49 protein-coding genes and 1 other RNA gene (2 of these 50 running past the window's edge) are annotated in these 56,781 nt (G+C 63.7%); 31 read left to right on the plus strand and 19 right to left on the minus strand.

Translation table 11 applies throughout. The features are described 5' to 3' along the window. The 4 genes from dnaA to gyrB form a co-directional block, all read left to right on the plus strand. A protein-coding gene (gene dnaA, locus R1T44_RS01540; protein ID WP_043331654.1) for a chromosomal replication initiator protein DnaA crosses the window boundary here: on the plus strand, positions 1-1,410 show its 3' portion. The gene continues 78 nt to the left of window position 1, outside the view; the window shows 1,410 of its 1,488 coding nt (coding positions 79-1,488); the start codon falls outside the window, past its left edge; its stop codon occupies positions 1,408-1,410. A gap of 145 nt (positions 1,411-1,555) precedes the next feature. Then, on the plus strand, positions 1,556-2,659 hold the full coding sequence (gene dnaN / locus R1T44_RS01545; protein ID WP_043331653.1) for a DNA polymerase III subunit beta: 1,104 nt from the start codon (positions 1,556-1,558) through the stop codon (positions 2,657-2,659). Between the two features lie 176 nt (positions 2,660-2,835). Next, positions 2,836-3,921: a DNA replication/repair protein RecF gene (gene recF / locus R1T44_RS01550; protein WP_153636738.1), complete on the plus strand. Its 1,086-nt coding sequence runs from the start codon at positions 2,836-2,838 to the stop codon at positions 3,919-3,921. Between the two features lie 19 nt (positions 3,922-3,940). Further along, complete coding sequence (gyrB, locus tag R1T44_RS01555; protein WP_317292445.1) at positions 3,941-6,358, plus strand: DNA topoisomerase (ATP-hydrolyzing) subunit B; 2,418 nt, start codon at positions 3,941-3,943, stop codon at positions 6,356-6,358. A gap of 165 nt (positions 6,359-6,523) precedes the next feature. Here gyrB and R1T44_RS01560 read toward each other — a convergent pair whose 3' ends face one another. From R1T44_RS01560 to glyQ, 5 genes are all read right to left on the minus strand, one after another. Beyond that, positions 6,524-7,471, minus strand: a complete 948-nt coding sequence (locus tag R1T44_RS01560; protein ID WP_317292446.1) for an alpha/beta hydrolase — start codon at positions 7,469-7,471, stop codon at positions 6,524-6,526. A gap of 140 nt (positions 7,472-7,611) precedes the next feature. Next, positions 7,612-8,124, minus strand: coding sequence for an S-ribosylhomocysteine lyase (luxS, locus tag R1T44_RS01565; protein ID WP_043331647.1), 513 nt, complete (start codon positions 8,122-8,124; stop codon positions 7,612-7,614). Positions 8,125-8,261: 137 nt separating this feature from the next. Further along, complete coding sequence (gene gmhB / locus R1T44_RS01570; protein ID WP_317292447.1) at positions 8,262-8,891, minus strand: D-glycero-beta-D-manno-heptose 1,7-bisphosphate 7-phosphatase; 630 nt, start codon at positions 8,889-8,891, stop codon at positions 8,262-8,264. Between the two features lie 376 nt (positions 8,892-9,267). Further along, the gene (gene glyS / locus R1T44_RS01575; protein WP_317292448.1) at positions 9,268-11,337 is read right to left on the minus strand and encodes a glycine--tRNA ligase subunit beta; all 2,070 of its coding nucleotides are present in this window, start codon (positions 11,335-11,337) and stop codon (positions 9,268-9,270) included. Between the two features lie 2 nt (positions 11,338-11,339). Beyond that, a complete protein-coding gene (gene glyQ / locus R1T44_RS01580; RefSeq protein ID WP_107335756.1) occupies positions 11,340-12,296 on the minus strand; it encodes a glycine--tRNA ligase subunit alpha in 957 nt (318 codons plus the stop codon). A 169-nt stretch (positions 12,297-12,465) separates the two neighbouring features. On the opposite strand from glyQ, the gene rfaD reads away from it, so the two are divergent. The 3 genes from rfaD (at position 12,466) to R1T44_RS01595 (ending at position 15,497) form a co-directional block, all read left to right on the plus strand. After that, positions 12,466-13,422: an ADP-glyceromanno-heptose 6-epimerase gene (rfaD, locus tag R1T44_RS01585; RefSeq protein WP_054556380.1), complete on the plus strand. Its 957-nt coding sequence runs from the start codon at positions 12,466-12,468 to the stop codon at positions 13,420-13,422. A 147-nt stretch (positions 13,423-13,569) separates the two neighbouring features. After that, positions 13,570-14,589 carry a lipopolysaccharide heptosyltransferase II gene (gene waaF, locus R1T44_RS01590; protein ID WP_317292449.1) on the plus strand — a complete coding sequence of 340 codons (1,020 nt, stop codon included), beginning with the start codon at positions 13,570-13,572 and terminating at the stop codon, positions 14,587-14,589. Beyond that, a complete protein-coding gene (locus R1T44_RS01595; RefSeq protein WP_317292450.1) occupies positions 14,586-15,497 on the plus strand; it encodes a hypothetical protein in 912 nt (303 codons plus the stop codon). Before waaF ends, R1T44_RS01595 begins: the two co-directional genes overlap by 4 nt. A gap of 163 nt (positions 15,498-15,660) precedes the next feature. Here R1T44_RS01595 and R1T44_RS01600 read toward each other — a convergent pair whose 3' ends face one another. From R1T44_RS01600 to R1T44_RS01615, 4 genes are all read right to left on the minus strand, one after another. Then, entirely contained in the window at positions 15,661-16,794 is a 1,134-nt protein-coding gene (locus R1T44_RS01600) for a glycosyltransferase family 4 protein (RefSeq protein WP_317292451.1), read from the minus strand. Positions 16,795-16,796: 2 nt separating this feature from the next. Next, entirely contained in the window at positions 16,797-17,642 is an 846-nt protein-coding gene (locus R1T44_RS01605) for a glycosyltransferase family 2 protein (protein WP_317292452.1), read from the minus strand. Between the two features lie 72 nt (positions 17,643-17,714). After that, a complete protein-coding gene (locus R1T44_RS01610; RefSeq protein ID WP_317292453.1) occupies positions 17,715-19,721 on the minus strand; it encodes a DUF3413 domain-containing protein in 2,007 nt (668 codons plus the stop codon). A gap of 177 nt (positions 19,722-19,898) precedes the next feature. Next, positions 19,899-20,687, minus strand: a complete 789-nt coding sequence (locus R1T44_RS01615; protein WP_279834021.1) for a 3-deoxy-D-manno-octulosonic acid kinase — start codon at positions 20,685-20,687, stop codon at positions 19,899-19,901. Between R1T44_RS01615 and R1T44_RS01620 the strand changes: the two genes are divergently transcribed. Genes R1T44_RS01620 through waaA form a run of 3 tightly spaced genes read left to right on the plus strand, consistent with a single transcriptional unit; the run spans position 20,686 to position 24,604 of the window. Next, a complete protein-coding gene (locus R1T44_RS01620; protein ID WP_153635005.1) occupies positions 20,686-21,849 on the plus strand; it encodes a glycosyltransferase family 9 protein in 1,164 nt (387 codons plus the stop codon). The two genes, R1T44_RS01615 and R1T44_RS01620, sit on opposite strands and share 2 nt — an antisense overlap. After that, on the plus strand, positions 21,849-23,279 hold the full coding sequence (gene hldE / locus R1T44_RS01625; protein ID WP_043331637.1) for a bifunctional D-glycero-beta-D-manno-heptose-7-phosphate kinase/D-glycero-beta-D-manno-heptose 1-phosphate adenylyltransferase HldE: 1,431 nt from the start codon (positions 21,849-21,851) through the stop codon (positions 23,277-23,279). Before R1T44_RS01620 ends, hldE begins: the two co-directional genes overlap by 1 nt. Before the next feature lie 2 nt (positions 23,280-23,281). Then, entirely contained in the window at positions 23,282-24,604 is a 1,323-nt protein-coding gene (gene waaA / locus R1T44_RS01630) for a lipid IV(A) 3-deoxy-D-manno-octulosonic acid transferase (protein ID WP_317292454.1), read from the plus strand. Positions 24,605-24,754: 150 nt separating this feature from the next. On the opposite strand, the gene R1T44_RS01635 is transcribed toward waaA, so the two are convergent. Further along, entirely contained in the window at positions 24,755-25,531 is a 777-nt protein-coding gene (locus R1T44_RS01635; RefSeq protein ID WP_054556386.1) for a DeoR/GlpR family DNA-binding transcription regulator, read from the minus strand. 319 nt (positions 25,532-25,850) lie between these two features. Here R1T44_RS01635 and R1T44_RS01640 point away from each other — a divergent pair, with 319 nt between their 5' ends. Next, on the plus strand, positions 25,851-27,119 hold the full coding sequence (locus tag R1T44_RS01640) for a NupC/NupG family nucleoside CNT transporter (protein WP_043331634.1): 1,269 nt from the start codon (positions 25,851-25,853) through the stop codon (positions 27,117-27,119). A 349-nt stretch (positions 27,120-27,468) separates the two neighbouring features. Beyond that, positions 27,469-28,323 (plus strand): outer membrane protein OmpK, encoded by an 855-nt coding sequence (locus R1T44_RS01645; protein ID WP_082388693.1) that lies wholly within the window; start codon positions 27,469-27,471, stop codon positions 28,321-28,323. Between the two features lie 126 nt (positions 28,324-28,449). On the opposite strand, the gene R1T44_RS01650 is transcribed toward R1T44_RS01645, so the two are convergent. Beyond that, positions 28,450-29,175, minus strand: coding sequence for a DUF3157 family protein (locus tag R1T44_RS01650; RefSeq protein WP_317292455.1), 726 nt, complete (start codon positions 29,173-29,175; stop codon positions 28,450-28,452). Positions 29,176-29,184: 9 nt separating this feature from the next. Continuing rightward, on the minus strand, positions 29,185-29,856 hold the full coding sequence (gene rpiA / locus R1T44_RS01655; RefSeq protein ID WP_054556388.1) for a ribose-5-phosphate isomerase RpiA: 672 nt from the start codon (positions 29,854-29,856) through the stop codon (positions 29,185-29,187). A gap of 237 nt (positions 29,857-30,093) precedes the next feature. Between rpiA and ilvA the strand changes: the two genes are divergently transcribed. Continuing rightward, positions 30,094-31,617, plus strand: a complete 1,524-nt coding sequence (gene ilvA / locus R1T44_RS01660; RefSeq protein ID WP_263643043.1) for a threonine ammonia-lyase, biosynthetic — start codon at positions 30,094-30,096, stop codon at positions 31,615-31,617. A gap of 777 nt (positions 31,618-32,394) precedes the next feature. Here the strand turns inward: ilvA and R1T44_RS01665 are convergent. The 3 genes from R1T44_RS01665 to R1T44_RS01675 form a co-directional block, all read right to left on the minus strand. Next, positions 32,395-33,111, minus strand: coding sequence for a 5-formyltetrahydrofolate cyclo-ligase (locus tag R1T44_RS01665; RefSeq protein ID WP_317292456.1), 717 nt, complete (start codon positions 33,109-33,111; stop codon positions 32,395-32,397). 22 nt (positions 33,112-33,133) lie between these two features. Continuing rightward, positions 33,134-33,316: non-coding RNA, 6S RNA (gene ssrS / locus R1T44_RS01670), on the minus strand. A 73-nt stretch (positions 33,317-33,389) separates the two neighbouring features. Next, the gene (locus tag R1T44_RS01675; protein WP_064503224.1) at positions 33,390-33,767 is read right to left on the minus strand and encodes a cell division protein ZapA; all 378 of its coding nucleotides are present in this window, start codon (positions 33,765-33,767) and stop codon (positions 33,390-33,392) included. Between the two features lie 260 nt (positions 33,768-34,027). Between R1T44_RS01675 and R1T44_RS01680 the strand changes: the two genes are divergently transcribed. The 4 genes from R1T44_RS01680 to R1T44_RS01695 all read left to right on the plus strand — a co-directional run bounded on the left by R1T44_RS01680 (position 34,028) and on the right by R1T44_RS01695 (position 38,905). Then, positions 34,028-34,669: a UPF0149 family protein gene (locus R1T44_RS01680; RefSeq protein ID WP_064503223.1), complete on the plus strand. Its 642-nt coding sequence runs from the start codon at positions 34,028-34,030 to the stop codon at positions 34,667-34,669. Positions 34,670-34,803: 134 nt separating this feature from the next. Continuing rightward, a complete protein-coding gene (gene pepP, locus R1T44_RS01685) occupies positions 34,804-36,147 on the plus strand; it encodes a Xaa-Pro aminopeptidase (protein WP_317292457.1) in 1,344 nt (447 codons plus the stop codon). A gap of 4 nt (positions 36,148-36,151) precedes the next feature. Beyond that, positions 36,152-37,414 carry a 2-octaprenyl-6-methoxyphenyl hydroxylase gene (gene ubiH, locus R1T44_RS01690; RefSeq protein ID WP_317292458.1) on the plus strand — a complete coding sequence of 421 codons (1,263 nt, stop codon included), beginning with the start codon at positions 36,152-36,154 and terminating at the stop codon, positions 37,412-37,414. A gap of 165 nt (positions 37,415-37,579) precedes the next feature. Then, positions 37,580-38,905 (plus strand): UbiH/UbiF/VisC/COQ6 family ubiquinone biosynthesis hydroxylase, encoded by a 1,326-nt coding sequence (locus tag R1T44_RS01695; protein ID WP_317292459.1) that lies wholly within the window; start codon positions 37,580-37,582, stop codon positions 38,903-38,905. A gap of 208 nt (positions 38,906-39,113) precedes the next feature. Here R1T44_RS01695 and R1T44_RS01700 read toward each other — a convergent pair whose 3' ends face one another. The 3 genes from R1T44_RS01700 to gpmI all read right to left on the minus strand — a co-directional run bounded on the left by R1T44_RS01700 (position 39,114) and on the right by gpmI (position 43,587). Then, positions 39,114-40,499: a S41 family peptidase gene (locus R1T44_RS01700; RefSeq protein WP_394805769.1), complete on the minus strand. Its 1,386-nt coding sequence runs from the start codon at positions 40,497-40,499 to the stop codon at positions 39,114-39,116. A gap of 237 nt (positions 40,500-40,736) precedes the next feature. After that, positions 40,737-41,906 (minus strand): murein hydrolase activator EnvC family protein, encoded by a 1,170-nt coding sequence (locus tag R1T44_RS01705; protein WP_043331626.1) that lies wholly within the window; start codon positions 41,904-41,906, stop codon positions 40,737-40,739. Positions 41,907-42,024: 118 nt separating this feature from the next. Continuing rightward, positions 42,025-43,587 (minus strand): 2,3-bisphosphoglycerate-independent phosphoglycerate mutase, encoded by a 1,563-nt coding sequence (gene gpmI / locus R1T44_RS01710; protein WP_043331623.1) that lies wholly within the window; start codon positions 43,585-43,587, stop codon positions 42,025-42,027. 444 nt (positions 43,588-44,031) lie between these two features. Here gpmI and R1T44_RS01715 point away from each other — a divergent pair, with 444 nt between their 5' ends. The 11 genes from R1T44_RS01715 to R1T44_RS01765 all read left to right on the plus strand — a co-directional run bounded on the left by R1T44_RS01715 (position 44,032) and on the right by R1T44_RS01765 (position 52,685). Next, the gene (locus R1T44_RS01715) at positions 44,032-44,451 is read left to right on the plus strand and encodes a rhodanese-like domain-containing protein (RefSeq protein WP_043331622.1); all 420 of its coding nucleotides are present in this window, start codon (positions 44,032-44,034) and stop codon (positions 44,449-44,451) included. Positions 44,452-44,576: 125 nt separating this feature from the next. Beyond that, entirely contained in the window at positions 44,577-45,080 is a 504-nt protein-coding gene (secB, locus tag R1T44_RS01720; RefSeq protein WP_317292461.1) for a protein-export chaperone SecB, read from the plus strand. Positions 45,081-45,245: 165 nt separating this feature from the next. Then, a complete protein-coding gene (locus R1T44_RS01725) occupies positions 45,246-45,992 on the plus strand; it encodes a 16S rRNA (uracil(1498)-N(3))-methyltransferase (protein WP_317292462.1) in 747 nt (248 codons plus the stop codon). 212 nt (positions 45,993-46,204) lie between these two features. Next, positions 46,205-47,176: a glutathione synthase gene (gshB, locus tag R1T44_RS01730; protein ID WP_317292463.1), complete on the plus strand. Its 972-nt coding sequence runs from the start codon at positions 46,205-46,207 to the stop codon at positions 47,174-47,176. Between the two features lie 108 nt (positions 47,177-47,284). Then, a complete protein-coding gene (locus tag R1T44_RS01735) occupies positions 47,285-48,199 on the plus strand; it encodes an energy transducer TonB (protein WP_317292464.1) in 915 nt (304 codons plus the stop codon). Positions 48,200-48,214: 15 nt separating this feature from the next. Continuing rightward, entirely contained in the window at positions 48,215-48,772 is a 558-nt protein-coding gene (locus R1T44_RS01740) for a YqgE/AlgH family protein (protein WP_043331610.1), read from the plus strand. Then, positions 48,765-49,220: a Holliday junction resolvase RuvX gene (ruvX, locus tag R1T44_RS01745; protein WP_054556397.1), complete on the plus strand. Its 456-nt coding sequence runs from the start codon at positions 48,765-48,767 to the stop codon at positions 49,218-49,220. Before R1T44_RS01740 ends, ruvX begins: the two co-directional genes overlap by 8 nt. A gap of 98 nt (positions 49,221-49,318) precedes the next feature. Then, positions 49,319-49,852 (plus strand): bifunctional pyr operon transcriptional regulator/uracil phosphoribosyltransferase PyrR, encoded by a 534-nt coding sequence (gene pyrR / locus R1T44_RS01750; RefSeq protein WP_317292465.1) that lies wholly within the window; start codon positions 49,319-49,321, stop codon positions 49,850-49,852. After that, complete coding sequence (locus R1T44_RS01755; protein ID WP_052384301.1) at positions 49,849-50,901, plus strand: aspartate carbamoyltransferase catalytic subunit; 1,053 nt, start codon at positions 49,849-49,851, stop codon at positions 50,899-50,901. The genes pyrR and R1T44_RS01755 overlap by 4 nt, the downstream gene beginning before the upstream one ends. After that, complete coding sequence (locus R1T44_RS01760) at positions 50,898-52,163, plus strand: dihydroorotase (RefSeq protein WP_054556399.1); 1,266 nt, start codon at positions 50,898-50,900, stop codon at positions 52,161-52,163. Before R1T44_RS01755 ends, R1T44_RS01760 begins: the two co-directional genes overlap by 4 nt. A gap of 336 nt (positions 52,164-52,499) precedes the next feature. Further along, positions 52,500-52,685 (plus strand): tautomerase family protein, encoded by a 186-nt coding sequence (locus tag R1T44_RS01765; RefSeq protein ID WP_043331603.1) that lies wholly within the window; start codon positions 52,500-52,502, stop codon positions 52,683-52,685. Between the two features lie 288 nt (positions 52,686-52,973). Here the strand turns inward: R1T44_RS01765 and serA are convergent, their stop codons facing one another. Next, on the minus strand, positions 52,974-54,224 hold the full coding sequence (gene serA / locus R1T44_RS01770; RefSeq protein ID WP_043331602.1) for a phosphoglycerate dehydrogenase: 1,251 nt from the start codon (positions 54,222-54,224) through the stop codon (positions 52,974-52,976). Positions 54,225-54,545: 321 nt separating this feature from the next. On the opposite strand from serA, the gene xseB reads away from it, so the two are divergent. The 3 genes in view from xseB to dxs are tightly spaced (at most 12 nt apart) and all read left to right on the plus strand, a layout consistent with a single transcriptional unit that may run on beyond the window. Further along, entirely contained in the window at positions 54,546-54,830 is a 285-nt protein-coding gene (gene xseB, locus R1T44_RS01775) for an exodeoxyribonuclease VII small subunit (protein WP_225347455.1), read from the plus strand. Then, positions 54,830-55,762: a polyprenyl synthetase family protein gene (locus R1T44_RS01780; RefSeq protein WP_054556401.1), complete on the plus strand. Its 933-nt coding sequence runs from the start codon at positions 54,830-54,832 to the stop codon at positions 55,760-55,762. The genes xseB and R1T44_RS01780 overlap by 1 nt, the downstream gene beginning before the upstream one ends. A gap of 12 nt (positions 55,763-55,774) precedes the next feature. Further along, on the plus strand, positions 55,775-56,781 hold the 5' portion of the coding sequence (gene dxs, locus R1T44_RS01785; RefSeq protein WP_192839048.1) for a 1-deoxy-D-xylulose-5-phosphate synthase. 916 nt of this gene lie beyond the right edge of the window; only the first 1,007 of its 1,923 coding nucleotides appear in the window; the start codon lies at positions 55,775-55,777; the stop codon falls past the right edge of the window.

Below are 56,781 nucleotides of genomic sequence, written 5' to 3' on the forward strand. Positions count from 1 at the left end.
CGTCCCCTGCAGGCTGAGGAAGGCGACAGCGGAGAGCTGTGCCTGCTCGCCCCCAACCGCTTCGTGCGTGATTGGGTCAATGACAAGTACCTCAAACGAATTCACGAGCTGCTGCGTGAGCTGGCACCGGGCAAGCCGCCCAAGGTCGAGCTGAGCGTCGGTAGCCGCCGGACCGTCTCGAACCCGCGTCCGGAAGGCGCGGCTGCGTCGCCGGTATCTGCCCAGGCGCAAGCGCCGGGCCAGATGCCGAGCCCGCGTGCCCCTTCCGTGCATACGCCGCCGCGGGGCAATTTCGCGGAAGAGCGTGAGATGGCCGGCGATGGCGCCCGGGAACAGGCGCCGCGTCGCAACACGCGCCAGGTGCAGGTAGAAGGTAGCCTCAAGCATTCCAGTGGCCTGAATCCGAACTTCACCTTCGAAACCTTTGTCGAAGGCAAGTCCAACCAGCTGGCCCGCGCGGCCTCGCGTCAGGTCTCGGAGAACCCCGGCGGCGCCTACAACCCGCTGTTCCTGTATGGCGGCGTGGGTCTGGGCAAGACCCACCTGATGCACGCGGTGGGCAATCATCTGGCCAAGCAGGGCGGCGAGAATGCCAAGGTGGTCTACCTGCATTCCGAGCGCTTCGTGGCGGACATGGTCAAGGCGCTGCAGCTCAATGCCATCAATGACTTCAAGCGTTTCTACCGTTCGGTGGATGCGCTGCTGATCGATGACATCCAGTTCTTCGCTGGCAAGGAGCGCTCCCAGGAGGAGTTCTTCCACACCTTCAATGCGTTGCTCGAGGGTGGTCAGCAGATGATCCTGACCTCGGACCGCTATCCGAAGGAGATCAATGGGGTCGAGGAGCGTCTCAAGTCACGCTTCGGCTGGGGACTGACCGTCGCCATCGAGCCGCCGGAGCTCGAGACGCGCGTCGCGATCCTGATGAAGAAGGCCGATCAGGCCAAGGTCGATCTGCCTCACGATGCCGCCTTCTTCATCGCGCAGAAGATCCGCTCCAACGTGCGCGAGCTGGAAGGTGCCTTGAAGAAGGTCATCGCCGACTCCCACTTCATGGGCCGCGCGATCAATCAGGACTTCATCCGTGAATCCCTGAAGGACCTGCTGGCACTGCAGGACAAGCAGGTGGGTGTGGACAATATCCAGCGCACCGTGGCCGAGTACTACAAGATCAAGATTTCCGATCTTCACTCCAAGCGCCGCTCGCGTTCCGTCGCCCGTCCGCGTCAGGTCGCGATGGCGCTCGCCAAGGAGCTGACCAACCACAGCCTGCCGGAAATCGGCGATGCCTTCGGTGGGCGAGACCACACCACGGTGCTGCATGCCTGTCGCAAGGTGGCTTCGCTGCGTGAAGAGAACGCCGATATCCGCGAGGACTACAAGAATCTGCTGCGTCTGTTGACCAGCTGATCGAATTGCAGCGGCAGGTCGGGTTGGCGACAATCACGCTATCGGCCTGCTGTGCTCCGGGCTTGCCTGTCGCGGCCCCGAATTTCTTTTGCGTGCGCGCTGCCTGTCAGCGAGCATTGCCCCGTTTCCAGAGAGTGGAGTCTCCATGAAATTTGCCATTTCGCGTGAAGCCCTGCTGCGCCCGCTGTCCCTGGTGGCGGGTGTCGTCGAGCGTCGCCAGACACTGCCGGTGCTGTCCAATGTGCTGCTTGAAGTGTCCGATCAGCAGCTGTCGCTGACCGGGACTGACCTTGAGGTCGAGCTGATCGGGCGCGTCGAGCCCAGCCGTGTCGATGAGCCGGGTTCCGCGACGGTGCCGGCGCGCAAGCTGATGGATATCTGCAAGTCACTGCCCGAAGGCAGCGAGATCATTCTCGCGCTGGAAGAAGGGCGTGCCATTCTGCGCAGCGGCCGTTCACGCTTCACCCTGTCGACCTTGCCGGTGGCCGAGTTCCCGAACATCGATGATGGCCAGGGCGATATCACCGTCAGCCTGCCGCGCGGCACCCTCAAGCATCTGATCGACGCGACCTCCTTCGCGATGGCGCAACAGGATGTCCGGTATTACCTCAACGGCATGCTGCTGGAACTGACCAGCAACCTGGTGCGTACCGTGGCGACCGATGGTCACCGCCTGGCCGTCTGTGAGCAGGCCGCTGACATCAGCGTGCCGGAAGCGCAGAAACTGATCATCCCGCGCAAGGGTATCCTTGAGCTGACTCGCCTGCTCGACGGCAGCAACGAGCTGATGACATTGACGGTCAGCGGGACGCACGTGCGTGCCCAGACCGGCGACTTCACCTTCACCTCCAAGCTGGTGGACGGCAAGTTCCCGGATTACGAGCGCGTTGTCCCGCGTGGCGGTGACAAGGTCATCGTGGCCGAGCGTGCCGAGCTGCGTCAGGTACTGTCGCGTACCGCGATTCTCTCCAACGAGAAGTACCGTGGCGTGCGCCTCTATCTGGAGGCAGGCAACCTGCGCGTGCTGGCCAACAACCCCGAGCAGGAAGAGGCCGAAGAGAATATTGCCCTTGATTATCAAGGGGCTGGCCTCGAGATCGGCTTCAACGTCGGTTACCTGATCGATGTGCTGGGAGTGCTGGATGCCGATCGCGTACAGCTGACGCTGTCCGATGCCAACAGCTCGGCGCTGCTGGAAGAGCCGGGTGGTGGTGATGCACGTTACGTAGTGATGCCGATGCGTCTGTAATATCGTAATTGCTATTTAAATCAGCATCTTGAATCGTAATTGTGACGCAATTGTCGCGCGGAATCGCAGAATGAGCCTCGACAACACCCGCCATTTTCACTCCTGAATGGCGGGTGTTGTCGTATTTGAGCCCCGAAGGCGGCCATGGCTCTTTTTCTCTATCGAATGAGGCCGTCATGGCGCTTGAACGACTCCAATTCCAGAATCTGCGCAACCTGGCGACAGTCGATATGGCGCCGGGAAAAGGGGTGAATCTGGTCAGTGGTGCCAATGGCAGTGGCAAGTCGAGCCTGCTGGAAGGTATCCATGTGCTGGGGCTGGCGCGCTCTTTTCGCACGCACAAGCTCAAGCATGCCATTGCGCATGACACGGCGGGAATGACGCTGTTTGGCCGCCTGGCAGGCGATCCGCCGCGCCCCCTGGGGGTAAGGCGTGATCAGGCTGCAGATGGGCTGGAGATGCGGCTGGATGGCGAGAAGGTCGAGCGAGTCGCCCAGCTGGCTCAGGCCTTGCCGTTGCAGCTGATCAACCCTGATGCCTTCCGGTTGCTGGAGGGTTCACCCTCTGCCCGACGTGAGTTTCTAGATTGGGGTGTGTTTCACGTGAAACACGACTTCTTCGACGTCTGGCGCCGCGTGCGTCGGGCGCTCAAACATCGGAACGCACTGCTCAGGCATGGTAAGATGGACGTTCAGGCACTTAACGTCTGGGATCGAGAGTTTGCTCACTGGAGCGAGCGTCTTGATGCCCTGCGCATGGAATATATGCAGGCGCTGGCGCCTCTGTTTCAAGCCACGCTTGCCGAGCTGATTGATTTACCCGAGCTGACTCTGCGCTATCAGCGCGGTTGGGATGCCAAGCGCCCTCTGGGCGACGTGCTGGCAGCAGGGCGCGACAGTGATAGCCATATGGGCTTTACCCAGACTGGCCCACAACGCGCCGACTTGCGTATTCGCCTGGGGCGACGCCCTGCAGTCGAGGTGTTGTCTCGCGGCCAGCAGAAGCTGGTGGTCAGCGCTCTCAAGCTGGCTCAGGGTCGCTTGCTCGAAGAAATGAACGGACGTACCTGTGTCTACCTGATCGACGATCTGCCGGCGGAACTGGATGGCGAGCATCGCCGTCTGTTCTGCCAGCTGTTGGCAGGCCTCGAGTGCCAGGTCTTCGTGACCTGCGTCGAACCCGAAACATTGGATCGGGTATGGTTGCCGAACACTGATGTCAGGATGTTTCACGTGGAACACGGGCGACTGCACACGGAATGATTTCACGACGGAGAAGCCAATGAGCGAACAGGCTTACGACTCATCAAGCATCAAGGTCCTCAAGGGCCTGGATGCCGTACGCAAGCGCCCCGGCATGTATATCGGTGATACCGATGACGGCACGGGGCTGCATCATATGGTGTTCGAGCTGGTGGATAACTCCATCGACGAGGCGCTGGCCGGTCACTGTAGCGAAGTCCGGGTCGTTATCCATGCCGACGAGTCAGTTTCCGTCAGCGACAACGGTCGTGGTGTGCCGACCGAGATCCATGAAGAGGAAGGCGTCAGCGCAGCGGAAGTCATCATGACCGTGCTGCACGCAGGCGGTAAGTTCGATGACAACTCCTACAAGGTTTCCGGCGGTCTGCACGGTGTGGGTGTCTCGGTCGTCAACGCGCTATCCGAAGAGCTCAAGCTGACCATCTGGCGTCAGGGCAATGTCCACGAGCAGATCTATCGCCATGGCGAGCCGCAGTCGCCGCTGGGCATCGTGGGCCAGACCGAGAAGACCGGTACCCTGGTGCGCTTCAAGCCTTCCCCGCTGACCTTTGCCAATATCGAATTCCACTACGAGATTCTGGCCAAGCGTCTGCGCGAGCTGTCCTTCCTGAACTCCGGTGTCGCCATCCGTCTGATTGACGAGCGCAGCGGCAAGGAAGAGCTGTTCCATTACGAAGGTGGCCTCAAGGCGTTTGTTGACCATATCAACACCAACAAGGCGCCCTTGAATCCGGTGTTCCACTTCGAGATGGAGCGCGAGGATGGCATTGCCGTCGAAGTGGCGATGCAGTGGAATGAAGGCTTCGCCGAGAATATCTTCTGCTACACCAACAATATTCCTCAGCGCGATGGCGGGACTCACCTGGCCGGTTTCCGTGCGGCACTGACGCGTACGCTCAATAACTATATTGAGGCGGAAGGTCTGCTCAAGAAATCCAAGGTCGGTACGACCGGGGATGATGCCCGTGAAGGTCTGACCGCGATCATCTCGGTCAAGGTACCGGACCCGAAGTTCTCCTCGCAGACCAAGGACAAGCTGGTCTCTTCCGAGGTCAAGACAGCCGTCGAGCAGGAAATGGGCCGTCTATTCTCCGAGTATCTGATCGAGAAGCCCAACGAAGCCAAGGGCATCGTCAACAAGATGCTGGATGCGGCGCGGGCGCGTGAAGCTGCGCGCAAGGCGCGTGATATGACGCGTCGCAAGGGCGCCCTGGATATCGCAGGCCTGCCGGGCAAGCTGGCTGACTGTCAGGAGAAGGACCCGAGTCTCTCCGAACTGTACCTGGTCGAGGGTGATTCCGCTGGTGGCTCCGCCAAGCAGGGGCGTGATCGTCGTACCCAGGCGATCCTGCCGCTAAAGGGCAAGATCCTCAACGTCGAGAAGGCGCGCTTCGACAAGATGCTGTCGTCTGCCGAGGTTGGCACGCTGATCACCGCGCTGGGTTGCGGTATCGGTCGTGAAGAGTTCAATCCCGACAAGCTGCGCTATCACTCCGTCATCATCATGACGGATGCCGACGTCGATGGTTCGCACATCCGTACGTTGTTGCTGACCTTCTTCTTCCGTCAGATGCCGGAGCTGATCGAGCGCGGTCATATCTTCATTGCCCAGCCGCCGCTCTACAAAATCAAGCGCGGCAAGCATGAGCAGTATCTGAAGGACGAGCAGGCGCTGCAGGACTATCTGACCGCTACGGCGCTGGACGGCGGCAAGTTGCATGTCAACGCTGATGCCCCGGGCATCGCCGGCGCTCAGCTGGAAGCACTGGTCAACCAGTATCGTGGCGTGATGAAGCGCATCGATCGTCTGGCGCGTGTCTATCCGTCTGCCGTGCTGCGCAAGATCGTGCACGCTCCGCATCTGGATGAGGCCGCACTCGCGGACCAGTCTCAGGTGCAAGGCTGGATCGATGGTCTTCAGAAGGAAATGGATGACCTGATTGCCTATGAGGGTGGCCCGCACTACAGCTTCACTCTCAGCCACGACGGCGAGCGCAACCTCTATCTGCCGGCGGTGACGCTGACGGCACATGGTGTCAGCAGCGATTACCTGTGGGATGTCGACTTCTTCAAGTCCGCCGACTACCGCGAGATGAGTGAGCTGGGCAACATGCTGGAAGGCCTGCTGGAAGCTGGCAGCTACGTCTCGCGCGGTGAGCGCAAGAAGGAAGTCGTCACCTTCTACGAAGCCCTCGACTGGCTGATGAAGGAAGCGGCACGTGGCTTCAGCATCCAGCGCTACAAGGGGCTGGGTGAGATGAACCCGGATCAGCTGTGGGAAACCACCATGGATCCGGAGTCCCGTCGCATGCTGCGTGTGACCGTCGAGGATGCGATCGGTGCCGATCAGATGTTCAACACCCTGATGGGTGATGAAGTCGAACCGCGCCGTGACTTCATCGAGCGCTTCGCGCTGGTGGCCAACCTCGACGTCTGATGGCGTTGAGCTAGCGCTTGGCGGATGTCTTGCCAAGCCGGGCTAGAAAAACGGCCCCTGATCTTCGATCAGGGGCCGTTTTTGCATGTGCGTGTTGCTGCAATCAGGGGCAAGGATAACAGCGAGGGGCAGGGCTCGGCTCGGTCACGACCGTGGAGGGGCGTCTCAGCCGGGCGTGTCGTCCTGATCGGTGCGTTGCTCGGCCAGCCACGCGGTGATTCGCTCTGCCGTGGTGGAGGACGTCGCAAGCCCCAGGTGATCGATTGTCTCGAGGACTTCCACCTGCGCCGCGGGGTGGTGGGGTTGCAGACATTGAGCAAGGCGCTCGGCATGAAACGCCTCGTCATGCTCGCCGATCAGCGCCAGCACTGGCACCTGATGATGGGCGAGCGCCTTGAGGTCACTTTGATAGTCGCGAGGATTGAGGCCCGTCATCAAGCGCCACGAGTAGGCGTCGGTGGTATGTGCATCGCGGTACTCTGGCGGGATATTGAAGCCAAGGACCTCAATATGATCCAGGCGATGGATGCCGAGCCGGTTCAGCAGCGCGCAGGCCAGCATCCGCGCGATGCGTGGCTGTGCCCAGCGCGAATCACGGCGCATGTTGGGCGCGAGATGATGCAGGTACGGTGCCAGCAATATCACGCCGTGCAGCGGAATGCTGGCACGCTGGCGCTGACAGACAGCGGCCGAGAAGCGCAGTGCCAGGCCGCCTCCGGCAGAGTGGCCAGCGACAATGACTCTGGCATCGACTGGTAGCTCAAGCGACAGGATCAGGTCCTCGAGATCCTCCTCGAGCTGGAGCAGGTGGTCGATGTCGCCACGTCGCTGCGGAGCTGGACCGTGGCCGCGCAAGTCCGGCGTATGCACATGATGACCGGCCTCAGCCAGGCGCGTTGCCAGCGATGCGAGATAACGGCTGTCAGCGCTGGAGCCATGCAGCAGGATGAGGTGTGAGCGGCCCCCTGACATGCCTGCTGCGGGATAATGGCGACAGCCCAGGCTGCTGTCATCGCGGCAGCGGTAGGGGGCGAGTTCATTCGGCGCTGACCACGCTTCCTTGTCTGCCAGGAAGGTCGTGAAATCAAAGGCATGGCTGCTGGAATCTGGCATTGGCTATACTCGCTCGGATGTCACGTCATGAAAAAAGCCCGCTATCTGATCCGGTCAGATAGCGGGCTTTTTCGTTCAAGTGCTCGGCGCACTCGACAGGCTGATCAAGCCCGGTGCCTCAAGGCTCGATGTCTCAAGACTCAGTGCGCCTGATTGAGGAAACCTTCATCCAGCTTCAGCTCGTCATTGCGGTTGACGCCGATATCGCGGGACAGGATGTTGCTGGCGATCTGCTTGGCTTCTTCCAGAGAGTGCATCTGTGCGGTGCCGCACTGATAGACGTTGAGCTCCGGGATCTCTTCCTGACGCGCCACGTTGAGCACGTCCTGCATGGCAGCAGACCAGGCTGCGGCAACGCGAGCTTCTTCCGGTTCACCGATCAGGCTCATGTAGAATCCGGTACGGCAACCCATCGGTGAGATATCGATGATCTCGACGTCATCACCGTTGAGGTGCTCGCGCATGAAGCCGGCGAACAGGTGCTCGAGGGTGTGAATGCCTTTCTCGGAGAGAATCTCTTCATTCGGCACGCAGAAGCGCAGGTCGAAGACGGTGATGTTGTCGCCTTTCGGGGTGCCCATCTTCTTGGCCACGCGCACGGCAGGCGCCTTCATGATGGTGTGATCGACAGTGAAACTATCCAGCAGTGGCATGTGAAGTCTCCAGCATGAGGAAGTGAGACAGGCAGGCAGTCGCCCGCCCGGATTCATGTCTGAAGGGTAGCATATCGCCGCTACTGATTAGAGAGGCAAGCGCGCCGTGCGCAGGGTTATCGCCGGGCAGACGCGCCTCACAGATAGCTTTCGGCAGCGGCTTCACAGCTCACGCAGCGGCGCTGGGACTTTCCCGGCTCACCATCCGACATGGGGTGGTTGAGCTCACCATCGAGCAGGCGGTTGGTGAAGTCGGCCAGGTTGGCCACTACCAGCACGTCCTTGAGTCCCTCGCCATCTGACAGCGTCTTCTGGCCCTTGCCGGTCATTACCAGCGCGGCGCGACAGCCGGCCTTCTGGCCCGCGATGAGGTCACGCAGGCTGTCACCCAGCATCCAGGCCCCTTCGAAGTCGGGAATCTGCAGGGCATCCTGAATCTGGTGGAGCAGACCGGGTTCCGGCTTGCGGCAATCGCAGCCGTCGTCCGGGCCATGCGGGCAGTAGGCAATGTGAGCGATATCGCCACCGGCTTCCTTCACCAGCTGCATCATCTTGGTGTGCATCTGGTCGAGTTCGCGGTGGCCGAAATGGCCACGGGCGATGCCGGACTGATTGGTCGCCACGGCCACGGTATAGCCCGCGCGGGTCAGACGGGCGATAGCCTGGATGGAAGTGGGGTATTCGATCCACTCCTCGGCGTTCTTGACGAAGGCATCGGAGTCTTCATTGATGACACCATCACGGTCGAGCACGATCAGTTTTTGCATGGTCAACTCTTCACTTCAGGGCAGTCAGGGGCGTCAGCCGGGCTGCTTGTCAGGGGTCGCCGCTTTGCCTGGAAAATTGTGAGCCGAGTCACAAGATGACGCTCGCACGTGGGGATGGGCAAATGGCGCCGAGTGGTCGAAGTGCGTGGTGCGACAGGCTGCCGCGCTTTTCGAACACTGTTTCTATACTGGAATACTAGTGCGACCTAGGTAGGGGATCAAGGCAGAAATTGTGACATCGCTGCCGTGTTGCGTGAAATCCTGTCACGCAACACGGCATTTCGGGACCCCGGATGCAAAAGAACCCCGTTGTGGCGGGGTTCTTTTGCAGAGACTGCGATTTACCGATGTCAGGGACAGCGTGGATCGGCAGTTCTTATTGGGTCAGCAGACTGATGTCGGCCACACCCATGAACAGGCCTTGCAGACTGGCCAGCATCGCCAGACGATTGGCGCGCACGGCGGCATCGTCGGCGTTGACCATCACCTGATCGAAGAAGGCATCGACCGGCTCGCGCAGGCTGGCCAGTGCATCGAGGGCCTCCTGGTAGCGCGCCGCGGCGAACAGCGGTGCCACTTCCGCACCACGTGCCGTCAGGGCCTCTGCCAGTGCCTGCTCGGCCGGCTCGCTCAACAGGCTCGCATCCACCTCGGTGCGACCATCGTGCTCGGCCTTGGCGAGGATGTTGGAGACGCGCTTGTTGGCTGCAGCCAGAGCAGCGGCTTCCGGGCGTTCGCCGAAGGCGTGCACGGCACGCAGACGACGTGCGAAGTCCAGCGGATTGCTGATCTTCAGGGTACGCACGGCCAGGTACAGCTCGGCACCCATGCCTTCATCGCTGGCCCAGGCGCGGAAGCGATCGAGCATGTACTCGAGCACGTCCTCGACCAGTCCTTCGGCCTTGGGCAGATCACGATGCTGCTCGGCGCTGACGGTCAGCAGCTCGCGCAGGTCGAGGTCCAGCTCACCCTTGATCAGGATGTTGAGCACCCCGATGGTGGCGCGACGCAGTGCGAACGGATCCTTGGCGCCGGTCGGACGCTGACCGATGCCGAAGATGCCGGTCAGGGTGTCGAGACGGTCGGCCAGGGCAATCGCCATGCCGGCCTTGGTCGTGGGGATCGCATCGCCGGCGAAGCGCGGCAGATACTGTTCTTCCAGCGCGAGAGCGACGGTGGCATCTTCGCCATCGTGACGGGCGTAGTAGTGGCCCATGATGCCCTGCAGTTCCGGGAACTCCAGCACCATCTCGGTGACCAGGTCGGTCTTGGCCAGCTGTGCGGCACGTGCGGCGTGGTCGACATCGGCACCGATGCGTTCCGCGATGTGGCGTGCCACGGCTTCGCTGCGGCGGGCCTTCTCGGCCATGCTGCCCAGCTTCTGCTGGAAGACGACGCTCTCGAGCTTCTCGCGACGCGATTCCAGCGTGCTGCGCAGGTCGGTCTCGTAGAAGAAGGCGGCATCGCCCAGACGCGGACGAATCACCTTCTCGTTACCGGAGATGACCTGTTGCGGGTCCTTGCTCTCGATATTGGAGATGGTGATGAAGGCCGGCTTGAGCTTGCCGTCGTTGTCCAGCAGGTGGAAGTACTTCTGGTTGGCCTTCATGGAGGAGATCAGACACTCCGCCGGCACTTCCAGGAAGCGCTCGTCGAAGGTGCCCGTCAGCGCCACCGGCCATTCCACGAGGCCGTTGACCTCGTTGAGCAGGGCTTCCTCGATGACGGCATTGGCACCATAGACTTCCGCCTCGGCCTGGACCTGTTCGCGGATACGCTCACGGCGCACCTCACGGTTGGCCAGCACGCGGGCATCTTCCAGCGCGTCGAGATAGTCCTCGGCGTGCGCCAGCGTGATGGCCTGCGGCGCATGGAAGCGGTGGCCGAAGGTGGTGCGACCGGAGTCGAGGCCGAGCACGCTGGCCTCGATCACTTCGCTGCCGTAGAGCGCGACCAGCCAATGCACCGGACGCGAGAACTCGATGCGTGAGGCACCCCAGCGCATGTTCTTCGGTACCGGCAGGCGAGCCACGACCTGCTCCAGCATGGCCGGCAGCAGGGCGGAGAGATGCTCGCCCGGCTGGGTGTGACGATAGCCGAGCCAGGTGCCCTTGTCGGTTTCCAGCTCGATCAGATCACTGACTTCGACGCCGCAGGAGCGGGCGAAGCCCTGCACCGCACGGGTCGGTTCGCCATCCTTGAAGGCGGCGGCCTTGGCCGGTCCGCGCTTCTCGATCTCGCGGTCCGGCTGGCGCTCGGCCAGGGATTCGATCATCACCGCCAGACGACGCGGTGTGGCGTAGGCACGTACCTGACCGAAGGCGACTTCGGCGTCGCGCAGGCCATCGGCGAGGCCGTTGGCGAGGCTGTCAGCGAGTGCGTCGATGGCGCCCGGCGGCAGTTCTTCGCAGCCCAGTTCGATCAGCAGGGTATTCACGGAGGCCATGCTTACGCGTCTCCCTCGGTAGTGGTGTCATCGGCGGCGAGCAGCTCATCACGCAGCGCCTGCGGGGCCAGCGGGAAGCCGGCGGCCTTGCGCGAATCGTAATAGGCGTGGGCCACATCACGGGCGAGAGTGCGCACGCGCAGGATGTAGCGCTGACGCTCGGTGACGGAGATGGCGTGACGCGCATCCAGCAGGTTGAAGGTATGTGATGCCTTCAGTACCTGCTCGTAGGCCGGCAGCGGCAGGTTGGCGGTCAGCAGCTTCTGGCACTCGCTCTCGCAGTGATCGAAGGCAGCGAACAGCTCCGGCACGGCAGCGTGCTCGAAGTTGTAGGCCGACTGCTCCTTCTCGTTCTGCAGGAAGACGTCGCCATAGGTCACGACAGAGCCGTCCGGCGCGGTGGTCCAGATCAGGTCGTAGACGCTGTCCACGTCCTGCAGGTACATCGCGATGCGCTCGAGGCCGTAGGTCAGCTCGCCGGTGACCGGGAAGCATTCGATGCCACCTGCCTGCTGGAAGTAGGTGAACTGGGTCACTTCCATGCCGTTGAGCCACATTTCCCAGCCGAGGCCCCAGGCGCCCAGCGTCGGAGATTCCCAGTTGTCCTCGACGAAACGGATGTCGTGGACCAGCGGGTCGATGCCCAGACGCTCCAGCGAGCCCAGATAGAGCTCCTGCAGGTTGGCCGGTGACGGCTTCATCACCACCTGGAACTGATAATAGTGCTGCAGGCGATTGGGGTTTTCGCCGTAGCGGCCGTCGGTGGGACGGCGGGAAGGCTGCACGTAGGCAGCGTTCCAGGTTTCAGGACCGATGGAGCGCAGGAAGGTCGCCGGGTGGAAAGTCCCCGCGCCAACCTCCATATCCAATGGTTGCAGGATGATGCAACCCTGTTCGGCCCAGTATTGCTGCAGGGCCAGAATCAGGCCCTGGAAGGTTTTCACGTCTGGCTGTGTCATTGGTGAAGCCCGTTGGCCCATGAATTCGAGAACTGCCGAGTATACAATCCCCGCTTATCGGGTTATAGGCCGCAGACGAAACCGAGTGCGTGCCATTTCCAAATTCTGATGTGTCGCGTTACTGAACGCGCGCGTTGCCTACAAGCCTCTAGAGGCTCTGGGAGCTCAAATGATCGTCGTTACCGGAGGCGCCGGCTTCATCGGTGCCAATATCGTCAAGGCACTCAATGACCGCGGCCGTACCGATATCCTGGTGGTGGATGACCTGAGTGACGGCACCAAGTTCGTCAATCTGGCGGACCTGACCATCGCCGATTACCTCGACAAGGACGACTTCCTGATTCGCGTCCAGTCGAGCCTGATGGGCGAGTATGCCGAGTTGCCGAAGATCGAGGCGATCTTCCACGAAGGCGCCTGCTCGGACACCACCGAGTGGGACGGCCAGTTTATGCTCGAGAATAACTTCGAGTACTCCAAGGTGCTGCTCAACTTCTGCGAAGCGAACCAGATTCCCTTCCTCTACGCGAGCTCCGCGGCGACCTATGGCGACAGCCAGGTCTTCAAGGAAACGCCGGAGTTCGAAGGTCCGCTCAACGTCTACGGCTACTCCAAGCTGCTGTTCGATCAGCACGTGCGCCAGCGCTGGGACAGCCTGACCACCCAGGTCGTCGGCTTCCGCTATTTCAATGTCTACGGCCCGCGTGAGCAGCACAAGGGCAAGATGGCCAGCGTTGCCTATCACCACCACACCCAGGTGAAGGCGGGCGAGAATCCCAAGCTGTTCGGCGCCTACGATGGCTACGATGCCGGCATGCAGAGCCGTGACTTCGTCTATGTCGGCGATGTGGTCGACGTGAACCTGTGGTTCCTCGACCACCCGGAAGCCTCCGGCATCTTCAATCTGGGCACCGGTCGCGCCGAGCCGTTCAAGGCGATCGCCGAGACCGTCATCGAGTACTACGAGAAGGGCGAGATCGAGTACATCGACTTCCCGGAAAACCTCAAGGGCCGCTACCAGAGCTTCACGCGTGCCGATATCGGCAAGCTGCGCAAGGCCGGCTGCAACGTCGAATTCAAGACCGTTGCCCAGGGCACGCGCGCCTATCTCGAATGGCTGAATCGCTGAGTCCGAGCCCGTGTGGACCGAGCGCGTGGGGACTGAGCACGTGCGGACTGAGCGTGTGTGGATTGAGGGTGAGCGCCTGCCTCGCAAGGGCGATGGGGCAGGGCAAGCGCACCCGCAAGGAGGATTGGCCGTGAAGAGGAGCAAGGCATGAGTGAGCGCATTCTGGTGGTCGGGCCCAGCTGGGTCGGCGACATGGTGATGGCGCAGAGCCTGTTCATGACGCTGAAGCAGCGCTCGCCCGGCTGCCGGATCAGTGTGCTGGCGCCCGCCTGGTCGCAGCCGATCATCGAGCGCATGCCCGAGGTCGAGGAGGCACTGGCGTTGCCGGCGGGGCATGGTGACTTCGCCCTCAAGGCGCGCTGGCAGCTCGGGCGTTCGCTGCGAGGGCGCTTCGACCGCGCCATCGTGTTGCCACGCTCGTGGAAGGCAGCGCTGGTGCCGTTCTTCGCGCGCATTCCTGTGCGCGTCGGCTTCACCGGTGAGCAGCGCTACGGTCTGCTCACCGAGTGTCGCAAGCTCGACAAGTCGGTGCTCGATCAGACCGTCAAGCGTTTCACGTCGCTGGGCTTGCCCGTTGAGGAGGCCAATCCGCCGGCGGGCATCCCGGAGCCCGCTCTGGTCACTGACAGCGCCAATCAGCTGCGCTTGCGCGGCGAGTTGGGGCTGGTGGCGCCGCCGGCACCCATCATCGGCATGATGCCCGGGGCGGAATATGGCCCGGCCAAGCAGTGGCCGCTGGCGCACTTTCGCGCGCTTGCCGAGTCATTGACCCGCCAGGGGGCCGAGGTGCGTATCTTCGGTGGCCCCAAGGATGTCGCGGCGGGGGAGGAGATCGCCCAGGGGCTTGCGGGCGTTCACAACCTGTGTGGCAAGACGCGGCTGGCGGATGCGGTGGACCTGATCGCCGAGTGTCGGGAAGTGGTCAGCAATGACTCCGGCCTGATGCATGTGGCGGCCGCGGTAGGGGCCCGTATCCAGGGCATCTACGGTTCCTCGTCGCCGCATTACACGCCGCCGCTGACGGCCAATCGCGAGGTCCACTGGCTGGCGCTGGAGTGCTCACCCTGCTTCAAGCGCGTCTGCCCGCTGGGGCATACCAATTGTCTGAACCATATTGCTCCCGAGCGATTGTTGACGGCGATCTCGCTGGATGAGGATGCGCGGTGAACCTGCCGAGAAACCGTACGACGGATGATCTGATCCACCCGCGCATGCGCGGGGCCATGCAGCGTGCTCAGCGGATCGAGGCGCTGCGCGCCTGGTGCGAGCACCACCTGATACTGCCGTTCAGTCGTTGCTGGTTGATGCGCTGGAAGCGCCAGCGTGCACGCCATCAATTCCTTGAGCGCCGTGGCCTGCCGCGTCATGCGCTGGAAGACGTGATGGGGCAGGAGGCGTTGACGGTCTGGGTCAATCCGCGTGAGCTGGTGCGCGACGTCAACTTCGGGCGTGACAAGCGCAACCGGCCTTCCTCCAACGCCTTCATCTGGGATGGCGACTGGGACCTGCGGCGCGGTGCCTTCCGCTTCGGTTCACGCTCGCGGCTGATGCGGGACCTGATCGAGCATGGCGATGACCTGACGGTGACGAAGCGCTATCAGCACTTGAAGGCCTTGCTGGAAGCGGGCAAGCCGTGGTCGTCACCGCGTGATGGGCTGTTGATGGACAGCGAAGAGCAGATTCTCGGCTATCTGCGCTGTTATCGCGGTTATCTGCAGGACATGGCCAGCAATGGCTTTCGTCAGGGGGTCACCAAGGACGAGATGGGCGTCGCGGTGACGCGTGAGGGGCGCCTGCTCAAGATCAACCGTGGCCTGCATCGTCTGGCCATGGCGCAACAGGTCGGTGTGCCCAGCGTGCCCGTCGTCATCAAGGCGGTACATCGTGAGTTCTGGGACAGGGTGACCGCTGGTGCCGAAGGCGATGAGGCCCTGCAGCGGCTGCAGGCTGCGCTACGTGAGTGTCGCCCCGAAAGCGAACCAGGCCCGCTGGATCCCCGGACCTATCCCGTGCTGGGTGTGGACGAAGGCTGGCCGGATCTGCGCGGCCTGGAGGACGCTGGTTCGCGCGTCTGAGTTGCTGACCTGCTGTTTGGAAAGACGAGAAAAGCCCTGTTTCATTGTGATGTTTCACATGAAACAGGGCTTTTTTTATTCTCTAGCCGGGCGATAGGTGCCTGGACGATAGGTGCTTGTGGGCCAGGTACTGGGGCGATAAGTATCTGAGATGAAAAGCGGTCTAGCGTGCCAACCGCTGATAAAGCCCCAGATAGGCCTCGCCCATGGCGCTGGGAGTGAAACGTGTCAGATGCGCACGCGCCCCCGCGACCAGCCGCTCCCGACGTGGTGCATCAGCGACGAGTGCCACGATGGCGGCAGCCAGTGCCTGGGCATCGCCGGTGGGCACCAGCACGCCGGTGCTGTCGTCATGCACGATATCGGGGATGCCATCCACATCGCTTGCGATGATCGGGACGCCGTGATCCATCACGTCGAGCAGAATCGAGCCGAGACCCTCGTTGCGCGACGGGAAGGCGAACAGATCGAAGGCTTCCAGATAGTCGCCGACATTGGTGTGGAAGCCTTCCCAGACCAGATTGTCGAGATCGGCACTTTCCGCCTTGAAGGCCGCTTCGTCCTCGCCGGCGCCCAGACAGACGAACAGCAGCTGCGGGTGGCTGTCGCGCAGCCTGCGGGCCGCCTCGATCAGCACTCGCTGGCCCTTGTGGCGGTCCACCAGGGCGCCGACATGCCCGATGACGATGCGATCCCCTGCGGGCGCATTGCCGAAGCGCTGGCGTAGCTCGGCCACGGCTTGCTTGTCGCTGGGCAGGTGGGCGAGGGTGCTGGGGATCAACGCCGTCTCACCCCATTGGCGCTCCCGCAGGTGAGATTCGATCACCGACGAAATCGCCACCCGGCAGGCGGCCGCGCGATAGGTCAGGCGATTGAACGGCTTGTCCTTCACCGGTTGGGGCACCCGGCGTGTCAGCAGGTAGGGCGTGCCGGTGAGGCGCTGATGCAGCCATGCCCAGTGCACGGCCTTGGCTTCGTGAGCATGCACGATATCGGCACGGGGCTGGCCGAGATGGCCCTTGAAGCGTCCGCTGATCTCGATCACGTCCACCGTGACGGCCAGCTCAAGCGCCGCCAGTTCGCTGATCAAGGGCGAGCCCCGCAGGCACACCAGTGACTGGCGGATCGGCGCGCCGGCTTCGCCGTTCTCCCACGGGCTTGCGCGTCGCGCCAGGTCCGCGATCAGGTTGAGCGTCTGGCGCTCACCGCCGCGAAAGCCGCGTGCCAGATTGACATGGCGTACGTGAAGCGGGCGCGTCACACCTCGCGCGGCAGTCGGCTCACAGCTAGAGGTCATGGTCACCATACCTTGTTGAAATCTTCGGCCTTACGCACCTTGGCGTCGCGCTGGAATTCCAGCAGCTTGGCGTATTTCAGGTAGGCATTGACGCTGGCCGACAGCGCCACCGAGAAGCCATCGACGCCATCGCGGAAGCCGGCCTGGAAGACGAACTTGCGCATGAAGGCATTGCTGGCATGCAGGAAGGGAGTGAAGGCGTTGGCGCGTTTTCCCTTCTGATACATGATCTTGGCGGCGCGGTTCGAGAAACGGCCACTGGCCTTGACGAACAGTTCACCGAGATTGGCGAAGCTGTAATGCTCGAGATCGGCGTCCAGCTCGCAGGGATGGTTGGCCTGCACCGAGCTGTGCTGACGCGAATCGCGGAAGGCGAGTTTCTCGCGGTCATACAGGCGCAGGCAGTAATCGGGATACCAGCCGGCATGTCGCACCCAGCGCGAGCCGATGAAGTTGCGACGGCGTAGCGCGAAGCCATCATGGGGCGTGCTGTCGAGTGCCAGTTCCCGGATGGCGCTGACGGCGCCGTCGGTCAGGCGCTCGTCGGCATCCAGAGACAGCACCCAGCGGTGGCTGGCATGGCTTGGCCCGACATTCTTCTGCGGCCCGTCGCCCAGATAGGGTTGATCGATCACCACGGCGCCCATGTTGCGCGCCAGCTCGCAGGTGGCATCGGTGGAGCCGGAATCGACCACGATCAGCTCATCGCAGACCTGGGCCAGCGAGCGCAGGCAGTCCTCGATGTTGTGGGCTTCATTGAGGGTGATGACACAGCCGGTGATGGGCACCGCGGTGCGCAGCTTGCCATCGGGTGAAGGGGCGGCCGAGGCCTCGACGCTCGTGTTCATGACGGTCTCTGTCTGAAGAGCGCCTGCAGCACGACGGGGTGTGGCAGGCGCCGATGGGACTCAGTGGCAGGCTCAGTTCGCGTAGAAGCGGCGCATGGTCTCCATCACTTTCATGACGGGGTTGGCGCCTTCGCCGAGCGCCTGCCGACGATTCATGTCGCCATCGTACACTGCATAGCCGCCGGTGCCTTCCAGTGCATAGATGCGATCGCGCTGAATGATACCGAAGTCCTGATAGCTACCGGAGAGCACCCATTCGTTGTCGACCTCTGGTTGATGGTCGAGAGTGCGAAGCAGGTCATGGCCCATGCTGTAGTCGCTGGGGGGATTGCTGATGCCCATCACATGGCGTAGCAGTGTCGGGACGACATCATAATGTGCGGTGACGGGAGGCAGTGGCAGCTGGCTTCCATAGTGGCCGGCAGGAATGCCGGGGCCGCGCAGAATCAGCGGTACCTGGGTCTGGTAGCGAGTGAAGTTGCCATTGTGTCCCCAGAAATTCTTGCCGCTGTCATTGAACTCCTGAGCATGATCGCCGGTGACGACCAGCACCGTATTGTCCCACTCGCCGTGTTCTTTCAGGTCCTGAATCACGCGCGCCAGTTGCCTGTCCAGATGATACAGCGAGTTCAGGTACAGGTTGTGCACAGGCGTCGGGTCGGTGTCGGGACCCAGGGTCAGATAGTCCATGCCGGTGGCGCTGGGCTGGAAGGGAGTACTGGCACCTCTTGGCAGCGAGTAACCATGCGGAGCATCGTAGAACAGCACGCCCAGCCACGGTTTCAGCGCATGAGCGTCCTGCTGCAGCGCTGTCTGGCGGCGCTGGGCCTGCCAGGCGAGCCAGTCGGTCGTCATCACGCGGTCCCGCATGGCGGGGCTATCGCCCAGGGTGCGCAAGCGCAGATCTGGCACTTTCGGGAAGAGGCTACGGTCCAGGCCGACACCATTGAAGCTTGCCGAGGAGAATAGCCCCAGCGGCCACTGGCGCTGCAGTGCCTGATTGACCAGCACGCTGCCCAGGCCGTCATTCTCCATCGGGGTGACGTAATTGGCGGCCAGGCCAGATAGCAGGCTGAAGAAACCGGTGCGGGTGCTGTTGCCGCCGGAGATGTGATCCGGGAAGTGCAGACCATCCGCCAGGGCGGCGTGCAAGTGGGGCATCGCCTCGGCAGTGAAGCTATCGGCGCGCCAGGAGTCGATCACCAGAAACAGGATGTTGGCAGGCTGGCCGTCGACACCTCTGCTGGTGATGACATCGTCATCCTGTTCAAGCGGTACGGCAGGATAGGCCAGCGAACCCGCCCCGAAATTCTGGATATGCACCTTGGCCGCTTCTGCAGTCCGGGCATCCAGCCACCCGTGGTCTTCCATGAAGTCGCGCGCTGTGGCGGGGAACAGCAGCGGGAAGGCTGGCGCTTCGCGTGTCACCTGCAGGTTGTGATGGGCATCCGACACGATGTGCTGGATGTGGCTTGCCAGCAGCATGAGGAACAGCAAGGCATGCAGCTTGCCTGTCGGCAAACGGTGAGCGCGCTTGACTGCCGCAGGCCCACTCAGTCGATAAGCCAGCCCGCAGCAGAGCGCGATCAAGCCGAGCAGGGTGCAGGCACCCAGTAGCCAGGTCGTGGCATCGAACTCGAAGATTTCACCGTTGCTGTCATTGAGGAACATCGACAGCATGAAGCCGTTGAGATGGAAGCGGTACTGGGCATAGACGAGGCTGTCGATGATCAGTGCGCTCAGTGCACTGCCGGCCAGAATGCCCGCAGGGAGCCACAGCCAGCGGCGAGCGCTGCGCGCGGGCAATATCATGCCGAGCAGGCCAACTGGTAGCCACAGTAGTTGGGCAAGCAGTCCGTAGTGACCCAGCCAGGTGGTGGCCAGGTAGGCCCAACCGCTCAGGCTGGCGGCACTCACTCCTTGCGGGAGTGGGGTAAAGGGCAGATAGCGGGTTGCGACCAGCCAGATCAACACCAGGATGGCGAGAGAGAAGGTGGCGCTGTCGCGAAGATAGCGGCGGCGGCTGTCACGAGGTCGGGCGTTGGCGGGCGCAGGCGAGTCAGGGGTCTTTGCGGTCATCGGTCATATCCGGCGGATAGGAAAAAGCGCGATAACCCATCAAGCGTGGGGATCGGCAAGATAGTTATCATGCATAATATATTGTTAGCATGATACCTTGTTTTGCGCGCCGGATGACCACTTTGTCAGTAATAGAGTTGAACGGAGTGTCAGCAAAGAGTGAAACGGAGCGGGCGCCTACCCTTGATAGGCGCTGCGGATGCGGGCCAGGCACGCCGCATGATGTGTCGGGGTGAAGCGGGCCAACGAACGCCCCAGGCGGGAGAGATTGCTTTCGCGCCAGCGTGCATCCGTGGGAGCCTCGGCATGCAGCTGGCAGCGATCGAGATCGATCACGTAGACGCGTTCGCTTTCATCGATCAGCAGGTTGCGTGCGTTGAGGTCGACATGCTCGAGCCCGGCGTCATGCACGGCGCGGATGGCGTGACCTGTCGCGTCGAGCAGGCGAAGCAGGGCTTCGGGCAGCTCGGCCCCGTCAGGCAGGTGCTGTGCTTCGAGGGCGATCAGGTCATCGGCGAAGGCGCGTGCGCCGGGAATCAGCACCGTGATCAGGGCGGCCTCGTAGGTCAGGCCATGCCGCCACACGCAGGCACCGACGGGCTCTGGCACCGGCAGCCCCTGGCGATACAGGCGCTCCGTCAGGCGCAGTTCGGCGAAGGCGCGGGTGCGCTCAAGGCCGGTATAGAGGTAGCGCTGACTGGCGAGCTTCGCGATCAGGCCGCCGCGACGATAGGGGCGCAGTGCCCAGCGGCGAGCCGGTGTCGCGGTGGTATTGGCGGGTTGCAGTTCGGCGGGCAAACGACAGACATCGAGGAACAGACTCGCCCCGCGCCCCGGCGCTTCACCGGTCACGGCGTCGTGTTCACGCCAGAACGATGGCATGAACCAGTCCGGCGTCATTTGTGGCGCTGTTTCGCCATCATATAGAATGTGGGCATTCTCATTTCGGAAAACTGCCATCCGCATGAAGCATCCTCTCCCTGCCCAGCCCGCACATATCTGCGTGCTCCGGCTCTCCGCTCTCGGCGATGTCTGCAATCTTGTGCCAACGGTACGCGCCTTGCAGCGTCAGTGGCCTGAGGCCCGCATTACCTGGATCGTCGGCAAGGGGGAGCACAGTCTACTGTCCGGCCTGACCGGGGTCGAGTTCGTGGTCTATGACAAGTCCACCGGTCTTGCGGGCATGCGCGCCATCTGGCGACAGCTCAAGGACACGCACTTCGATGTGCTGCTGCACATGCAGCAGGCACTGCGCGCCAGTGCGCTGTCGCTGGGCCTCAAGGCCAAGGTGCGCATCGGTTACGACCGTGCGCGCGCCAAGGACTGGCAGTACCTCTTTACCTCCCATCAGCTGGCCCCGCGAGAGCGCGCCCACGTGCTGGAGTCGTTCATGGACTTCGCGCGTACGTTGGGTGTCGAGGACTGCCGCCTCGACTGGCGTCTCGATGTGCCGCCCGAGGCCTACACCGAAGCCGCACGCGTCACCGGTGAGGCGCCGTATCTGATCATCAGTCCGTGTGCCAATCCGCGACTGCGCAACTTCCGCAACTGGTCGCCGGAAGGCTATGCGGCGGTCGTCGATCATGCCTGGCAGCAATATGGCATCCGCAGCGTGATGACCGGTGGCGGCAGCCCGCAGGAACGTGAAATGGGCGCGCGCATCAAGGCGCTGGTCAGCGAAGGCGCGGTCATCGATGCCATCGGTGGCACCTCGCTCAAGGGCCTGCTGGCGATGATCGATCGCGCCGTGGCCGTGATCGCGCCGGATTCCGGCCCGGTGCATATGGGCAATGCGCTCAACACGCCGGTGATCGGCCTGTACGCCACTACCAATCCAGAGCGTGCGGCACCGTACTGCTGGCAGCATCTGGTGGTCAATCGCTATCCGGACGCCGTGAAGACCTATCTTCACAAGCAGATGGACGAGATCAACTGGGGTCAGCGCGTGCGCCATCAGGACGCCATGAGCCTGATTCGCGCCGAGGATGTCATCGCGCGCCTCGCTGAGCTGCTGGCGGACACCGATGGCGTCATTCGTGGCCAGAGCTGCGAACGTCTGCCGGTCGCGGCTGTCTCCTCTACGGATACCTCTTCTTCCCAATCCCCCTCTGCACGCGGAGACGCCTGATGAAGCTTGATCTGACTGCGCTTGAACAGGCTCGCCTGCTGGTCGTGGGTGATGTGATGCTCGACCGCTACTGGCACGGTGGCACCTCACGCATCTCGCCGGAAGCACCGGTACCGGTGGTGCGAGTCGGCGAGAGCGAAGACCGCCCCGGCGGTGCCGCCAACGTCGCGCTCAACATCGCCTCGCTCGGCGCGCACGCCACCCTCGCGGGTGTCGTCGGTGAGGATGACAACGCCGCCATCCTGACGCGCGCGTTGGAAAACGCCAACGTCATCACGCGCTTCCAGGCCAGTGACAGCGTGCCGACCATCACCAAGCTGCGCGTGATGAGCCGCAATCAGCAGCTGCTGCGTCTCGATTTCGAGGAGCCGCTGCACGAGGTGGATACCAGCGCGCTGGTGAGCCAGGTCGAGGCCGAGCTGGGCGCCAGTGGCGTGATGATTCTCTCCGACTACGGCAAGGGCTCGCTGAATCAGGTCGAGGCGCTGATCGCCGCTGCGCGTGCGGCGGGCAAGCGTGTGCTGGTCGACCCCAAGGGCAGTGATTTCTCGCGCTATCGCGGCGCCAGCATCATCACCCCCAACCTGACCGAATTCGAGACCATCGTCGGGCCGTGCCGCAGCGATGAGGAACTGGCCGAGAAGGGCGAGGCACTGCGTGCCGAGCTCGAGCTGGAAGCCCTGCTGGTGACGCGCAGCGAGAAGGGCATGACCCTGATCCGCGAGGGTTATCAGCCGCTGCACCTGCCGACGCATGCGCGTGAGGTCTACGACGTCACCGGTGCCGGCGATACGGTGATCGGCGTGCTGGGTCTGGCGCTGGCGGCCGGTCACGCCTTCCCGGAAGCCGTGATGCTGGCCAACCTGGCCGCGGGCCTGGTGGTCGCCAAGCCGGGTACCGCGACCCTGTCGGTGGCGGAGCTCTACACCGCGCTGCACGGCGACAAGCTGGCGGAATTCGGCGTGATCCAGGAGTCCGCGCTCATCCCGGCAGTCAAGGCCGCCCAGGCACGCGGCGAGCGTGTGGTGATGACCAATGGCTGCTTCGACATCCTGCACGCCGGCCACGTGGCCTACCTGCAGGAAGCGGCACGCCACGGCGATCGCCTGATCGTGGCCGTCAATGACGACGACTCGGTGGCACGCCTCAAGGGGCCGACACGCCCGATCAACCCGGTGCTGCGCCGCATGCAGGTGCTGGCAGGCCTCGGTGCGGTCGCCTGGGTGGTGCCCTTCAGCGAGGACACCCCGGCACGCCTGATCGAGGCCGTGCTGCCGGATGTGCTGGTCAAGGGCGGCGACTATCGCCCCGAAGAGATCGCCGGAGGAGAGGCAGTGATCGCCAATGGCGGTGAAGTTCGCGTGCTCGGTTTCGAGGACGGCGTCTCCACCACCGCGATGATCGCCACCATTCTCGATCGCGAGGACTAGGCGTGAGCCTTGCCCGCAGCCTCTACAGCACCGCGCTGACCCTGCTGTCGCCTCTCATCTGGCAGCGGGTCTGGCGCGAGCACGATGCCCAGCACCCGCGCCTGGAACGGCTGGGCATCATCCCCTCCACGCCGAGCACCACGCCCGACAGTGAGCGCCCCATCTGGCTGCACGCCGCCTCGCTGGGCGAGGTGGTGATGGTGGCGAGTCTTGTCGAGGCACTGCGTCAGCGCTACCCACGGCGCCCGCTGGTGCTGACGACCATGACGGCCACCGGCGCTGCACAGGCCACACGTCTGCTGCATACGCCGCAGGGCTCGTCAGAGCTGGCCCCGGCCCGTCACCATTACCTGCCGCTGGATTTCCCGCTGAGCGCGCGGCGCTTCGTGCGTCGGCTGCGTCCGGCGCTGGCGATCATGGTGGAAACCGAGCTGTGGCCCAACCTGATGGCCGCCTGTGCGCGGGAGGAGATTGCGCTGTGCGTCATCAATGGCCGCCTGTCACCGCGCGCCTTCCAGCGCTATCGCAGGATCGGCGCCCTGATGCGCGACAGTCTTGCTCACGTCAGTGGTCTGTCGGCCAAGTCGCAGCAGGATCTGGAGCGTTTCATGGCGCTTGGCCTGCCGCCAGCGTGCGGCACGGCCGTCGGCTCGCTCAAGTTCGAACTGGGCATTGCTGAACAGGTCATTGCCGATGGCCAGGCGCTGCGCCAGTCGTTCGCGCAGCGGCCGGTATGGATCGCCGCCTCGACGCATGACGGCGAGGATGGCCAGATACTCGCGGCGCATGCCGCGGTACGAGACCAGCATCCTCAGGCCTTGCTGCTGTTGGTGCCGCGCCATCCGCAACGCTTCGAGGCAGTGGCCGCTCAGGCGGCGCAGTGGTGCCAGGCGCGCGGCGAGAGCAGCCTGCGGCGCAGTGCCATGTCAGAGAGCGGCACCGGTGTGGCTGACGCCGTATCGGTACTGGTCGGTGACAGTCTCGGGGAATTGCTGACGCTGTATGCGGCCACTGATATCGCCTTCATCGGCGGCAGCCTGGTGCCCATCGGCGGGCACAATCTGCTCGAGCCCGCTGCGTTGGGACTGCCACTGCTGAGTGGCCCATCGCTGGACAACTTCAGCGAGATCGCCGAGGTGATGGCCGCGGAAGGCGCGCTTCAGGTCGTTGCGGATGACGCGGCATTGGCCGAAGCGGTGAATGCGCTGTTCTCGGATCAGGCCGCGCAGCAGATGGCAGGCCAGGCGGCCAGCCAGGTCGTGGAGCGCAATCGCGGCGCGCTGAGTGGCACCTTGGCGATGCTCGAGCACCACCTGCCGCTGTGACATCCCCGCGCACGCAAAGTGTGCATTGACTGTCTGGTCAGACAGAAAACGCCGCACAATCGTGCGGCGTTTTCTGTTTGTCAGTGGTCTGGCGCTGCGAGTGGCCTGACTCTTTCCAGCAAGGCAATCTGCAGCTCAGCAATCGACAGTTCAGCAGTCGACAAGCTCGGCTGTCACGCCCATTTCTGCCTCCAGCGCCCCCAGACAATCACGTGCGGCGGGGCTGGCATTGCTGATCACCACATCAAAGTCACTCAGTGGGGCGATGAAGGCGGGGCGCACCATCTCGAACTTGCGCGCATCGACGATCAAGAAGCGCTGCATCGCGCTTTCCAGAGCGGCCTGCTTGGCCGCGACCTCATGGAAATGGAAGCAGCTGACGCCTCGCTCGGCATGCACTCCGCCCGCCGAGAGAAAGGCCTTGTTGATGCCGAGACGGCGGATGGCCTCCGGCATGTCGGTGGCGGTGAATGACTGGGTGGCCGGGTGAAAAAGGCCCCCCAGCATCACCAGCCGCACCCCGGGCAGATGGCCGACCGCGTTGGCCACATTCAGGGCGCAGGTCACCAGGGTCAGCGTCTGCTGGCGGTCGATGGCGGCTGCCAGATGGACCAACGTGGTGCCGCAATCCACATACAGGGTGTCGCCATCCTCGATATGACTGGCCAGCTGCTGGCACAGCGCTTGCTTGATCGGGGCGCTGGCGTCGATCTCGCGATCCAGGCGATAGACGCTGCCGGCGGATGAATCGACCAGCAACAGGCGGCCACCCAGAATTTCCAGCAGTCCGTTGCTGTGCGCCACGTCGCGACGAATGGTCATCTCCGAGACGGCGCATAGCTGTGCGGCGTCGCTCAGTTGCAGAGGGCTGCCTTCGCGCAGAATGGCCTGCAGGCGGTCGAGTCGGGCGGCGCTGTGATTGTTCATGCGGCTTTTGTCCTTTGATGCCGGTTCCGATGAGGGAGCGTTGGCGAAAAACTGGGCTGAAGCGCCACGTCCCACGTCAGAAGCAGATGATAAACCACTGACACACAGGGAGAACCTCAAAAATGCCCCTGACATTGCCAGTCTGGCACTGGAAGACAAGAGGGCGTGAGGTAAAACGGACGTATTGACTATTTGGTCAGGCTGTGACTTTTTGAACATGGTGAGAATGCAGGATAACACTGCACGACGTTGATAACGGGTCGTCGCAGCCCTGCACGCAGCACCCATAACAACCACAAGAACCCTCAGGATCTTCCCAATGAATCCCCTCATGAGTCTCGTCGGGATGGCTTCGCTCATCCTCATTGCCGTGGCGCTGTCGTCGAATCGACGCGCCATTCGCCTGCGCACCGTGGGTGGTGCCTTTGCCATCCAGCTGGCCATCGGCGCCTTCGTGCTCTACACCTCCTTCGGTCAGGGAGTGCTGGCCGGTGTCTCCGGTGCCGTCAGTCAGGTGGTCAACTATGCCGATCAGGGCATCAACTTCCTGTTTGGCAGCCTGGCCAATCCGGGCAGTGGTGTCGGCTTCATCTTCGCGGTCAAGGTGTTGCCGATCATCATCTTCTTCTCGTCGCTGATCGCGGTGCTCTACTACCTCGGCATCATGCAGTGGGTGATTCGCCTGCTGGGCGGCGGCCTGCAGCGTGTGCTGGGCACGTCGCGTACCGAGTCGCTCTCGGCCACGGCCAACATCTTCGTCGGTCAGACCGAGGCGCCGCTGGTGGTCAAGCCGTATCTGGCCAGCATGACGCGCTCCGAGCTGTTCGCCGTGATGTGCGGTGGCCTGGCCTCCGTCGCCGGCTCGGTGCTGGGCGGCTATGCGGCGCTGGGCATTCCGATGGAGTACCTGGTGGCGGCATCGTTCATGGCAGCGCCCGGCGGGCTGCTGTTCGCCAAGCTGCTGTTCCCGGAGACGGAGAAGCCGGACGACTCGATCGCACTCGCCGATGCCGCCCTCAAGGATGATGATGCGCCCTCCAATGTGCTGGACGCTGCGGCCTCCGGTGCGTCTTCCGGCCTCAAGCTGGCGGCCAATGTCGGGGCGATGCTGCTGGCCTTCATCGCGCTGATCGGCCTGATCAACGGCATTCTCGGCGGCGTGGGTGGCTGGTTCGGCATGGACACGCTGAGTCTCGACATGATTCTCGGCTGGTTGTTCGCGCCGCTGGCCTTCCTGCTGGGCGTGCCGTGGAGCGAGGCGACCCTGGCGGGTTCCTTCATCGGCCAGAAGCTGGTGGTGAACGAGTTCGTCGCCTACATCAATCTGGCGCCCTACCTCAGCGGTGACAGCATCGTCGCGGCCACCGGCGCGGTGATGACGCCCTACACCATGGCAGTGCTGTCCTTCGCGCTGTGTGGCTTCGCCAATCTGTCGTCGATCGCCATCCTGCTGGGGGGGCTGGGCAGCCTGGCACCGACACGCCGTCATGAGATCGCAAGCCTGGGGCTCAAGGCGGTACTCGCCGGCACGCTGTCCAATCTGATGTCGGCGGCGATTGCCGGTTTCTTCCTGGCGCTGGCGGCCTGATGCATTCCTCGCTCTCCGCCCGGTCAGTCGACGGGAGCCATCCTGCCGGCATGCGCCGGGCGGCAAGCGAGGAAACATCGGGATGTCAGCTCGGGGAAGCCGGGAGTGGCAAGGTGCTTGGCGAGAGTGTGAAAAGGTTCACATTGTCGTCGATGGCACGTTGATCATCCCCGAAATGTCGCTCTGTCGTTTTTGCGAGGAAGTGCTAACATCGCCGCCTTTCCAGACTGGGCCCCGTGCGAGTTTCACTCCCGCGCCTTCGTCGGACTTCATAGCGACAAGACCCGCTCAGCGGGCAAGACCACAAGAATTCGAACAGTCTCAACATTCAGGACAGGATCGTTACGCGATGACCATGCTCAAGACCCTCGCGGCCAGCACTCTGGCTGCCACCACGCTGCTGACCGCTGCAGCACCGGCGCAGGCCACTGACTTCAATGGCGATATCCACGCCAATGATTACAAGTGGCTGACCTTCAACCTGATGCGCAGTGAAGACAACCGCCTGCCGTTCCGCAACAGCGAAGATACCTACCTGGAGATGGAGTTCGGCGGCCGCTCGGGCATCGTCGATCTCTACGGGTATGTCGACTTCTTCGACCTGCTGGACGACAGCTCCGATGACCTGAACGACGGCGACAACTTCTTCGCCAAGCTGGCGCCGCGCTTCTCGCTGGACGCCATGACCGGTTATGACCTGTCGTTCGGCCCGGTGGATGAGCTCTACATCGCCACCGTCACCAACATCGGTGACAACGGCGCATTCGGCGGTCTGTGGGAGCACTACGTCGGCCTGGGCAGCGATGTGCAGGTGCCGTGGTTCGGCAAGATGGGCTTCAACCTCTACGCGCGTTACGTGCGTGAGAACTACGGCGGTGAAGACGAGAGCAAGTGGGACGGCTACATGGCCTCCACCAACTGGTTCAAGCCGTTCGTCAACTTCGATGATGGCAGTTTCATCGCCTATCAGGGCTACCTGGACTACAAGTTCGATGCCGACGAAGTGGGCAGCCAGGCGGGCCGCAGCGTCAACAGCATGGAGTGGTTCAACGGCATCTACTACCACACCCAGCGCTATGCGATCGGCTATGGCCTGAAGTACTACAACAACATGGCGTTCTTCACCGATGGCTCCACTGCCACCGGTGTTCGCCAGGACACCACCGGCTTCGGCAACTACTTCAGCATCAACTACAAGTTCTGATCACCGCTTCGCTCTCGCTGAGCGACCGGCGCTAAAACAGAAACGGGAAGCCCCTCAGGGCTTCCCGTTTTTCGTCTGGCTGCTGTGGCATCTGACACCTGGAAGCTGGCATCCGGCATCCGGTGATCAGCGGAACTCCACCTCGGTGACTTCCACGCGCACCAGCTGGCGTGACCACTCACCCTCCGGCAGCGAGACGCGCACTTCGCGGCTATCGCGTGTCTGGCCGGGGCGCAGGTAGGTCTGGGGCAGGCGATATTCACCGACCCACAGCGGCACCTCACGCGTCGCGAGCAGATGGCCATCATCGGCATACAGGCGCAGTCTGGCCTGCACGCCGATGACACTCTGGCCGGCCGTGTTGTCGAGGCTGAACTGCAGAAGCGCCTCGTCATCCTCTTCGCTCACCGAGGACAGGCGCGCGACCAGACCATCGCGGTGGCCTTCACTCAACAGCCGCGGATTGGCCAGCGCGCTGCTGTTGAGGCGTGACGCGCTGTCAGGCGCTGCGTTGCCGGCACTGGTAGAGGCCGCACCGGCTGATGGTGAGGCCGAGTCGCCAGCCGGAGCGACCGCCGCCGTCACCGGCACGGCCGTCGAGGTCGGCACCAGCGCGCTGCCAGCGCCAGTTTCCACGGACGGTCGTGTGGCCGGGGCGGAAGCGGCCTGTACCTCATCCAGCTGATATTCCCAGCTGTGGTCCGGCTTGAGCAGGATCTTGACGCCACTGTCGAGCGTCACGGTGACTGGCTGGCTGATCGGCAGGCTATCGGCCAGCGCCAGCGGACTTGCGCTGGCTGCCAGCAGCAGTGCGGTCGCCAGGCGCAGTCGTGGGCGCAGATTCATCGTCATGCCAGCTCCTCAGGCAGTGATGCGTTCGACGCCACTTTCGCGTCCCACCAGCAGCACATCGGCACCGCGTGCCGCGAACAGGCCGTTGGTGACAACACCGACGATGGCATTGATGCGCGCTTCCATGGCGATCGGGTCCTCGATCAGGAAGTTGTAGCAATCGAGGATGCGGTTGCCGTTGTCGGTCAGCACGCCATCGCGGTAGACCGGGTCTGCGCCCAGCTTGACCAGCTCACGCGCGACATAGGAGCGCGCCATCGGGATGACTTCCACCGGCAGCGGGAAGCCGCCGAGAATATCCACCTGCTTGGAGCCATCGGCGATGCACACGAAGCGCTCGGCGCAGGCCGCGACGATCTTCTCGCGGGTCAGCGCGGCGCCGCCGCCCTTGATCATCGCCAGGCGCGGGTCGATCTCGTCGGCACCATCCACGTAGACCGGCACGGTGCCGACATGGTTGAGTTCGAAGACGTCGATGCCATGGCCCTTGAGGCGCTCGGCCGTGGCTTCGGAGCTGGCGACGGCGCCGGCGAAGTCGTGACGCACTTCCGCCAGCGCATCGATGAACAGATTGGCCGTCGAACCGGTGCCGACGCCGATGATGGTGTCGCGGCTCAGCAGTGGGCGAATCTCGTCAAGGGCGGCGCGGGCCACGGCCTGCTTCAGCTCATCCTGGGTCATGTGATACCTCGGGTCGGTGGGGCGGTGGTGAAAGTGGGCATTGGCGCGGTCTTCCCCGTGTGGCCAGCAGTTTACCGCCGGCAGGCACTGGAAAACGGCTTGACGTGAAGCGCAACGCCGGAAAACGCCACATTATAACGGCAAACCCGGCGATGGCGCTGGACGCTCTCGCCAGCGGTCTGATAACAATGGGGGTTCGGTCGCGCTCATGCGGCCCGCGCTGTGACACATCAGGACATTCCTATAATGCTCGAACATTACGTCAAGAAAATCCTGTCGGCTCGTGTCTACGAAGCCGCCCATGAAACTCCGCTCTCGCCGGCACCCTTGTTGTCGCGTCGTTTCGGCAATCACATCTTCATCAAGCGTGAAGACCTGCAGCCTGTCTATTCCTTCAAGATTCGCGGCGCCTACAACAAGATGGCCCAGCTGACGGATGAACAGAAGGCGTGTGGCGTGATTGCGGCCTCGGCCGGCAATCATGCGCAGGGCCTGGCGATGGCGGCCAAGCTGATGGGCGTCAAGGCAGTGATCGTGATGCCGCGCATTACGCCGGAAATCAAGGTGCAGGCCGTGCGCGAGCGCGGCGCGCGGGTGATTCTCAAGGGCGACGCCTTCCCCGAGGCGCTGGCCCACGCGCGTACCCTGATGGATGAGCACGGCTATACCTTCATCCCGCCCTATGACGACCCGGATGTCATTGCCGGCCAGGGCACCGTCGGCATGGAAATCCTGCGTCAGCATCCCGGCAAGATCGATGCGATCTTCGTGCCGGTCGGGGGCGGTGGCCTGATCGCCGGTGTCGCGGCCTACGTGAAGTACCTGCGCCCCGAGATTCGCGTCATCGGGGTCGAGGCGGAAGATGCCGCCTGCCTCAAGGCAGCCATGGAAGCCGGTGAGCGGGTGGTGCTGGACCAGGTCGGCGTGTTCGCCGAGGGCGTGGCGGTCGCGCAGATCGGCGCGGCACCGTTCGAGCTCATCCAGCACACCGTCGATGAGGTCATCACCGTCAATACCGACGAGATGTGTGCAGCGGTCAAGGATATCTTCGAGGATACGCGTGCCGTCTCCGAAACCAGTGGCGCACTGTCTCTGGCGGGCCTCAAGAAATATGTCCAGCAGTCAGGCGCGGAAGGGGAGACGCTGGTGTGCATCAACTCCGGCGCCAACACCAACTTCGATCGCCTGCAGCACATTGCCGAGCGCACCGAGCTGGGCGAGCAGCGTGAGGCGATTCTGGCCGTGACGCTGCCGGAGCGCCCGGGGGCCTACAAGCAGTTCTGCAAGGTGATCGGCAAGCGCATGGTAACCGAGTTCAACTATCGCTATGCCAATCCGGAGGAAGCGCATGTCTTCGTCGGCGTGCAGGTCAAGCCGGGCGGTGAAGACCGCGCTGCTGTGGTCGAGAAGCTGCGTGAGGCGGGCTATGCGGTGGAAGACCTGACCGACAACGAACTGGCCAAGCTGCACACGCGTCATCTGGTCGGTGGGCGCACGACCAGCGATCTCGAGGAAGAGGTCTATCGTTTCGAATTCCCGGAGCGCCCTGGCGCCCTGATGAATTTCCTCACCCACCTGCCGGCGGACTGGAATATCTCGCTGTTCCACTACCGTAACCACGGCGCGTCGCATGGCCGGGTGTTGATCGGCATGCAGATCCCCAATGGCGACCGCGCGCGGGTCGAGGAATATTTTAATGAGATCGGCTATCGCTTCTGGAAAGAGAGTGACAATCCCGCCTATCGCCTGTTTCTGTCCTGAGCGAGGCAAGCGATGGGGCGATGATGGCTATATGAGTCATTTGCGTTGAAGGCGGCGAGCTGAGGCGCAGCTCATCATGCTTCATTGGTCATATTCGTGGAAAGAAAAGCCCCGGCCTTCGCGTGGAAGGTCGGGGCTTTTTCATGCGTATCCGGCGGGCATGCCGCAGGAAATTCCACATTCCATGCCGAGCGCGAAAAAGAACAGTGTTTTTGACGAAAGTACTTGTCGGCTGGGGCGAGCAGACATCAAAAGCTGCGTGGAAAAGCGTCCATTCAAACGATTGCATGGTGATTGTCATACAGAAGTCAGATGCCTATCATCTGGTCACTGTCAGGAAGACAGTCATCGACAACCGTCACGCGAAAGCCACTGACGATATAAGAAGAAGCCCGCTCTCATGAAACGTAAGCCCGATCTGGTCATGGCCCTGGTATTCATCTTCGGGATTGGTGTAGTGGCAACCGGCTACGCCCAGACCGTAATGGGTTCCTGAATCCTGCGCTGCTGCCCTCACCGGCGGTAGCGGTGCTGCTGGCGTCAGTCTCTCTGGCGCCACGCACCCATGTCATGACCCTCCTGCCAGGCTTTCCAGCGTTTCTGCTCCCCGCTTTCCAGTTCCCCGACTCCCCTTAAGCTTGCCCCCGGCTGGCTTCACTGCGTTGCTGCTTCGCCTCCTCACAGATAGCCCCTTTCTGCCTGCTTTCACCCTCGTGCTCCGTCGTGTTGTGGTCGTTTCGCGGTCGTGCCATCGATCTCGTCACAAAGCCCAGCGCCTCATTCAGGGCGGGCAGGGCGCACGACTTCGCGATCACTGACGATGGCGTCCAGCGGGACATCCCAGGGCTGTACCGGCAGGGCGGGGACCTTCTGACAGTGGTGGGCGAGGCCGATCAACAGCGGCCGTGGGCCGGGACGGCGGGTAAAGGCGAAGCTGCGATCGTAGAAGCCGCCGCCCATGCCGATGCGAGCCCCGCGCCCATCGAAGCCGACCAGTGGCATCAAGACGACATCCAGCGCCCAGGCAGGCAGGCGCCGCGCCCTGGAAGCCCCATGACGGGTGTCCGGTTCGGCGATGCCGAAGCGGTTGCTGACCAGGGGTGTCTGATCGTCGTAGCGCACGAACCATAGCGAATTGGCCGCGAACGGACGCAGTACCGGCAGATAGACCTTCGCCCCTCGTCGCTGCAGCCAATCGCACAGGCGCGTGGCATCGATCTCGCCATCGTAGGGCAGATACAGGGCGACGTGGCGGGCGCGCAACAGTTCCGGCAGCCGTTTCAGCTGACGCAGGAGCGCATCTTCGGCTTGCAGACGAATGGCAGGTGGTAGCTGACGGCGGCGTTGGCGCAGCAGACGGCGAAGCGCACGGCGGTCGGCCTGAGGGTGATCGAGCTCGCTGGGCAGTGCCCAGAGCGTGGTATCGAGTGCTGCAGAAGGGAGTGGCGAGCGTGGGCTCGCGGGTGCGGCATAGACCGCGGGGGGCTTGCGCATGCCTGACAATCTCCGTCAGACAGGGTTCTCCAAGGTGCCGGTGTTACCGGGGGCCCTTGAACCCAGCGGTTCAAGGTGGGTAGTCCCGCGCAGCGCATCAGGCGTTCCGACGCACGGACATGCACACAGCACTGCGCAGTGGACTCCCTGGGAATAGCTTATAAGCTCGAGGGACATCGGCAACTGTCGTACACCCCAGAGAACTCATTCAGTCTACCAAACCCCGCCTGCCTGCCCAAGGGCTAATCCTGTCGGGAACAATCTGTTGCCTGAATGTATCAGTTGTTTGATTCTGAAGCGTTTTTGCGCTCAGCGGCGCGCGCCTTCGCCTGATCGGCATAGTCGGCTGGCAGCTGACTGAGCGCGGCATCCAGTTGACGGTCCAGCGCGGTGAGGCGAGTCTCGAAGTCGCGCTGCAGGGCGCGCTCGCTGTCACGGCTGTTGATCAACTCATGCGAGATATTGAGCGCTGCCATCAGGGCGACCTTGTCGGCGCTGATGGTGTTGCCGCGTTGCTGGATGCCTTGCATGGCGAGATCCAGATAAGCCGCCGCACGGGTCAGGCCATCTTCCTCGCCGGGCTGACAGCTGACGGTATAGCTGCGGCCGAGCAGGCTGATCTCGGTGGTATTGCGTGGGGTGGCGGAATCGCTCATGTAGATCCTCTCGGGCCTTGTCCGGCGTCATCCAGATTGATGCCGACGTCCTGCTGTCAGTGCGTCACCGTCGCAGTCAGGACGGCAAGCCAGAAGGAGGGCCAGTGCGGTAAGATGGGGGCATTCTCGAGCCACTATAGAGAGCCGCTTCTGGAGGGTCAACGCGCCGCGCGGCGCGGCTGCCTTGTGCTGCAGCACATCCTTCAGATGCCATTCTCCCGCTACAGAACCACTTCTCACTGACTCAATGGGGCCGCATCATGGCGATCATCAACGATACCTTCGACTTCTCGCTCGTCGCAGACCACTTCCTGGCTCACGGCAGCCTCAACAATCCCTCCTTCCTCGATGGTCAGCTGGTGGCCGCACTGGCGCTGGATGACATCAGTGCCGAGGATTGGCTGGCGCGCGTCTGCGCCTCGCTGGGGGTCGAGCAACCGGCCACGCGTGAGGCCGGTGAAGTCTTCCTCACCTGGCGCACGCGCAATCAGGAGCGCCTGGCCGCCAGCGAGATGAGCTTCGAGCCGCTGCTGCCGGATGACATGTTCTCGCTGGCCGAACGTGGTCAAAGCCTGCGCGAATGGACGCTGGGCTTCCAGGAAGAGCTGGCCGGTGCCGATGACGATGTCCGCAGTGGCTGGAGTCAGGCGCTCAAGGATGCGCTGAGCGATGTCGAAGCCATCTCGAGTGGCCTCGCCAACGCCGAAGACCTCGACGACGACAACGCCGAGGACGAGGCCGACCTGTTCGCGCTGGCTGACCATGTGCGCATGGCGGCCTTGCTGCTGTATACCGAGCAGCACCCGGGCAACCCGGACGTCGAGAAGCCCAGCGATGACCAGCTGCCGGAAGGCGGTCTCGAGGGCAGCCTCGGCGTCAGCTCGCGTACCGATACCCACTGAAACGATGGTCACCCACCGCTTGCGCCGCATCTGATGCAAGGCTGGTACAAGAGGGCGGGTGACCCCATCTACAGCATCACGCCTGTTTGTCACTCGAACGCGCCATGCCCGGCGGGTTCTCGACGGAGATTGCCATGACTGCCCCAGCCATCCTGCCCGCACCTGCTGCCCTGACGGCAGAGGATTTTCGTGCACGCCGCCAGCGCCTGATCGCGCAGCTGCCGCAGGGGGCTGCCGCATTGGTGGTCTCGTCGGGCCTGGCCCAGCGCAACCGCGACAGTGAATACAGCTTCCGTCAGAACAGCGACTTCCACTATCTGACCGGCTGGCCGGAACCCGAGGCCGCCTTGCTGTTGCTGCCCGGGCGCGCCGAAGGGGAGAGCGTGCTGTTCTGTCAGGAGAAGGACCCGCTGGCCGAAGCCTGGACCGGCATCCGCATCGGCGCCCAGGGGGCCGTCGCCACGGCAGGCTTCGATCAGGCCTTCACCAATGAGGCCCGTGATGAGGTGATGGCCAGCCTGCTGGATGGCCGCGAGCGTCTCTATGTGCTGTTCGAGGATGATGAAGCCCTGGCGCTGGCTCAAGCGCTGCGCGATGAGCTGGCCGCCGCGGTGCGTCGCGGAGCACGGCCGCCGGCCGCCTTCGAGGATCTCGCGCCGCTGCTGCATGAGCAGCGCCTGATCAAGGATGAGCGTGAGCTGGCACTGATGCGTCACGCCGCCGAGATTTCCGCGCGCGCGCATGTGCGTGCGATGCAGATCAGCCGTCCCGGCCTGCACGAGTATCATCTGCAGGCCGAGATCGAGCATGAATTCCAGTGGCAGGGGGCGCCGGCCCCGGCCTACACCAGCATCGTCGGGGCGGGTGTGAATGCCTGTGTACTCCACTACATCGAGAATCGCGCGCCGCTGGAGGATGGTCAGCTGGTGCTGATCGATGCCGGCGCCGAGTACGCCCTGTATGCCGGTGACATCACGCGTACCTTCCCGGTCAATGGCCGCTTCAGTGAGCCGCAGCGCCGTCTGTACGAGATCGTGCTCAAGGCGCAGGAGCGCGCGGTAGCCGCCGTGGCACCGGGTGCAACGTTGGTGGGCATTCACCAACAGGTCGTGCATGACCTGACCACGGGGCTGGTCGAGCTGGGCCTGTTGCAGGGGGAGGTCGAGGAATTGATCAGCAGCGATGCCTACCGTCGCTTCTATCTGCACTCCACCTCGCACTGGCTGGGGCTGGATGTGCACGATGTTGGCAGCTATCGCGAAGCGGGTGAGCCGCGTCCGCTGGTGCCGGGCATGGTGCTGACCATCGAGCCGGGTCTCTACATTCCGCAGGACGGCGACATTCCCCTTGAGTATCGCGGGATCGGCATTCGCATCGAGGACGACGTCGCAGTGACTGCCGCGGGCCACGAGGTGTTGAGTCATGGCGTGCCCAAGTCCGTCGAGGCCATCGAGGCGCTGATGCGCGCGGAGGCCTGACGCCATGAGTGAGCCTGAAGCCATGAGCGGGCGTGATGCCGAACACTTCGACATCGTGATCATCGGCGGCGGCCTGGTGGGCGCCAGTCTGGCCTGCGCGCTGGCACCGCTGATGGCGCGTGTGGCCGACGAGAAGGGCCGTGAGGCAGCAGCGTTGCGTGTCGCCGTGATCGAGGCCAATGAGCTGCCCGCGGCGACGGCAGACGCCCAGCGCTTCCAGCCCAGTTTCGATGCACGTGCCAGCGCCATCGCGGCGGGCTCACGCCAGCGGTTCACCGCCTTCGGGGTCTGGGAGGCGATGTGTGAGCACGCCACGCCGATTCGCACCATCCATGTCAGTGAGCGCGGCCACCTGGGCGCGACACGCATGCGGGCCTCAGAACTCGAGGTAGCCGCGCTCGGCCACGTGATTCCCAATGCCTGGATGGGTCAGGTGCTGCATCGCCAGCTGGCTGAGCTGCCGCTGGCCTGGTATTGCCCGGCGCGGGTGGCAGAAATCGCTGTCACGGCGCAAGGCCATCGCCTCACGCTTGAGGATGGTCGTCTGATTGAGGCTGAGCTGACCGTGCTGGCGGATGGCGGTCGCTCCGGACTCAAGGAGCGCCTCGGTATCCACAGTGCGGCGCAGGACTATGAGCAGCATGCCTTGATCGCCACGGTGGAGATGAGCCAGCCTCACCAGGGAGTCGCCTACGAGCGCTTCACCAGCGAAGGCCCGATGGCGCTGCTGCCGCTGGCCGGCAAGCGCATGGAGCTGGTGTGGACACGCTCCCCCGCGGACACGGAAAGCCTGATGGCGCTGCCTGACAGCGACTTTCTGCAGGCACTGCAGCGCGCCTTCGGTGAACGCGCCGGGCGCTTTCGCCGCGTCGGGCAACGCCACTCCTATCCGCTGTCGTTGGTGCGTGCCAGCGAAGGCACGCGTCCCGGCCTTGCGGTGCTCGGCAACGCCGCCCACGCCCTGCACCCGGTGGCAGGGCAGGGCTTCAATCTGGCGCTGCGCGGCGTGACCGACCTGGTCGCGGCCATCGAGGCGGGCCTGACGCGTGGCGAGTCGCCGGGGGCCGCCAGTGTGCTGAGTGACTTCGAGGAACGGCGCGGCGCGGATCGCGACAATGTGGTGCTGTTCAGCGATGGCCTGATCCGCCTGTTCGGGGTCGAGAGTCGCTGGCTGGGGCATGCACGGGCAGCGGGCCTGATCGGGCTCAATCTTGTCTCGCCGCTCAAGCGCCTGTTGGCCAGACGCTCGATGGGCATTGAGCGCTGAGATTGGTGGGCAATCACTGACTTGGCTCGTGGGCAGAGCCTCGCAGGCAGGGCGTCACTGACAGCGCCTCACTGACAGCGCCTTGGTGTCGAGCCACGAGATTGGTCTTCGAGATCAGGCTACGAGACAGAACTACGAGACTGAACTACGAGACAGGGAGCAGGCATGAAGGACGGTCGATCAGCAGGTAGCGCACATGACGCCGATGTCGCCATCGTCGGTGCCGGTATCGTCGGTGCCACCCTGGCGCTGCTGCTGGGGCAGGCGGGACTGCGGGTCATGCTGGTCGAGGGGCGTGAGTCCGCGACCCGCTGGCAACCTGATAGCGCCCCCGAGCCACGGGTGAGTGCATTGACGCCGGTCTCTCAGCAGCTGTTGAGCGGTCTGGGTGTGTGGCCGACGATCGCCGCCAGTCGCCTGATGCCCTATACCGGCATGCAGGTGTGGGACGCGGAGGGCAATGGCGAGATCCAGTTCAGCGCCGAGGACAGTGGCGTGCCGGTGCTGGGGCATATCGTCGAGAATCGGGCCACGCTCGCCGCGCTGGAGCAGGCCATCGATGCCTGCCCGGCGATCACGCGCTGCTTCGGGGCGCGTGTGGCAGGCATGGCACTCCCATGCTCGGGTGCTATGTCAGTAGTGAGTGCTTACCAGCTCGATACGGCGGAAGCGACCAGCCTGACGTTGACCGATGGCCGGACAGTCACCGCGGCGCTGGTGGTCGCGGCGGATGGTGCGCGCTCACGGCTACGCGAGCTGGCCGGGATCGCCACGCGGGAACACGACACCGGCCAGGTCGCGCTGGTGGCCACGGTGCGCACCGAACTCGCGCATCAGGCCGTCGCGCGTCAGCGCTTCCTGCCGACCGGGCCGCTGGCCTTCCTGCCACTGGCCGTCAATGATGCCCTGGCTCAGCCGGCCGAGGGAGCCTCGGCTGCAGAGCGGCATTGCTCCATCGTGTGGTCGACCACGCCAGAAGAGGCCGAGCGCCTGCTGGCACTGTCACCGGCGGCATTCTGTAGTGAGCTGGAAGACGCCTTTGAAGGTCAGCTCGGCGCCATCGAATGGGCGAGTGAGCGCTTCAGTTTCCCGCTGCATCAGCGCCACGCCGAAGACTATGTGCTGCCGGGGCTGGCGCTGGTGGGGGATGCTGCGCATGCCATTCACCCGCTGGCAGGCCAGGGCGTCAATCTGGGCTTGATGGATGTGGCGGTGTTGGCGGACGAGCTGCTGGCAGGACATCGCCGCGGGGTGGCGCTTGGCGACGAGCGCTGGCTGGCGCGCTATCGCCGCCGGCGTCGCAGCGACAATGCCATGATGCTCAAGATGATGGATGGCTTCCGGCTGTTGTTCGGCAGCCGTCAGCCGGGCGTGCGGCTGCTGCGCAACTTCGGGCTTGGTTTCGTCGACGGCCAGGGCGAGTTGAAGCGCATCCTGATGCGTCAGGCGATGGGGCAGCGGGGTGAGTTGCCCGCCAGCTGCAAGCCGTAACAAGAGTGAAGGTGATGTAGTACCTGGCCTGCCGGGTATGTGAGTGCCTACCATCATTTCTTGGGCGCAGGATTGGCCGATCGCCGCCACACAGCGCTATATATCTCCATACAAGTGCGCATGTCATGCCCCCTGCAACGACAAGGCCCCGCCAGATGGCGGGGCCTTGTCGTTGTGGCCTGATGATCGGCAGGTCATGGCGTGATGCTTACTCGTCGCTTGTGGGCACGGTGGCCTTGAGCGCCGCGCTGCGCCCCAGCACGTTCATGCCCTTGAGCAGATTGAGCGCCTCACCCAGCTGATAGTCACTTTCCGCCACCACCGGGCTGTCGGGCGCCTTGCTGCTGGCGGACTCGCTGGCGGCGTTGGCATTGTCGAGGCGCCCGTCGAGGTCTGCCTCGCGCACACTGAAGTCACGCCGCGTGTCGCGCTCGAGGCGGCCTCGCACGACCTCGACATCCGGGCGAATGCCCTCGGCCTGGATCGAACGTCCGCTGGGCGTGAAGTAGAGCGCGGTGGTCAGCTTGAGCCCATCGCCATTGCCCAGCGGCATCACCGTCTGGACCGAGCCCTTGCCGAAGCTGTCGGTGCCCATGATGATGGCGCGGTGTTGATCCTGCAGCGCGCCGGACACGATTTCCGCGGCCGAGGCCGTGCCGCCATTGATCAGCACCACCAGCGGGGTGTCGCCCGCGGGGGTAGCGGGCTTGGCCGAGAAGGACAGCTCGCTGTCGGGCAGGCGGCCTTCGGTGTAGACGATGCGGCCGCTGGACAGGAACAGGTCACTGATCTCGACGGCGGCCGAGAGAAGCCCGCCGGGGTTGTTGCGCAGATCCAGCACCAGCCCCTTGAGCGGCTCGCCATCGTTGTCTTCCCGCAGTCTGGCCAGCGCCGTGTGGGCCTCGTCACCGGTCGCGCTCTGGAACTGGCTGATGCGCAGATAGCCATAGCCCGGGTCCAGCAGGCGCTGACTGACGCTGCTGCTCTTGATGATGGCGCGCTCCAGCACCACTTCGCGCGGCATGTCGGCGCCCTCGGACAGAATCAGCAGCCGAATGCGAGAGCCTGCCTCACCGCGCATCAACTTGACCGACTCCGACATCGACAGGCCGTCCAGCGGTGTATTGTCGATCTTGAGGATGACGTCTCGCGGCTGCAGGCCCGCGCGCGCCGCCGGGGTGTCGTCGATGGGGGCGATGACGGTCAGCTGGCCATCGTCGCCGGTGCCGACCTCGATACCGATGCCGCCAAACTCGCCATCGGTATTCTCGCGCAGGTCCTGCCAGTCTTCCTGATCCAGATAGGCGGAGTGCGGGTCCAGCCCTTCGAGCATGCCGCGCATGGCATTCTTGAGCAGCGTGCGATCATCGACCTGATCGACGTAGGTGCGCTTGATGCGCTCGAAGACCTCGGCGAAGGTGCGCAGCTCATCCAGCGGCAGGTCCGTGCCCTGACGGGCATCCTGAGCGCTGTCGGCCGGTGAGGTGACATCTTCTGCACTGGCCGGCAGTCCGCCGCCCAGCAGGGCAAGGCTCAGCGGCACGCTGACCGCCAGCTGACGCAGGCGGCGCGGGGCAGGACGGAACGGCGACATTGCAGACATGCGATTTCCTTCTCGACGGATACTGACTCGACTGGTACCGAAATGCGCTGAGCGCCGGGGCCGGATGTCGAGGCATGGCAGGGGGGGAACACCGCCCAGCATGCTCGCAGTCACAGGCTACTGCGAGCATATCCCGCGCGAGTGCCTGGCGACTAGCCCGCTGGCTAGCGGTGGCATTCAGCGCTGGCTGACAATCAGACGATGCGCGAGGTGCCGCTGCCAGGCACTTCAGCGGCGCGAGAGCCAGCGACTCGGGTCTGTCGGCTGACCGCTGCGGCGCACTTCGAAATAGAGCGCCGGGCCATCACGCCCGCCGCTGCTGCCGACACTGCCCAGCTGCTGGCCACGTGACAGGCTGTCGCCCGGGCCTACGCTGAAGCTTGCCAGGTGGGCGTAGAGCGTCAGCACGTTGTCACCGTGATCGAGTATCAGCAGGTTGCCATAGCCACGCATCCAGTCCGCGAAGACCACGCGACCGGCGTGCGGCGCCGTGACGGCGGTGCCCTGAGTCGCGCGAATCAACACGCCATCACGGTTGACGCCCTCGCCACGCCCATAGGCGGAGATCACCTTGCCCGGCGCCGGCCAATCCATCTTGCCCATCGCACGCGTGATGCGGGTCTTGGGTGGCGGCGCGCTCTTGATCGACTTGAGGCGCTTCTCGAGGGTCTGGATCAGCTGATTGGCATGTGCGCGGTCCTGGTCCAGTTCGGCGATCTTCGCCTCATGGCTGGCATAGCGCGCATCCAGCTTGCGCAGCAGGGCGGCGCGTTCATTCTGTTGCGCGATCAGCTGACTGGCCTGCCGCTTGAGTCCTGCCTGCACGTCATCCAGGCGTGTCTGGCGGGCCAGCAGTTGTGCGCGGGTGTCGGCCAGTGACTGGTTCAGCTCGGCCAGGCGCTCCAGTGCCGCACGCCGTGATTCGCTCAGGTGGTTCAGATAGACCTGCAGGCGCTCAAGACGTGCGGGATCATCCTGATTGAGCAGCAATTTCAGTTCAGGCTGACGACCGAGGCGATAGAGGGCGGCCATCTCTTCGGCGACCGCCGCCTTCTGGGCCGTCTGCTGCTGACTGAGGGCTTCACGCTTGCGCGTCAGTGCCACCAGCTGCTGCTTGATGTCATCGCGCTCATCCTCGAGCTTGCCGGTCTGCTGGCGCGTGGCGTTGAGCTGGCGTTCGATCTTCTCCAGCCCGTTGCGCGTGTCGCTGCGCCGCGCTGCCGTGGCCTTGAGCTCGCCCTGCATCGCCTGGATCTCGCGCTTGAGGCGCTTGAGGTCTTCCTGGGAGGCCTGCTTCTTCTGGGTCAGGGTGGCGGTGTCGTCAGCGGCCTGCGCGGTGGTAGCCACCACGGGGCCGAGTGCCAGCGGGGCGAGACTCAGCAGCCAGGCAGACAGCACAACGCCGGAGACTCGGCTCCGGCGCTTGAAGATTCGGGGGCGGTCGCCCTGCCCGAGCGGCTTGCTCGGGCAGGGCGAGAGGCACGACGCACCGAAGGGTGCGCCATGCAGCCTGCTATCAGGCCTCGGCATAATCGACCAGCACCTTGCCATCCATCTCTTCCGGCACCGACTGGCCCATCATGGTCAGCAGGGTCGGGGCGAGATCGCACAGACGCCCGTCGGCGGCCAGCTTGGCATCGCGCTGCGTCACGTAGATCAGCGGCACCTCGAAGGTGGTGTGCGCGGTCTGCGGATTGCCGGTTTCCGGGTGCACCATCTGCTCGGCGTTGCCGTGGTCGGCGGTGATCAGGCATTCGCCTCCAACCTTCTCCAGCGCCTCGACCACGCGTGCCACGCACTTGTCGAGGAACTCGACGGCCTGGACGGCGGCGTCGAACTTGCCGGTGTGGCCGACCATGTCGCCGTTGGCGTAGTTGCAGACGATGAGGTCGTAGCCGCCGGACTCGATGGCTTCCACCAGCTTGTCGGTGACTTCGCCGGCGCTCATTTCCGGCTTCTCGTCGTAGGTCTTCACGTCCTGCGGGGACGGCACGAGGATGCGCGTCTCGCCGGGGTATTCCTCTTCACGGCCACCGGAGAAGAAGAAGGTGACGTGCGCGTACTTCTCGGTCTCGGCGATGCGCAGCTGGGTCAGGCCACGGTCGGACACGACCTCGCCCAGGGTGTTGTGCAGCTCGGACGGCGGGAAGGCTGCCGGCGCCGGGATGTCGGCGGCGTACTGGGTCATCATCACCAGGCCGTCGTGGGCCAGCTTGGGCGGTGTGCGCTCGAAGCCTGCGAAGTCCGGCTCGACGAAGGCGCGGGTCAGCTCGCGGGCACGGTCGGCGCGGAAGTTCATGAAGATGGCCGCATCGCCTTCCTGCATGGCGACGGAATCGCCGATGCGGGTGGCGGTGACGAATTCATCGGTCTCGTCGCGCTCGTAGGCGGCAGCCAGCCCGGCGACGCCGGTGGCGGCTTCATGCTCGGCTTCGCCGTTGGCGATCAGGCGGTAGGCCTGCTCGACGCGGTCCCAGCGGTTGTCGCGGTCCAGTGCGAAGTAGCGACCGACCAGCGTGGCGACACGCCCGTCTTCCAGGCCCAGGCCCGCGAGGTGCTCATCTGCACGCGCGATGGAGGCCTCGGCGCTCTTGGGCGCGGTGTCACGGCCATCGGTGATGGCGTGGATATAGATGCGCTTGGCGCCCCGCTCGGCGGCCAGGTCAGCCATGGCCAGGGTGTGGTCTTCGTGGGAGTGGACACCACCCGGAGACAGCAGGCCGATCAGGTGCACGGCACGCCCGGCCTTGACGGCGGCATCGATGGGCGCGGTCAGGATGTCATTGTCCTTGAGGGCATTCTCACGCACCGCCTTGGTGATGCGCGTGAAGTCCTGATAGACGATGCGACCGGCACCGAGGTTCATGTGGCCGACTTCGGAGTTGCCCATCTGGCCGTCCGGCAGGCCGACGAAGCCACCATCGGTGTGAATCAGTTCGCTGGGATATTCACGACGCAGGCGGTCCATCACCGGCGTGTCGGCGGCGAGGATGGCGTTGTCCTTCTCCTCTTCGCTGTGACCGTAGCCGTCCAGGATGATTAGGGCGACGGGACGCGGACCTTGTGCTTGAGCTGCCATGACTTCCTCGCTGTGATGACGAATGATCTGGGGTGAGCAGGGGCCGGGATGACAGGATGATGTTCGACGGACGACACATCATGCAGCTGTCATGTCCTGCGGCCATGCTGTGGCGCATCCGTGGGGCAGAACCCTCGGCGGAGACGACATGTAGTGATAAAACTACCTGCTCGTTCTGCCCTCTATTAGAGGGGTGGTAAGGTGCCGAGTGCAAGTGCCGCAAGTGTATCGCCGGGATTGGGTAGCGCTATCGGTGGATCACCCCGTCCCGGCTGAGCTGACAGCAGCCGGCGCATCGCCCGGCTACGCCTTTTTGATGCCATGCAGCGGCATTCATGCTTGGGCCTGTCATGTATAATGCTGGCTCCGTTACCTCAGGTAGCGGTCTATTTCCTTTGCCGCGTACGCGTCGGCATGCACGTCACAGCGGAGTTAGCCCGTCTCATGATCGAACAGCTGCTTCAGTTCGCGCAGAATCATCCCTTGCTGGTCGGCGCCTTCGTCGCCCTGCTGGTCGCCCTCATTGTCATGGAAACCATGCGTGGCAACCACGGCGTCAGCGTCAGCGAGGCCACGCGACTGGTCAATCGCGAAGAGGGTGTCTTCATCGACATCCGCGACAGCAAGGAATTCAAGGCCGGTCATATCGCCGGTGCCGTCAACGTTCCCAGCAGTCAGCTGACCAGCGAGACCACTCCGCTGGCCAAGTACAAGGAACGCCCGGTGATCATCGTCTGCAAGCACGGCCAGACGGCGGGACCGCTGGTGGCGCGCCTCGAGAAGGATGGCTTCAAGCAGGCCGTCAAGCTCAAGGGCGGCATGGGCCAGTGGGAAGCCGACAGCCTGCCGGTCGTGACTCGCTGAGTCGCAGACTCGCGCGTCGCGTGTCTGCCAGCTGTCATTGCCCCGCTGGCTGGGCAAGTTTGCGGGTCTGCTGGAGGCAGGCTCGCAACCAAGAATAAATCTCCGAACCCTCAAGGATATGTCTCATGGCTGAAGAACAGAACGCACAGGCTGCAGCAGGCGCAGAACAGGCTCAGGATCAGCTCCAGTTTGCCCTGCAGCGCATCTACGTGAAGGACGTGTCCTTCGAAGCCCCGAATTCTCCGGCGGTCTTCTCCCAGCCGTTCCAGCCGAAGGTTGCGCTGGAGCTGGATACCGAGCACCAGCAGGTCGGTGAGGAGCTGTTCGAAGTCTCCATCAAGGTCACCGCTCAGGTCACCAATGGCGAAGACAAGACCACAGCCTTCCTGGCGGAAGTCGAGCAGGCTGGCCTGTTCCGTATCGCGGGCCTGTCTGTCGAGCAGCTGGACCACACCCTGGGCGCCTTCTGCCCGAACGTGCTGTTCCCGTATGCGCGTGAAGCCATCGACAACCTGGTCAACCGTGGCAGCTTCCCTCCGCTGATGCTGGCTCCGGTCAACTTCGAGGCCATGTACGCGCAGCGCAAGCAGCGTGAAGCCCAGGGCGCCGCCGAGGCTACCGCTCACTGATCAGTGAGCCGGCCTTGATTGGCCACATGACAGGTACGACCAGCGACGGGCCCCAGTGGCCCGTCGCTGCGTTTTTGGGCGACAATGGCCGCCGCCTTGCCTGCGATGCTATATCGACTCATCGCGGCCCACTTTCACTGCTTCTTAGTCCGCGAGACCCCGTCCATGGCCATCCGTCTGCACTGCCCCGATCTTGATCTCAATGTCAGCGCCGGGGCGTCCTTCGCGCTCCCCGAGGGGCCTGCACGCCACCTCGGACTGGTGTTGCGTGCCAAGGTCGGCAGTGAGGCGCAGCTGTTCGATGGCCGTGGGCAGGAGGTACGCGTGTTGCTGGAGGAGGTGACCCGCAAGGGCGTCAGCGTGCAGGTGATCGAGGCGGTGCCCAATGACCGCGAGGCGCCGCTGGCGGTGCATCTGGGGCAGGCGATCTCCAAGGGCGATCGCATGGATTACGCCATCCAGAAGGCCTGTGAGATGGGCGTGGCTGCCATCACGCCACTCTATACCGCGCGGGGCGACGTCAAGCTCAAGGGCGAGCGCGCCGACAAGAAGCTGGCGCACTGGCAGGGCGTGGCGGCCAGCGCCTGCGAGCAGTGCGGAAGAAGCGTCGTGCCGGTCGTGCATGCCCCGGTGGCGATGACGCAGTGGCTGGCCGAGCGTGATGAGTCGCTGCGCCTGATTCTGCAGCCGGGCGGTGCCGAGGCGCTGAACGTGGCCGAGGCCGAGGGCGGCGTGACCCGTGCCAGCCTGCTGATCGGCCCGGAAGGCGGCTTCACGCAGGAAGAGGTGGCAGAAGCCGCCGCCGCCGGTTGTGAAGTGCTCGGCCTGGGGCCGCGTATCCTGCGCACCGAGACGGCGCCGGTGGTGGCGCTGACCTTGCTGCAGCAGCGATTTGGTGACCTGCCGCGCTGATCTCCCATCATCTGGCACCCGGGCGGAATTGTTGATCTGCCGGCAACACAGCGTGAGCCGGCAAGGGCGTTTCGCCAGTGGTGAGCAGCACGGCGCTGCTGCATACTTGTCCCATCGCTCCCGCGCCATGGTGTCATGTCGCGACGGGAGTCTCCGTTATCCCCGCTGCCGGCCGCGTACCAGGCTGGCAGTGTTGTCACAAGGTTGCCTCAATGACTGCTCGCAAGCTCAAGATCGGCGTGGTGATGGACCCGATGTCCAGCGTCGCCTACAAGAAGGACACCACTCTGGCCATGTTGTGGGCCGCCAGCCAGCGTGGCTGGTCGCTGCACTATCTCGAGCAGGAAGGCCTCTATCTCGAGAATGGTCGCGCCATGGGCCGGATGCGTGATCTGGAGGTCTACCACGACCCGGACAACTTCTATCAGCTGGGCGAGGTCGTCGCGACTCCGCTGGCCGAGCTTGACGTGATCCTGATGCGCAAGGATCCGCCCGTCGACGAACACTTCCTGAATGCCGTTCACCTGCTGGGCTTTGCCGAGCGGGAAGGCGTGCTGGTGGTCAATCCGACGGCCGCGCTGCAGACCTGCAACGAGAAGCTCTTCGCTCAGCAGTTCCCGCAGTGCATCCCGCCGACCACCGTGTCGGCCAACGACAAGGTGCTGCGCGCCTTCCACGCCGAGCATGGCAACGTGATCTTCAAGCCGCTGGATGGCATGGGTGGCAGTGGCATCTTCCACGTCGCCGAAGATGGCCGCAATCTCGGCTCGGTGATCGAGCAGCTGACGCTGCGGGGCACCCGTCAGATCATGGCCCAGCGTTATGTGCCGGAAATCAGTGCCGGCGATACGCGCATTCTGCTGGTGGATGGCGAGCCGGTGCCGTTCGGCCTGGCGCGCATCCCGAGCGCCGGTGAGACGCGCGGCAACCTGGCGGCTGGCGGACGTGGCGAATCGCGTGAGCTGACCGACCGCGATTACTGGCTGATCGAGCAGGTCAAGCCGGTGGTGAAATCATTGGGGCTGATGTTCGTCGGCCTGGACGTGATCGGCGACTACATCACCGAGATCAACGTCACCAGCCCGACCTGCGTACGCGAGATCGATACCCAGCGTGGCACTGATATCGCCGGTCTGTTGATGGATGCCATCGAAGCGCGTCTGGCGGCGCAGCCCTCCGCCTGATCAACATCGCGGTGAGGTCGGCACCAGTTGGCTGACCCGCAATGGATTCGCAGTAAACGGCAGGGAAGCCGAAGCTGCCAATGAGGTTCCGTGGACAGGGAGTGGGGTATGGCAGCACCCGTCGAATGGTGGGCAGGCAATCATAGCGTCACCGACCCGATCACCTATGTTCCGGTGACGCGGGTGCATCGCCGTGTGGTGGCGTGGGGCGCGGCACTGGCCGTCCATGCCGTCATCGGCTGGTGGTTGCTGGGCAGCGGCCTGCTGGCGCCGCCCGAGGTGCCGCCGATGCCCAAGCCGGTGATGCTCGATGTGACGCTGGTCAGTCAGGCCAGCACCACTGCCGTCGACTCGCAGGTGGTGGCCGAGCAGGACCAGCAGGCCAGTGGCAGCGGGCGCGAGGCGGCGGTGCAGGCCGGGCCAACCAATCAGGCGCCCCCGCAACCGGGTGAGCAGAGTGCGTCCGAGGCCAGCGAGCCGGCCGTGGCGGAAGCCCAGGCCCCGGCCACGCAGGCACTGGTACTGCCGGAGCGCATCCCCGAGGTGATCGCGACCCAGCAGGCGTCGTCACAACAGGTGATGCGTTCCGAACTGCTGCCGGATACGCCGGACAACGAGCAGCAGGCCAGCGAGCAGGACGTCCAGCGAATCCAGGCCTCCGGCCAGTCGCGTGAGGTGGTGGGTGACACCGCCTCACGCAAGGCGGCGCGTGCCTCGGCCCGCGCGCGCTATATCAATGACTGGACCGGCACGGTGCAAGCGTTCGGCAACCAGCACTATCCGGCGCCTGCCCACCTGAGCGGCGAGCTGCGGATTCGCGCCGTCGTGCTGCCCAGCGGTCAGCTTGAGTTCGCGGAAGTGTTACAATCCTCGGGACATGCTGAACTCGACCAGGCGGCTCTGGATACGGTCTACGGCGCGGCTCCTTATGCGCCCTTTGATGAAAGTCTCAAGGGGATGAGCCAGCTGACCATCACCCGCATCTGGCGATTCGGCCCCGGCAACGATTCTGGCGCGCCCTGACGCCTCGGGAGGACCATGCAAAGTCTGCGAGACTATTTCCTGCTGGCGATGCCGCATCTCGATGATGACAATTTTTCCGGCTCGCTCAGTTACCTCTGTGATCATGATGACAAGGGCACCCTCGGTGTCATCGTCAACAAGCCGATCAAGCTGACCATGCGCGGTCTGTTCGAGCAGCTCGAGATCGCTGCCGACAGCTGTGAGCGCCTCGATGAGGTGGTCTATTACGGCGGCCCCGTCCACAAGGACCGCGGCTTCATCCTGCATCGTGGCAAGGCCAGCGAGTGGGATTCCAGCCTGCAGGTGACCGACGAGCTGGCGCTGACCACCTCGTTGGACATCCTGAAGGCGATAGCCGGCAACGAAGGCCCTGATGACTTCATGGTCTGCCTCGGCTGCGCTGGCTGGGAGCCGGACCAGCTCACCAACGAGCTGAAGGAAAACAGCTGGCTGATCGTCGAAGGCGACAGCGGCATCCTCTTCGATGCCGACAGCGAGTCCCGCCTCGAAGCGGCTGCCAGCAAGCTGGGCGTCGACATGAATCTGATGTCGCGGGAGATCGGGCATGGCTGAGCGGCAAGTCAGCCGTACGGCGCTGGCGTTCGATTTCGGCACGCGCCGCATCGGTGTCGCGGTGGGCACCGAGATGCTCGGCACCGCGACGCCCCTGGTGCCGCTGCATGTGCGGGACGGCATTCCGGACTGGAATGTCGTCAATCGCCTGATCGAGGAATGGCAGCCCGACCTGTTCGTGGTCGGCCTGCCGCTCGAGCTGGACGGCAGCGAGACACTGATGTGCAGCCGAGCCCGCAAGTTCGGCAAGCGCCTGTATGGCCGCTACGGCAAGCCGCTGGAAATGTGGGATGAGCGCGGCTCCACCAAGGCGGCCAAGGGCTTGGCGCGCGAGCGCGGCCACCGCGGCAATTATCGCGATGATGGCGTGGACGGCCTCGCTGCTCAGCTGATTCTCGAGAGCTGGTTTGCAAGCCAGCGAGGCGAGGGCGACCTTGTCGGTTACTGAATACTCCACCCGCTTCCTTTCCGGAAGCGGGTTTTTTTTGTCTGTTTGCCGCCATCCGGCAGGGAAGATAGGAAGCGATATCCATGCAAGAGTCTGAGATGCACGAAGGACATGAGGCACTGCCAGAGGTCGAGGCACTGCTCGAGGCCATGACCGAGGAGCTCGAATTGCTGTTCGAGCGCCGTGAACTTGATCGTGAACGTCTGATTCCGGTCGGCATTCATACCGGCGGTGTCTGGGTCGCCCAGGCACTGCGTGAGCGGCTGGGGCTGGAAGAGCCCCTCGCGACACTGGATATCGGTTTCTGGCGCGACGACTTCGGCCACAAGGGCCTGCCGGATGGCGGCCAGGGGTCACAGCTGCCGGATATCGAGAACCGCGATCTGCTGCTGGTGGACGATGTGCTGATGAGCGGACGTACCGTGCGCGCGGCGCTCAATGAGCTGTTCGACTATGGCCGTCCGCGCCGCGTGCTGCTGGCCTGCCTGGTAGAGCTGCCGGGGCGTGAACTGCCGGTGCAGCCGGACGCCCTGGGTGCCAACCTGGCGCTGGCGCCCGGCAAGCGCATCAAGCTGGAAGGCCCCGACAACCTGCGCCTGACACTGGTCGATACCGGAGAGGTGACGGCATGAACCTGTTTGATCTCTCGCAGGCCAGCGCGGACGTGCGGGCTGCCTCGCCGGCACAGGTCCAGCTGGATGAGCAGGGCCGGCTGCGTCACTTTCTGGATATCGAAGGCCTGCCGCGCAGCGTGCTGACCGAGATTCTCGACACCGCCGATCACTTCCGTGGTATCGGCGATGCCGAGGTCAAGAAGGTGCCGTTGCTGCGCGGGCGCACGGTGGCCAATCTGTTCTTCGAGAACTCGACCCGCACGCGTGCCACCTTCGAGCTGGCCGCCAAGCGTCTGTCGGCGGATGTGCTCAATCTGGACATCAAGACCTCGTCGGCCGCCAAGGGAGAGTCGCTGATGGATACCCTGGTCAATCTCGAGGCCATGCAGGCGGATGCCTTCGTGGTCCGTCATGGCGACTCCGGCGCGGCGCACTTCATCGCCAGCCAGATCACGCCGCATGTGGCGATCATCAATGCCGGCGACGGTCGCCATGCGCACCCGACCCAGGCGATGCTCGACATGCTGACCATCCGCCGCCACAAGGGCGAGTTCGCCAATCTGCGCGTCGCGATCGTCGGTGACATCCTGCATTCGCGCGTCGCTCGCTCGCAGATTCAGGCGCTCAATACGCTGGGCGCAGCGGAGGTGCGGGTGGTCGCGCCGCAGACGCTGCTGCCCATCGGGGTCGAGACGCTGGGCTGTCAGGTCTTCACTGAACTGGCAGCAGGGCTGAAGGATGTCGATGTCGTCATCATGCTGCGCCTGCAGAAGGAGCGCATGGATGGCGCGCTGCTGCCCTCGGAGTCGGAATACTACCGCCGCTATGGTCTGACCCGCGAAAGCCTGGCACACGCGCACCCTGACGCCGTGGTGATGCATCCGGGGCCGATCAACCGGGGTGTCGAGATCGAATCCGCCGTCGCGGATGGCCCGCGTTCTCTGATACTCGATCAGGTCACCAACGGTATCGCGGTGCGCATGGCGGTGCTGTCGATGGCGGTCTCCGGACAGATGAAGGCGCGCGCCGAGCGCAGGGGTGAACGTTCACGAGGAGCTGGCGCATGAAACGCAGCCTGATCAATGCACGGGTGATCGACCCGACCAACGGCCGCGATGGCCAGTACGACCTGCACCTCGACGGTGGTCGCCTGATCGCGATCGGCGAAGCACCGGCGGATTTCAGTGCCGAGCAGCGCGATGACCTGGCGGGCAAACTGGTCACGCCGGCCTTCATCGATCTTGGCGCGCACCTGCGCGACCCGGGCCCGCGCTACAAGGGCAGCCTGGTCAGTGAGTCGGCCGCCGCACTGGCGGGTGGCTACGCGACCATCCTGCCGCGGCCTGATACCAGCCCGGTGCTCGACAGCGCCTCGCATATTCGTACGCTGCTGGACCGTGCGCGTGATGTGGCGGGGGTGCGTCTTGCGCCGCTGGGGGCACTGACGCAGGGACTGGAAGGTGATCTGCTCGCCAATATGGCCGCGCTCAAGTCCGCAGGCTGCGTGGCACTGACCAACCTGCGCCAGCCAATACGCGATCTCGGCGTACTGCGCCGTTGTCTGGAGTACGCGCGGACCTTTGATATCACCGTCGTGTTCCAGGCCCAGGAGGCCGCCTTGGCCGGGCAGGGCTGCGCCCATGAGGGCGCCATTGCCTCACGTCTCGGATTGGCCGGCATTCCGGAATCAGCCGAGACGGTCGCCCTGACCCAGTGGCTGCTGTTGATCGAGCAGACCGGCGTACGGGCGCATGTGTCACTGCTCTCCAGTGCACGGGCCGTGGAGCTGGTACGTGATGCCAAGGCCAGAGGGCTGGATATCAGCGCGGATGTGTCGATGGCGCAACTGCACTGGACCGATGAGCAGCTGGAAGGCTTCAACGCCAATTTCCATCTGGAGCCGCCACTGCGCAGCGCGGCAGACCGAGATGCGCTGCGGGCCGGTGTGGTCGATGGCACCATCGACGCCATCGTCAGTGATCATCTGCCCCATGAAGCCGCAGCCAAGAGCGCGCCCTTCGCAGTATCCGAGCCCGGCATGACCAGCCTGGAAACCATGCTGCCGCTGGGGCTGGCGCTGGTGGAGGCCGAGCTGCTCAGCCTGCCTCGCCTGATCGAGACATTGACGTTCAGTGCCAGACGCTTCGGACTCAAGGGCGGCATGCTGGAAGTGGGCGAGTACTGTGATCTGGCGGTGATCGATATGGAACAGGAATGGCGTGTCTCAAGTGAGACGCTGGTCAGTGCCGGCCATAACACGCCGCTGCTTGGCATGCTGTTGAACGGTCGCGTCGAAGAGGTGCTGCTGGGTGATTCCTGCTACGCCTAAGCAGTGTTTCACGTGGAACATGATGCTTGAGATATTTGGCTAAAGCGCGCCAACAGACTGATAGCCAAGCGATTTTTTGAATGACGTATGGAGTGAATTGGCTGCTTTATTGTAAAGCAGCCAATTTCTTTACCAGCCTACGGCGCAGAGTGACATCGCTGGGCTGCGCTCTTTGCTGCCGGCAGATGTTTCACGTGGAACAATGGCTTCAGGAGCGATTTGCGAGAGCCCATTGGCCACAGCGCCTTAAAGCGGCTGTGGCAATAGTGAGCAAGGCAGCTGGCCAGGCTGATCTGGCATGCAAAAAAGAGATTTGAACAACAAGGAGAGAAAACCATGCCGATGATTCGTGCGGAATTTCTGACGGGCAAGACACAGGAACAGAAGCGGGAGCTGGTGGAGGCGTTGACTCGCGAGACGGCTCGCGTGCTGGGTGTGCGTGAGCAGTCTGTCTGGGTGGTGCTGCAGGAAGTGGAGCCGGAAAACTGGGCTGTCGCTGGCACGCCATTGTCAGAGCGCTGAGAGACGAAGTTTCAACTGGGCGCCTGTTCTCAACTATCTGATTCAGAGGGTGTTTTACGAGGAATCAAGATGTTCCACGTGAAACACGCCCCTGGTCTTGGCCCGGCATTGCCAGTCTATGGGAAACCGGCTGAGGCATGACGGAGGCATGACAGAGGGGAGTGGGACGCAAGGCGCGGCGAGCAACGCGCTCGGTAATCCGGAACAAAAAAACGCCGCAGCCATTTCTGGCTGCGGCGTTTTCATTTGCCTGCCCTCTGCTCCACGGCCATGAAGCAGAGCACGGACTCAGTTCTCGAAATCAGCTTCCGAGTAGAGGGTCCGGATACGCAGGGTATGGTCGACGGTCTTGAGCGCTTCGAGCGCTTTCTTGCCGTAGGCCTTGTCGACATCGATGACCACATAGCCGACCGTGTTGTTGGTCTGCAGGTACTGGCCAGAGATGTTGATGCCTTCCTCGGACAGCACCTGGTTGATGCGTGACAGCACGCCCGGGACGTTGTCGTGGATATGCAGCAGACGGTGCTTTTCCGGGTGCGCCGGCAGGGCGACTTCCGGGAAGTTGACCGAGCCGATGGTGGTACCATTGTCGGAGTAGGTCACCAGCTTCTCGGCGACTTCGACACCGATGTTTTCCTGGGCTTCCATGGTGGAGCCACCGACGTGCGGCGTCAGGATGACATTGTCGAACTCGCGCAGCGGAGACACGAACTCTTCGCCATTGCCTTTCGGCTCTACCGGGAAGACGTCGATGGCGGCGCCCAGCAGCTTGCCGCTGGAAAGGGCTTCGGCCAGGTCTTCGATGACGACGGTGGTGCCGCGTGCCGCATTGATGAAGACGCTGTTCTGCTTCATCAGCGCGAACTGCTGCTTGCCCATCATCCACTTGGTGGAGGGGATTTCCGGCACATGCAGGGTGACGATGTCAGCGCGCGCCAGCAGCTCTTCCAGGCTTGCCACCTGACGGGCATTGCCCATGCCGAGCTTGGTGACGGCATCGTAGTAGATGACGTCCAGGCCCAGGGATTCGCTGAGCACGGACAGCTGGGAACCGATGCTGCCGTAGCCCACGATGCCCAGCGTCTTGCCGCGGACTTCATGGCTGTTCTTGGCGGATTTCATCCACTGGCCACGATGTGCCTTGGCGCTCTTCTCCGGCACGCCGCGCATCAGCATGATGGCTTCGGCCAGTACCAGCTCGGCGACCGAGCGAGTGTTGGAGTAGGGCGCGTTGAACACGGGGATACCGCGCTTCAGTGCGGCTTCCAGGTCGACCTGGTTGGTGCCGATACAGAAGCAGCCGATGGCGGTGAGCTTCTCGGCAGCGGAGATCACGCGCTCGTTGAGCTGAGTGCGGGAACGAATGCCGATGAAGTGCACATCGCGGATCTTCTCGATCAGTTCTTCCTCGGCCAGCGAGGTCTGAAGCAGTTCGATGTTGGTGTAACCCGCGTTGAGGAAATTATCCACGGCGGATTGGTGGACACCCTCGAGCAATAGAATCTTGATCTTGCTCTTGTCCAGGGACGTCTTGGCCATTGTCGGATCAACCCTCTCGCCGGTCATGCCGGCGTTTCTGTTCGTTTGGTCTTTTTCATGACCTGCTGGCGTGTCACACCTCAAGAAAATGCCAGAGAAACAGCGGGGCGTGCTGTCAACAGGGGAGCAAAGAATATCACAGCCGACGGGGCCTCCGGATGAAATGTCCGCGTGCCGGGCATGAAAAATTCACAGCACAGCCGTTTGATGTGACTCTTCCTCCGTGCGCAGGGGGTGGGCAGCGTCGTGAAGCCCTTCGGGTTATACTGGCGCTCCACACAGAGACACCGGGCCCGCCCGGTCGGATGAGCGAGAGCACCCATGGCCGAAAAGGAAGTGCCACAGGATTTCGCCGCCACCCTGGCCCGTCTTGAAGGGTTGGTGACGCGGCTCGAGGCTGGCGACATGTCGCTGGAAGCGTCACTGGGCGCTTTTGAAGAGGGCGTGGGCTTGGCGCGTGAGGCGCAGCAGCGGCTCGACAGCGCCGAGTTGCGCCTGCAGGCATTGGTGGAAGGCCCGGAGGGAGCGCTGACGCCCACGGCGTTTACGGCGCCCGATGCCGCAGGCAGCATGGCGGGTGAAGCGGACGAGGAGAAGGACTGGTGATGTCAGGTGGATTGAATACGCAAGTCACGCCGACAGCATCGCAGGCCAGCGAGCTGATCCGCTCTGGACAGGCGCGCAGTGAGGCCGTGCTTGAGGCGTTGTTGACTCCCGGCAGTGCGGCGGTGAGTGAGCGTCTCGAGGACGCCATGCGCTACAGCGTGCTGGGTGGCGGCAAGCGTCTGCGCCCCGTGCTGCTGTATGCGGTGGGTCGTGCCCTGGGCTGCGATGAGGAGGCCGCTGACCGCGCTGCGCTGGACGCGGCGGCAGCGGCGCTCGAATTGGTGCATGCCTATTCGCTGGTCCATGATGACCTGCCGGCCATGGACGATGACGACCTGCGGCGTGGCCGTCCCACCGTGCATCGCGCCTTCGATGAGGCGACCGCCATTCTCGCGGGCGATGCCCTGTTGACGCTCTCCTTCGAAGTGATGGCGACGACCGGCCATGTACGGACACCGGCCCTGGTGCGTACCCTGGCCGAGGCCTCCGGGCGGCGCGGCATGGTGGCCGGTCAGGCGCTGGACCTCGAGGCGGTCGGCCAGTTCCGCGAGGTAGAGGCGCTGTCACGCATGCATGCCTACAAGACCGGCGCGCTGATTCGCGCCGCGGTCCGTCTGGGCGGATTGGTGGCAGTCGACGAGCAGGATTCGCGTCTTGCTGCCCTGGAGCGCTACGCTTCGGCTATCGGCCTGGCCTTCCAGATTCAGGATGACATCCTGGACGTGACGGGCGACACCGCAACGCTTGGCAAGACGGCCGGTGCTGACGCTGCGCGCGACAAGCCGACCTATCCCTCGCTGCTTGGACTCGAAGGTGCTCAAGAGCGAGCAGGTCAGCTACTGCAAGAGGCCCTGGATGCCCTGGCACCGTTGGGAGAGGCCGCAGAGCCACTCGCGGTGCTGGCGCGCTACATGATCGAGCGAGACCACTGATTCCTGACGCCTATGAAGCTGTTTGACGAGATACCTCAGGCGCGCCCCGCGACGCCACTGCTCGATGCGGTCGAGACACCTCAAGCGCTGCGCGCCATGAGCGCGGCACAGCTGCGCCAATTGGCTGACGAACTGCGCGCCTACCTGCTTTACAGCGTCGGCTGTACCGGCGGGCACTTCGGTGCCGGGCTCGGTGTGGTCGAGCTGACCGTGGCCCTCCATCATGCGCTGGAAACGCCCCATGACCGTCTGGTGTGGGACGTGGGGCATCAGGCCTATCCGCACAAGATTCTGACCGGCCGTCGTGAAGCCATGTACAGCATGCGCCAGTACAACGGCCTGTCTGCCTTCCCCAAGCGTGCCGAGAGCGAGTTCGACACCTTCGGGGTGGGCCATTCCAGTACCTCGATCAGTGCGGCGCTGGGCATGGCGCTCGGCGCCCGCACGGCGGGTGAGTCACGGCGCGCCTGTGCGGTGATAGGCGATGGCGCCCTGACGGCTGGCATGGCGTTCGAGGCACTGGCGCATGCCGGGCACGTGAAGGCCAATATGCTGGTCGTGCTCAACGACAACGAGATGTCGATCTCCGAGAACGTCGGCGGCCTGGCAAGCTATCTGGCACGTATTCTGGCCAGCAAGCCGTATACCCAGATGCGCGCCAACGGCAAGCGACTGCTGTCGCCCTTGCCGGGTGCGCTGGAGCTTGCCAAGCGTACCGAAGAGCACATGAAGGGCTTCATCAGCCCGGCGACGCTGTTCGAGGAGATGGGCTTCAACTATATCGGCCCCATCGACGGTCATGACCTGCCGGCGCTGGTGCAGACATTGCGCAACATGCGTGATCTGGATGGCCCGCAGTTCCTGCATGTGGTGACGCGCAAGGGCAAGGGCTTCCTGCCGGCGGAGCGTGACCCGATCGGCTATCACGCCATCACCAAGCTCGAGAAGGCCGCGCCTCAGGCAGCCGAGCAGGCGCCTGCCGTCACCGACGCGCCGGCTCCCAAGCCGCAGAAATACTG

The organism is Cobetia amphilecti (assembly GCF_032923285.1).
Classification (GTDB): domain Bacteria; phylum Pseudomonadota; class Gammaproteobacteria; order Pseudomonadales; family Halomonadaceae; genus Cobetia; species Cobetia amphilecti.

Coding starts and splice junctions, on each gene's coding strand:
- dnaN (WP_043331653.1), top strand. CDS start 1,556: ATGAAATTTGCCATTTCGCGTGAAGCCCTGCTGCGCCCGCTGTCCCTG.
- recF (WP_153636738.1), top strand. CDS start 2,836: ATGGCGCTTGAACGACTCCAATTCCAGAATCTGCGCAACCTGGCGACA.
- gyrB (WP_317292445.1), top strand. CDS start 3,941: ATGAGCGAACAGGCTTACGACTCATCAAGCATCAAGGTCCTCAAGGGC.
- R1T44_RS01560 (WP_317292446.1), bottom strand. CDS start 7,471: ATGCCAGATTCCAGCAGCCATGCCTTTGATTTCACGACCTTCCTGGCA.
- luxS (WP_043331647.1), bottom strand. CDS start 8,124: ATGCCACTGCTGGATAGTTTCACTGTCGATCACACCATCATGAAGGCG.
- gmhB (WP_317292447.1), bottom strand. CDS start 8,891: ATGCAAAAACTGATCGTGCTCGACCGTGATGGTGTCATCAATGAAGAC.
- glyS (WP_317292448.1), bottom strand. CDS start 11,337: ATGGCCTCCGTGAATACCCTGCTGATCGAACTGGGCTGCGAAGAACTG.
- glyQ (WP_107335756.1), bottom strand. CDS start 12,296: ATGACACAGCCAGACGTGAAAACCTTCCAGGGCCTGATTCTGGCCCTG.
- rfaD (WP_054556380.1), top strand. CDS start 12,466: ATGATCGTCGTTACCGGAGGCGCCGGCTTCATCGGTGCCAATATCGTC.
- waaF (WP_317292449.1), top strand. CDS start 13,570: ATGAGTGAGCGCATTCTGGTGGTCGGGCCCAGCTGGGTCGGCGACATG.
- R1T44_RS01600 (WP_317292451.1), bottom strand. CDS start 16,794: ATGACCTCTAGCTGTGAGCCGACTGCCGCGCGAGGTGTGACGCGCCCG.
- R1T44_RS01605 (WP_317292452.1), bottom strand. CDS start 17,642: ATGAACACGAGCGTCGAGGCCTCGGCCGCCCCTTCACCCGATGGCAAG.
- R1T44_RS01610 (WP_317292453.1), bottom strand. CDS start 19,721: ATGACCGCAAAGACCCCTGACTCGCCTGCGCCCGCCAACGCCCGACCT.
- R1T44_RS01620 (WP_153635005.1), top strand. CDS start 20,686: ATGAAGCATCCTCTCCCTGCCCAGCCCGCACATATCTGCGTGCTCCGG.
- R1T44_RS01615 (WP_279834021.1), bottom strand. CDS start 20,687: ATGCGGATGGCAGTTTTCCGAAATGAGAATGCCCACATTCTATATGAT.
- hldE (WP_043331637.1), top strand. CDS start 21,849: ATGAAGCTTGATCTGACTGCGCTTGAACAGGCTCGCCTGCTGGTCGTG.
- R1T44_RS01635 (WP_054556386.1), bottom strand. CDS start 25,531: ATGAACAATCACAGCGCCGCCCGACTCGACCGCCTGCAGGCCATTCTG.
- R1T44_RS01640 (WP_043331634.1), top strand. CDS start 25,851: ATGAATCCCCTCATGAGTCTCGTCGGGATGGCTTCGCTCATCCTCATT.
- R1T44_RS01645 (WP_082388693.1), top strand. CDS start 27,469: ATGACCATGCTCAAGACCCTCGCGGCCAGCACTCTGGCTGCCACCACG.
- R1T44_RS01650 (WP_317292455.1), bottom strand. CDS start 29,175: ATGACGATGAATCTGCGCCCACGACTGCGCCTGGCGACCGCACTGCTG.
- rpiA (WP_054556388.1), bottom strand. CDS start 29,856: ATGACCCAGGATGAGCTGAAGCAGGCCGTGGCCCGCGCCGCCCTTGAC.
- R1T44_RS01665 (WP_317292456.1), bottom strand. CDS start 33,111: ATGCGCAAGCCCCCCGCGGTCTATGCCGCACCCGCGAGCCCACGCTCG.
- R1T44_RS01675 (WP_064503224.1), bottom strand. CDS start 33,767: ATGAGCGATTCCGCCACCCCACGCAATACCACCGAGATCAGCCTGCTC.
- R1T44_RS01680 (WP_064503223.1), top strand. CDS start 34,028: ATGGCGATCATCAACGATACCTTCGACTTCTCGCTCGTCGCAGACCAC.
- pepP (WP_317292457.1), top strand. CDS start 34,804: ATGACTGCCCCAGCCATCCTGCCCGCACCTGCTGCCCTGACGGCAGAG.
- ubiH (WP_317292458.1), top strand. CDS start 36,152: ATGAGTGAGCCTGAAGCCATGAGCGGGCGTGATGCCGAACACTTCGAC.
- R1T44_RS01695 (WP_317292459.1), top strand. CDS start 37,580: ATGAAGGACGGTCGATCAGCAGGTAGCGCACATGACGCCGATGTCGCC.
- R1T44_RS01700 (WP_394805769.1), bottom strand. CDS start 40,499: ATGTCGCCGTTCCGTCCTGCCCCGCGCCGCCTGCGTCAGCTGGCGGTC.
- gpmI (WP_043331623.1), bottom strand. CDS start 43,587: ATGGCAGCTCAAGCACAAGGTCCGCGTCCCGTCGCCCTAATCATCCTG.
- R1T44_RS01715 (WP_043331622.1), top strand. CDS start 44,032: ATGATCGAACAGCTGCTTCAGTTCGCGCAGAATCATCCCTTGCTGGTC.
- secB (WP_317292461.1), top strand. CDS start 44,577: ATGGCTGAAGAACAGAACGCACAGGCTGCAGCAGGCGCAGAACAGGCT.
- R1T44_RS01725 (WP_317292462.1), top strand. CDS start 45,246: ATGGCCATCCGTCTGCACTGCCCCGATCTTGATCTCAATGTCAGCGCC.
- gshB (WP_317292463.1), top strand. CDS start 46,205: ATGACTGCTCGCAAGCTCAAGATCGGCGTGGTGATGGACCCGATGTCC.
- R1T44_RS01735 (WP_317292464.1), top strand. CDS start 47,285: ATGGCAGCACCCGTCGAATGGTGGGCAGGCAATCATAGCGTCACCGAC.
- R1T44_RS01740 (WP_043331610.1), top strand. CDS start 48,215: ATGCAAAGTCTGCGAGACTATTTCCTGCTGGCGATGCCGCATCTCGAT.
- ruvX (WP_054556397.1), top strand. CDS start 48,765: ATGGCTGAGCGGCAAGTCAGCCGTACGGCGCTGGCGTTCGATTTCGGC.
- pyrR (WP_317292465.1), top strand. CDS start 49,319: ATGCACGAAGGACATGAGGCACTGCCAGAGGTCGAGGCACTGCTCGAG.
- R1T44_RS01755 (WP_052384301.1), top strand. CDS start 49,849: ATGAACCTGTTTGATCTCTCGCAGGCCAGCGCGGACGTGCGGGCTGCC.
- R1T44_RS01760 (WP_054556399.1), top strand. CDS start 50,898: ATGAAACGCAGCCTGATCAATGCACGGGTGATCGACCCGACCAACGGC.
- R1T44_RS01765 (WP_043331603.1), top strand. CDS start 52,500: ATGCCGATGATTCGTGCGGAATTTCTGACGGGCAAGACACAGGAACAG.
- serA (WP_043331602.1), bottom strand. CDS start 54,224: ATGGCCAAGACGTCCCTGGACAAGAGCAAGATCAAGATTCTATTGCTC.
- xseB (WP_225347455.1), top strand. CDS start 54,546: ATGGCCGAAAAGGAAGTGCCACAGGATTTCGCCGCCACCCTGGCCCGT.
- R1T44_RS01780 (WP_054556401.1), top strand. CDS start 54,830: ATGTCAGGTGGATTGAATACGCAAGTCACGCCGACAGCATCGCAGGCC.